Source organism: Streptomyces sp. NPDC001843, from assembly GCF_042891955.1.
Taxonomy (GTDB): Bacteria; Actinomycetota; Actinomycetes; order Streptomycetales; family Streptomycetaceae; genus Streptomyces.
Window position 1 is genome coordinate 54,816 of sequence record NZ_JBIATQ010000018.1, and the last position, 55,246, is coordinate 110,061.

Annotated in this window: 55 protein-coding genes (1 of these 55 running past the window's edge); 24 read left to right on the forward strand and 31 right to left on the reverse strand. The window is 70.9% G+C overall.

Features of this window, described 5'->3' with window-relative positions:
* Both ACFYZQ_RS34475 and ACFYZQ_RS34480 read right to left on the reverse strand, forming a co-directional pair.
* A protein-coding gene (locus tag ACFYZQ_RS34475) for an isopenicillin N synthase family dioxygenase (protein WP_389156562.1) crosses the window boundary here: on the reverse strand, positions 1-315 show its start. The gene continues 663 nt to the left of window position 1, outside the view; 315 of the gene's 978 nt are visible here — the first part of the coding sequence; the start codon lies at positions 313-315; the stop codon falls past the left edge of the window.
* Complete coding sequence (locus ACFYZQ_RS34480; RefSeq protein WP_389156564.1) at positions 308-784, reverse strand: nucleoside deaminase; 477 nt, start codon at positions 782-784, stop codon at positions 308-310. The genes ACFYZQ_RS34475 and ACFYZQ_RS34480 overlap by 8 nt, the downstream gene beginning before the upstream one ends.
* A gap of 158 nt (positions 785-942) precedes the next feature.
* Between ACFYZQ_RS34480 and ACFYZQ_RS34485 the strand changes: the two genes are divergently transcribed.
* Together ACFYZQ_RS34485 and ACFYZQ_RS34490 are read left to right on the forward strand one after the other, a co-directional pair.
* Complete coding sequence (locus ACFYZQ_RS34485) at positions 943-3,060, forward strand: hypothetical protein (protein WP_389156566.1); 2,118 nt, start codon at positions 943-945, stop codon at positions 3,058-3,060.
* Positions 3,060-4,610 (forward strand): hypothetical protein, encoded by a 1,551-nt coding sequence (locus ACFYZQ_RS34490; protein ID WP_389156568.1) that lies wholly within the window; start codon positions 3,060-3,062, stop codon positions 4,608-4,610. Before ACFYZQ_RS34485 ends, ACFYZQ_RS34490 begins: the two co-directional genes overlap by 1 nt.
* On the opposite strand, the gene ACFYZQ_RS34495 is transcribed toward ACFYZQ_RS34490, so the two are convergent.
* The 8 genes from ACFYZQ_RS34495 to hemL form a co-directional block, all read right to left on the reverse strand.
* A complete protein-coding gene (locus tag ACFYZQ_RS34495) occupies positions 4,607-4,864 on the reverse strand; it encodes a hypothetical protein (protein ID WP_389156571.1) in 258 nt (85 codons plus the stop codon). The genes ACFYZQ_RS34490 and ACFYZQ_RS34495 overlap by 4 nt on opposite strands.
* Before the next feature lie 127 nt (positions 4,865-4,991).
* On the reverse strand, positions 4,992-6,074 hold the full coding sequence (gene ccsB / locus ACFYZQ_RS34500) for a c-type cytochrome biogenesis protein CcsB (RefSeq protein ID WP_389156574.1): 1,083 nt from the start codon (positions 6,072-6,074) through the stop codon (positions 4,992-4,994).
* 186 nt (positions 6,075-6,260) lie between these two features.
* The gene (locus ACFYZQ_RS34505; protein WP_389156577.1) at positions 6,261-7,985 is read right to left on the reverse strand and encodes a cytochrome c biogenesis protein ResB; all 1,725 of its coding nucleotides are present in this window, start codon (positions 7,983-7,985) and stop codon (positions 6,261-6,263) included.
* A gap of 3 nt (positions 7,986-7,988) precedes the next feature.
* Positions 7,989-8,762 carry a cytochrome c biogenesis CcdA family protein gene (locus ACFYZQ_RS34510; protein WP_389156580.1) on the reverse strand — a complete coding sequence of 258 codons (774 nt, stop codon included), beginning with the start codon at positions 8,760-8,762 and terminating at the stop codon, positions 7,989-7,991.
* Position 8,763: 1 nt separating this feature from the next.
* Positions 8,764-9,354 carry a TlpA family protein disulfide reductase gene (locus tag ACFYZQ_RS34515; RefSeq protein ID WP_389156582.1) on the reverse strand — a complete coding sequence of 197 codons (591 nt, stop codon included), beginning with the start codon at positions 9,352-9,354 and terminating at the stop codon, positions 8,764-8,766.
* 66 nt (positions 9,355-9,420) lie between these two features.
* Positions 9,421-10,716, reverse strand: coding sequence for a hypothetical protein (locus tag ACFYZQ_RS34520; RefSeq protein WP_389156585.1), 1,296 nt, complete (start codon positions 10,714-10,716; stop codon positions 9,421-9,423).
* 155 nt (positions 10,717-10,871) lie between these two features.
* The gene (locus tag ACFYZQ_RS34525; protein WP_389156588.1) at positions 10,872-11,576 is read right to left on the reverse strand and encodes a histidine phosphatase family protein; all 705 of its coding nucleotides are present in this window, start codon (positions 11,574-11,576) and stop codon (positions 10,872-10,874) included.
* Complete coding sequence (gene hemL, locus ACFYZQ_RS34530) at positions 11,573-12,892, reverse strand: glutamate-1-semialdehyde 2,1-aminomutase (protein ID WP_389156757.1); 1,320 nt, start codon at positions 12,890-12,892, stop codon at positions 11,573-11,575. The genes ACFYZQ_RS34525 and hemL overlap by 4 nt, the downstream gene beginning before the upstream one ends.
* A gap of 295 nt (positions 12,893-13,187) precedes the next feature.
* On the opposite strand from hemL, the gene ACFYZQ_RS34535 reads away from it, so the two are divergent.
* Entirely contained in the window at positions 13,188-13,835 is a 648-nt protein-coding gene (locus tag ACFYZQ_RS34535) for a hypothetical protein (RefSeq protein ID WP_389156591.1), read from the forward strand.
* Positions 13,836-13,905: 70 nt separating this feature from the next.
* Here the strand turns inward: ACFYZQ_RS34535 and ACFYZQ_RS34540 are convergent, their stop codons facing one another.
* Positions 13,906-14,316, reverse strand: coding sequence for a GntR family transcriptional regulator (locus ACFYZQ_RS34540; RefSeq protein WP_389156594.1), 411 nt, complete (start codon positions 14,314-14,316; stop codon positions 13,906-13,908).
* Here ACFYZQ_RS34540 and ACFYZQ_RS34545 point away from each other — a divergent pair.
* Entirely contained in the window at positions 14,210-14,563 is a 354-nt protein-coding gene (locus ACFYZQ_RS34545; RefSeq protein ID WP_389156597.1) for a hypothetical protein, read from the forward strand. The genes ACFYZQ_RS34540 and ACFYZQ_RS34545 overlap by 107 nt on opposite strands.
* A 13-nt stretch (positions 14,564-14,576) precedes the next feature.
* Here the strand turns inward: ACFYZQ_RS34545 and ACFYZQ_RS34550 are convergent, their stop codons facing one another.
* A complete protein-coding gene (locus tag ACFYZQ_RS34550; RefSeq protein ID WP_389156600.1) occupies positions 14,577-15,575 on the reverse strand; it encodes a 4,5-dihydroxyphthalate decarboxylase in 999 nt (332 codons plus the stop codon).
* Positions 15,576-15,682: 107 nt separating this feature from the next.
* On the opposite strand from ACFYZQ_RS34550, the gene ACFYZQ_RS34555 reads away from it, so the two are divergent.
* Positions 15,683-16,537, forward strand: a complete 855-nt coding sequence (locus tag ACFYZQ_RS34555) for a LysR family transcriptional regulator (protein ID WP_389156603.1) — start codon at positions 15,683-15,685, stop codon at positions 16,535-16,537.
* A gap of 22 nt (positions 16,538-16,559) precedes the next feature.
* On the opposite strand, the gene ACFYZQ_RS34560 is transcribed toward ACFYZQ_RS34555, so the two are convergent.
* Positions 16,560-17,477: an NADP-dependent oxidoreductase gene (locus ACFYZQ_RS34560; RefSeq protein WP_389156606.1), complete on the reverse strand. Its 918-nt coding sequence runs from the start codon at positions 17,475-17,477 to the stop codon at positions 16,560-16,562.
* Between the two features lie 289 nt (positions 17,478-17,766).
* Between ACFYZQ_RS34560 and ACFYZQ_RS34565 the strand changes: the two genes are divergently transcribed.
* The 3 genes from ACFYZQ_RS34565 to ACFYZQ_RS34575 all read left to right on the forward strand — a co-directional run bounded on the left by ACFYZQ_RS34565 (position 17,767) and on the right by ACFYZQ_RS34575 (position 20,456).
* Complete coding sequence (locus ACFYZQ_RS34565) at positions 17,767-18,567, forward strand: SAM-dependent methyltransferase (protein ID WP_389156609.1); 801 nt, start codon at positions 17,767-17,769, stop codon at positions 18,565-18,567.
* A gap of 93 nt (positions 18,568-18,660) precedes the next feature.
* A complete protein-coding gene (locus ACFYZQ_RS34570) occupies positions 18,661-19,842 on the forward strand; it encodes a hypothetical protein (protein ID WP_389156612.1) in 1,182 nt (393 codons plus the stop codon).
* Between the two features lie 35 nt (positions 19,843-19,877).
* On the forward strand, positions 19,878-20,456 hold the full coding sequence (locus ACFYZQ_RS34575; protein WP_389156615.1) for a 1,4-alpha-glucan branching protein: 579 nt from the start codon (positions 19,878-19,880) through the stop codon (positions 20,454-20,456).
* Between the two features lie 25 nt (positions 20,457-20,481).
* On the opposite strand, the gene ACFYZQ_RS34580 is transcribed toward ACFYZQ_RS34575, so the two are convergent.
* Together ACFYZQ_RS34580 and ACFYZQ_RS34585 are read right to left on the reverse strand one after the other, a co-directional pair.
* On the reverse strand, positions 20,482-20,973 hold the full coding sequence (locus ACFYZQ_RS34580; RefSeq protein ID WP_389156618.1) for a hypothetical protein: 492 nt from the start codon (positions 20,971-20,973) through the stop codon (positions 20,482-20,484).
* 95 nt (positions 20,974-21,068) lie between these two features.
* Complete coding sequence (locus tag ACFYZQ_RS34585; protein WP_389156620.1) at positions 21,069-21,551, reverse strand: molybdopterin-dependent oxidoreductase; 483 nt, start codon at positions 21,549-21,551, stop codon at positions 21,069-21,071.
* Between the two features lie 173 nt (positions 21,552-21,724).
* On the opposite strand from ACFYZQ_RS34585, the gene modA reads away from it, so the two are divergent.
* The 3 genes from modA to ACFYZQ_RS34600 are packed head-to-tail and all read left to right on the forward strand — an operon-like array spanning position 21,725 to position 24,494.
* A complete protein-coding gene (gene modA / locus ACFYZQ_RS34590; protein WP_389156623.1) occupies positions 21,725-22,561 on the forward strand; it encodes a molybdate ABC transporter substrate-binding protein in 837 nt (278 codons plus the stop codon).
* Positions 22,558-23,412 carry a molybdate ABC transporter permease subunit gene (gene modB, locus ACFYZQ_RS34595; RefSeq protein ID WP_389156625.1) on the forward strand — a complete coding sequence of 285 codons (855 nt, stop codon included), beginning with the start codon at positions 22,558-22,560 and terminating at the stop codon, positions 23,410-23,412. The genes modA and modB overlap by 4 nt, the downstream gene beginning before the upstream one ends.
* On the forward strand, positions 23,409-24,494 hold the full coding sequence (locus ACFYZQ_RS34600) for an ABC transporter ATP-binding protein (RefSeq protein WP_389156628.1): 1,086 nt from the start codon (positions 23,409-23,411) through the stop codon (positions 24,492-24,494). The genes modB and ACFYZQ_RS34600 overlap by 4 nt, the downstream gene beginning before the upstream one ends.
* A 105-nt stretch (positions 24,495-24,599) precedes the next feature.
* Here the strand turns inward: ACFYZQ_RS34600 and ACFYZQ_RS34605 are convergent, their stop codons facing one another.
* Complete coding sequence (locus tag ACFYZQ_RS34605) at positions 24,600-26,063, reverse strand: amino acid permease (RefSeq protein WP_389156630.1); 1,464 nt, start codon at positions 26,061-26,063, stop codon at positions 24,600-24,602.
* 153 nt (positions 26,064-26,216) lie between these two features.
* Between ACFYZQ_RS34605 and ACFYZQ_RS34610 the strand changes: the two genes are divergently transcribed.
* Together ACFYZQ_RS34610 and ACFYZQ_RS34615 are read left to right on the forward strand one after the other, a co-directional pair.
* Positions 26,217-26,915, forward strand: coding sequence for a FadR/GntR family transcriptional regulator (locus ACFYZQ_RS34610; protein ID WP_389156633.1), 699 nt, complete (start codon positions 26,217-26,219; stop codon positions 26,913-26,915).
* A gap of 44 nt (positions 26,916-26,959) precedes the next feature.
* A complete protein-coding gene (locus tag ACFYZQ_RS34615; RefSeq protein ID WP_389156636.1) occupies positions 26,960-28,432 on the forward strand; it encodes an APC family permease in 1,473 nt (490 codons plus the stop codon).
* A 23-nt stretch (positions 28,433-28,455) separates the two neighbouring features.
* Here the strand turns inward: ACFYZQ_RS34615 and ACFYZQ_RS34620 are convergent, their stop codons facing one another.
* A complete protein-coding gene (locus tag ACFYZQ_RS34620) occupies positions 28,456-29,283 on the reverse strand; it encodes a M55 family metallopeptidase (RefSeq protein WP_389156639.1) in 828 nt (275 codons plus the stop codon).
* 165 nt (positions 29,284-29,448) lie between these two features.
* On the opposite strand from ACFYZQ_RS34620, the gene ACFYZQ_RS34625 reads away from it, so the two are divergent.
* Both ACFYZQ_RS34625 and ACFYZQ_RS34630 read left to right on the forward strand, forming a co-directional pair.
* On the forward strand, positions 29,449-29,739 hold the full coding sequence (locus ACFYZQ_RS34625) for a hypothetical protein (protein ID WP_389156642.1): 291 nt from the start codon (positions 29,449-29,451) through the stop codon (positions 29,737-29,739).
* A gap of 190 nt (positions 29,740-29,929) precedes the next feature.
* Entirely contained in the window at positions 29,930-31,732 is a 1,803-nt protein-coding gene (locus ACFYZQ_RS34630) for a phosphatidylglycerol lysyltransferase domain-containing protein (protein ID WP_389156645.1), read from the forward strand.
* A gap of 9 nt (positions 31,733-31,741) precedes the next feature.
* On the opposite strand, the gene ACFYZQ_RS34635 is transcribed toward ACFYZQ_RS34630, so the two are convergent.
* The 5 genes from ACFYZQ_RS34635 to ACFYZQ_RS34655 all read right to left on the reverse strand — a co-directional run bounded on the left by ACFYZQ_RS34635 (position 31,742) and on the right by ACFYZQ_RS34655 (position 36,861).
* A complete protein-coding gene (locus ACFYZQ_RS34635) occupies positions 31,742-33,163 on the reverse strand; it encodes an ATP-binding protein (protein ID WP_389156760.1) in 1,422 nt (473 codons plus the stop codon).
* A 21-nt stretch (positions 33,164-33,184) separates the two neighbouring features.
* Positions 33,185-33,922 (reverse strand): response regulator transcription factor, encoded by a 738-nt coding sequence (locus ACFYZQ_RS34640; protein ID WP_389156763.1) that lies wholly within the window; start codon positions 33,920-33,922, stop codon positions 33,185-33,187.
* 191 nt (positions 33,923-34,113) lie between these two features.
* On the reverse strand, positions 34,114-34,704 hold the full coding sequence (locus tag ACFYZQ_RS34645) for an FMN reductase (protein ID WP_389156647.1): 591 nt from the start codon (positions 34,702-34,704) through the stop codon (positions 34,114-34,116).
* Positions 34,701-35,801 (reverse strand): LLM class flavin-dependent oxidoreductase, encoded by a 1,101-nt coding sequence (locus tag ACFYZQ_RS34650; protein WP_389156650.1) that lies wholly within the window; start codon positions 35,799-35,801, stop codon positions 34,701-34,703. Before ACFYZQ_RS34650 ends, ACFYZQ_RS34645 begins: the two co-directional genes overlap by 4 nt.
* 169 nt (positions 35,802-35,970) lie before the next feature.
* Positions 35,971-36,861 (reverse strand): NADP-dependent oxidoreductase, encoded by an 891-nt coding sequence (locus tag ACFYZQ_RS34655; protein ID WP_389156653.1) that lies wholly within the window; start codon positions 36,859-36,861, stop codon positions 35,971-35,973.
* 122 nt (positions 36,862-36,983) lie between these two features.
* Here ACFYZQ_RS34655 and ACFYZQ_RS34660 point away from each other — a divergent pair, with 122 nt between their 5' ends.
* Positions 36,984-37,391, forward strand: coding sequence for a winged helix-turn-helix transcriptional regulator (locus tag ACFYZQ_RS34660; protein ID WP_389156656.1), 408 nt, complete (start codon positions 36,984-36,986; stop codon positions 37,389-37,391).
* Here the strand turns inward: ACFYZQ_RS34660 and ACFYZQ_RS34665 are convergent.
* Positions 37,388-37,894: a MarR family winged helix-turn-helix transcriptional regulator gene (locus tag ACFYZQ_RS34665; RefSeq protein ID WP_389156659.1), complete on the reverse strand. Its 507-nt coding sequence runs from the start codon at positions 37,892-37,894 to the stop codon at positions 37,388-37,390. The genes ACFYZQ_RS34660 and ACFYZQ_RS34665 overlap by 4 nt on opposite strands.
* 72 nt (positions 37,895-37,966) lie before the next feature.
* Positions 37,967-38,449, reverse strand: a complete 483-nt coding sequence (locus ACFYZQ_RS34670) for a hypothetical protein (protein ID WP_389156662.1) — start codon at positions 38,447-38,449, stop codon at positions 37,967-37,969.
* Between the two features lie 99 nt (positions 38,450-38,548).
* On the opposite strand from ACFYZQ_RS34670, the gene ACFYZQ_RS34675 reads away from it, so the two are divergent.
* Genes ACFYZQ_RS34675 through ACFYZQ_RS34690 form a run of 4 tightly spaced genes read left to right on the forward strand, consistent with a single transcriptional unit; the run spans position 38,549 to position 41,155 of the window.
* Positions 38,549-38,887, forward strand: coding sequence for a YnfA family protein (locus ACFYZQ_RS34675; RefSeq protein WP_389156665.1), 339 nt, complete (start codon positions 38,549-38,551; stop codon positions 38,885-38,887).
* A gap of 59 nt (positions 38,888-38,946) precedes the next feature.
* Positions 38,947-39,723, forward strand: a complete 777-nt coding sequence (locus ACFYZQ_RS34680) for an SDR family NAD(P)-dependent oxidoreductase (RefSeq protein ID WP_389156668.1) — start codon at positions 38,947-38,949, stop codon at positions 39,721-39,723.
* Positions 39,693-39,872 carry a hypothetical protein gene (locus ACFYZQ_RS34685; RefSeq protein WP_389156766.1) on the forward strand — a complete coding sequence of 60 codons (180 nt, stop codon included), beginning with the start codon at positions 39,693-39,695 and terminating at the stop codon, positions 39,870-39,872. Before ACFYZQ_RS34680 ends, ACFYZQ_RS34685 begins: the two co-directional genes overlap by 31 nt.
* A gap of 14 nt (positions 39,873-39,886) precedes the next feature.
* A complete protein-coding gene (locus tag ACFYZQ_RS34690) occupies positions 39,887-41,155 on the forward strand; it encodes a GNAT family N-acetyltransferase (protein ID WP_389156671.1) in 1,269 nt (422 codons plus the stop codon).
* A gap of 1 nt (position 41,156) precedes the next feature.
* On the opposite strand, the gene ACFYZQ_RS34695 is transcribed toward ACFYZQ_RS34690, so the two are convergent.
* Positions 41,157-42,350 (reverse strand): RtcB family protein, encoded by a 1,194-nt coding sequence (locus ACFYZQ_RS34695; protein ID WP_389156674.1) that lies wholly within the window; start codon positions 42,348-42,350, stop codon positions 41,157-41,159.
* 205 nt (positions 42,351-42,555) lie between these two features.
* On the opposite strand from ACFYZQ_RS34695, the gene ACFYZQ_RS34700 reads away from it, so the two are divergent.
* From ACFYZQ_RS34700 to ACFYZQ_RS34710, 3 genes are all read left to right on the forward strand, one after another.
* Positions 42,556-43,449: a DUF3558 domain-containing protein gene (locus ACFYZQ_RS34700; RefSeq protein ID WP_389156677.1), complete on the forward strand. Its 894-nt coding sequence runs from the start codon at positions 42,556-42,558 to the stop codon at positions 43,447-43,449.
* Positions 43,450-43,568: 119 nt separating this feature from the next.
* Positions 43,569-44,495, forward strand: a complete 927-nt coding sequence (locus ACFYZQ_RS34705) for a DUF3558 domain-containing protein (RefSeq protein WP_389156680.1) — start codon at positions 43,569-43,571, stop codon at positions 44,493-44,495.
* Between the two features lie 73 nt (positions 44,496-44,568).
* Positions 44,569-45,918 carry a DUF2637 domain-containing protein gene (locus ACFYZQ_RS34710; protein ID WP_389156683.1) on the forward strand — a complete coding sequence of 450 codons (1,350 nt, stop codon included), beginning with the start codon at positions 44,569-44,571 and terminating at the stop codon, positions 45,916-45,918.
* Positions 45,919-45,981: 63 nt separating this feature from the next.
* Here the strand turns inward: ACFYZQ_RS34710 and lysS are convergent, their stop codons facing one another.
* Positions 45,982-47,727: a lysine--tRNA ligase gene (lysS, locus tag ACFYZQ_RS34715; protein ID WP_389156769.1), complete on the reverse strand. Its 1,746-nt coding sequence runs from the start codon at positions 47,725-47,727 to the stop codon at positions 45,982-45,984.
* Between the two features lie 163 nt (positions 47,728-47,890).
* Here lysS and argS point away from each other — a divergent pair, with 163 nt between their 5' ends.
* Positions 47,891-49,660: an arginine--tRNA ligase gene (gene argS, locus ACFYZQ_RS34720; protein WP_389156686.1), complete on the forward strand. Its 1,770-nt coding sequence runs from the start codon at positions 47,891-47,893 to the stop codon at positions 49,658-49,660.
* 63 nt (positions 49,661-49,723) lie between these two features.
* On the opposite strand, the gene ACFYZQ_RS34725 is transcribed toward argS, so the two are convergent.
* The 5 genes from ACFYZQ_RS34725 to ACFYZQ_RS34745 all read right to left on the reverse strand — a co-directional run bounded on the left by ACFYZQ_RS34725 (position 49,724) and on the right by ACFYZQ_RS34745 (position 55,176).
* Entirely contained in the window at positions 49,724-50,932 is a 1,209-nt protein-coding gene (locus tag ACFYZQ_RS34725; RefSeq protein ID WP_389156689.1) for a PLP-dependent aminotransferase family protein, read from the reverse strand.
* A 114-nt stretch (positions 50,933-51,046) separates the two neighbouring features.
* Positions 51,047-51,949: an SAM-dependent methyltransferase gene (locus ACFYZQ_RS34730; protein ID WP_389156692.1), complete on the reverse strand. Its 903-nt coding sequence runs from the start codon at positions 51,947-51,949 to the stop codon at positions 51,047-51,049.
* A gap of 111 nt (positions 51,950-52,060) precedes the next feature.
* Positions 52,061-53,065 (reverse strand): porphobilinogen synthase, encoded by a 1,005-nt coding sequence (hemB, locus tag ACFYZQ_RS34735; RefSeq protein ID WP_389156695.1) that lies wholly within the window; start codon positions 53,063-53,065, stop codon positions 52,061-52,063.
* Between the two features lie 78 nt (positions 53,066-53,143).
* On the reverse strand, positions 53,144-54,343 hold the full coding sequence (locus ACFYZQ_RS34740; RefSeq protein WP_389156698.1) for a hypothetical protein: 1,200 nt from the start codon (positions 54,341-54,343) through the stop codon (positions 53,144-53,146).
* Positions 54,343-55,176, reverse strand: coding sequence for a C39 family peptidase (locus ACFYZQ_RS34745; RefSeq protein ID WP_389156700.1), 834 nt, complete (start codon positions 55,174-55,176; stop codon positions 54,343-54,345). The genes ACFYZQ_RS34740 and ACFYZQ_RS34745 overlap by 1 nt, the downstream gene beginning before the upstream one ends.
* Between the last annotated feature and the right edge of the window lie 70 nt (positions 55,177-55,246).

The window sequence follows — 55,246 nt, forward strand, 5'->3', positions numbered from 1 at the left end:
CAGCGACTCCTTCAGGTCCGGCGGAGTCTCGGTCCCCTCGGCGTACCCGTTGGCCTCCGCGCCCGGCCCCAGCCAGCCGCGCCCGCCGACCCTCGCCTCGTACGCCTGCTTCACCTCGGCGGGCAGCGCGAAGAACGCCCGCGCGGCCGCCCGGATCCGCGAGCGCAGCCCCAGCTCCACTCCGTGCCCGGTGACCAGCAGGAACCCGGCGGTCTGCAGGGCCTCGTCGACGGTGCGGGCGATACGGGCGCGGGTGTCCCGGTCGCCGCCCCGCCACGGCCGCAGGTCGATGGTGGGGATACGGGGCTCAGTCATCCGCGGTGTCCTCTCCGGTGCTCTCGCCGATGTCCTCGTTCCACAGAGCCGGGTTCCGCGCGATGAAGTCGCGCATCAGCGCCGTGCACTCGTGATCGTCGAGGAGGACCACCTCGACGCCGTTCTCCGCGAGCCAGTCGTGTCCGCCGTGGAAGGTGACCGCCTCGCCGACCACCACCCGCGAGATGCCGAACTGCCGGACCAGCCCGCTGCAGTACCAGCACGGGGAGAGGGTGGTCACCATGGTCGTCCCCCGGTACGTCCGCTGCCGTCCCGCCGCCCGGAAGGCCGCCGTCTCCGCGTGCGTCGAGGGGTCGCCGTCCTGGACCCGGCGGTTGTGGCCGCGGCCGAGGAGGGTGCCGTCGGGGCCGTAGAGCGCGGCGCCGATCGGGATACCGCCCTCGGCGAGACCGGCGCGGGCCTCGGCGACGGCGGTGGCGAGCCAGGTGCGTGCCTGTGCCTGATCCATGCCTCCACTCTGGCACTCCGCCCCGACGGTCCGGTGCTGCATGCCGACGATCCGGCGCTCCATGCCGACACTCCGCCCAATTTCGTAACCCAACGGACATCACGCGATCTAGTCGGAAGCAACTACCTCTTCCTACACTTGAGTCAAGGGGGGATGCGGTGCACAGACGTCTGCACGGGCGTGGGGCCCTGTTCGACACGGATCCGGCCGGGCTCGCTCCGCGGCTGGTGGGCTTGCGCCCGTACCAGCATCGCGCGCATCCGGTCGAGCATCCGAAGGAGCTGCCCCTCGTCCTGCTCACGGGGGCCCGAGGGCTGGGCAAGAGCGCGGTGCTCGGCGAATTACGGGAGGCGTACCGGGGACACACACCGGTCGCGTTGATCGACTGCGCCGACGAACAGTTCGCCCGGCCGCCCGCGGACCGGCCCGCCGAGTCCTGGTCGCCGGTGGCGCAGGCACTGCTGGTGATCGCCGAGCAACTCGCCGAGCCGGTGACCGGTGCCGGGCGGATCCAGTTCCCGCGGCTGATGTCGGGCCTGGTCGCGGTGGCCGCGAGCGGCTGGGGCGACGCCGACTCCGAGCGGATCCGGCGGGAGGTCGAACGGATCCTGCTGCTGGGCGAGAGCGGGTCGTGGATCAGTGGCTTCGCCGGGCGATGGGCGGGGAAGGTGGCGGCGAAGGTCGTCGCCGCCGCGACCGGCACCGGGCCGCTGCTGTCGGGAGCCATCGAGGCCACCCTGGAGTCCGTCGCGGAAGGGTTCTCGCACCGGCGCCACCAGAAGGCATCCGTGTGGTACCGCACGTACCCGAACGCCGGAGGACACGCCCAGCGCGGGCTGATGCTGCTCGCGGGGCACTTCCGGGCGGGCGGCACCTCCCGGGAGCACGCCGAGCGGTATCTCGTACGGGCCCTGCTCACCGACCTGACCGAGGCGTACACGGGGATGCTGCCGCGCATGCAGCGCCTGGGCCGGCCGCTGGTGCTGGTCGACAACGCGCAGGTCCCGCCCGGGCCCGGGCTCGTCGACGCCGTGCTGCGGGACCGTGCCGAGGGCATCGCCGACCGGGTGGTGTTCATCGGCGCCCGGCGCGGTGAGGGCCGGGAGGCGCTGCGCAACGCCGCCCGTCACGGCCTGCCCGAGGTGGCCCGGCGCAGCGGCTGGACGCCGGACGCGGTCGTGCCGTCCTCCCGGGCGCTGCTGGTGTCGCTGCCCGCGCTCAGCCCCGACGACACCCTGCACATCGTCGGCGCGGTCTGCGACGAGACTCCCGTGCCTCCCCAACTCCCGCACGCCACGCACCGGCTGACGGGCGGCAACCCGCTGGGCATAGCCCTGCTCGCCGAGTCCGCCGCGCAGCACCTGCCCGGGGCCACGTCCCTCGGTGAGCTGCTCACCGCCGACGTGCGGCTGCACGAGGACCATGACGGCGCGCCCGCCTACCGCGAGCTGCTCGACCGGCTGGTGCCCGCCGACCGGCTGGACGAACTCACCGTGCTGGCCGCCGCCCACGACCACGACTCCGCCTGCGCCCTGGCGACCGCGCTCCTCCCGGACGACTTCGGCCCCTCGGACGTACGGGCCCTGCAGACCCGGCTCGCCGAGGAAGGGCTGCCGGGCGTACCCGGGCACTTCGTCGGCGACCCCTTCGTACGGACCCTGCTGCTGCTCCGGCTGCACCTGCGGGACGCCGACCACAGCGGCTGGCGGGCGGCGCACGAGACGCTGATCGCGCACTACGCGCCGGACGCCGACGAGGAGCCCGGCCGGGCCGGCTACCGGCTGTACCACGAACTCGCCCTGGGCTCCGCGGACTCGGCGGTCGCGCACCTGCGGGACACCTTCCTCACCGCCGACACCCGCACCTGGCTGCGCACCCTCCGCTTCGTCGCCGCCGCGCCGTACTTCCACGCGCACGACGCCGACGGCCGCGACTTCACCGGCCGGGGCGACCGGCGGGCCGCCGTGGCGCTGGGCCGCACGGACGCGGTGCAGGAAGCGCCGCCGGGCGTGGACGCCGTACTGCACCTGCGGGTGCGGCGGTTGCTGCACGCGGTGTGGCAGCTCTCCGACCCGCTGGTGCTGCCGGATCCCAAGGTGTGCGACCGGCTGCGGTTCGAGCTGGAGCAGCTGTCCAACCTGCGGCCCGCGGGCAACGCGCTGCTGTGGCGGGCCTCCCGGGACTGGCCCGCGAGCGCGCTGGCCGGGCGCCCGCTGGACACCTGGGACGACGAGGAAGACGGCGACGGCACGGGCGGACCGGGCGGGGAGGCGTGATGGCGCGCAGGGGCGTGGGCACGTGGGTGCGCGAGGGCGTGTGGGAGATCCCGTTGCGCCGCTATCTGGCGCTGCTGGTCACGGTGGCGCTGCTGGTCGGTCTGGTCTTCGCGGTGCGGACGCTCGCGCACGACGACCGGTCCTGCGCGGCGGGGGTGGTGCGGCCCGAGGGCAGCGACGAGTGCGTGGGCGTGGCGACGGGCGGGTATGACTTCGGGCGGCCGCAGTTCCGGGACGCGGTCCGGGCGATCGAGCGGGAGAACGGGCGGCTGAAGCCCGGCAGGTACGTGACGGTGGCCCTGATGCTGCCGTTCACCTCGACCGCCCCCGCGAACCTGGCCGACATCCAGCACCAGCTCCAGGGCGCCTACCTGGCCCAGTACCAGGCCAACCACCAGTCCAACGGCGAGGCCCCGGCGATCCGGCTGGTGCTCGCCAACCCCGGGGCCACCGGCGACCACTGGCAGCTCACGGTGGACGAGCTGGACGGGATGACGAGGACCGCGGACCGGCTGCGGGCGGTCGCCGGGGTCGGGCAGAGCACGGACAACAACAAGAAGGCGGTGAAGGAGCTGACCCGGCGCGGGATCCCGGTGGTCGGCTCCTCCATCACCGCCGACGACCTGGCCAACGGCCAGGGCGGCAAGGACCCGTTCCCGGGGCTGGCGCGGGTCTCGCCGACCAACACCGACGAGGCCCGTGCGCTGGCCTCCTTCGCGAAGGTGAGCGCGGGCCGGGCACTGCTGGTGTACGACAACCCCGGCGACCCCTACACGCGGACGCTGCAGAGCGCGTTCACGGCGCTGCTGAAGGGGTCGCGGTACGAGCCGCGGCCGTTCTACCCGCCCGCCGACCGCAGCAAGGAGGGCACGACCGCCAACACGTTCTGGGAGATCACGCAGATCCTGTGCTCCACGCCCAAGTCGACGGACACGATCCTCTTCGCGGGCCGGCACACACAGTTGCGGCAGTTCATCAACGCGCTGGGCGGACGCGGCTGCGCGGACCGGAAGTTCACCGTGCTCACCGGTGACGAGGGCTCGTACCTGAGCGGCGACAAGAAGCTGGACCGCGGCGCCCTGGAGCACAACCTCTCGGTGCGCTACACCTCTCTCGCCCACCCGGACGCCTGGAAGGCGGCCCCCGCGTCCGCCACCGGCGGCTCGGCCAAGGACGCGCAGGACCTGCAGCGGCTGGTGGCGGACGGCAGGCGCGGGCCGGTCGGCCCGATCGGCTCGGTGGCCCTGGACGACGGCCAGTTGATCATCGGCTACGACGCCGTACGGCTCGCCGTGCGCGGCATCCGCATGGCCACGCACCGCGGCTCGGCGACCCCGGCGCTGGCCACGGTGGGCCACGAGTGGACCCAGGTGCAGGGTGCGCTACGGCTGGGCGGCGCCGGCGGCTGGATCTGCCTGGACGCGCACGGCAACCCGTACGACAAGGCCGTACCGATCGTGGAGCTCGTCCCCGAGGGCGGCTCCCGCTTCGTGAAGACCGCCTGGCCGGAGGGGAAGCCGCCGGGGAAGGAGTGCCTGCCGCCGTCCTAGGAGAGGTCAGGTTCGAGTTCGAACGTGAAGTAGACGCTCAGGCAGTGGGGCTCGTCCTCGCCGTCGAGGAAGTCCCATGAGACGTCGGCGACTTGAATGTCGTGCTCGCTCACCCACGCTTGTGCCTTTGCGAAGGCATGGGCGGCGTTCGCCCCGAGGAAGAGTTTCCTGGCTATCGGATGCACCCCGGTCTCCGCCTCCGAGTCGTCGAAGTCTTCGGGAACATTCAGGCAGAAGGAGGGGTTCAGCGTCACGGTACCGTCCTCGACTCAGGGGGTGGCCACACGCCCGGGGGAAGTTTCCGGGCGTGTCACCGTGTAGGACGCCGCGTGGCTTGGAAAGAGTTGCTTCAGGCCGGCGACCGGGTCGGCCTCCGGGGGCTCAGACGCCCGCGTAGGAGTGCTTGCCGCTCACGAAGATGTTGACGCCGTAGTAGTTGAACAGCCAGCAGCCGAACGCGATCATCGCCAGGTAGGCGGCCTTGCGGCCCTTCCAGCCGGCCGTGGCGCGGGCGTGCAGGTAGGTGGCGTAGCCGATCCAGGTGATGAAGGACCAGGTCTCCTTGGGGTCCCAGTTCCAGTAGCGGCCCCAGGCGTCGCCCGCCCAGATCGCGCCCGCGATGATCGTGAACGTCCACAGCGGGAAGACGGCCGCGTTGACGCGGTAGGCGAACTTGTCGAGCGAGGAGGAGGCGGGCAGCCGCTCCAGCACCGACGTCGCGAAGCTGCCGGGCTTGCCGCCGGTCTGCAGCTTGTTCTCGTACGAGTCCTTGAAGAGGTACAGGATCGTGGCGACCGCGCCGACGTAGAACACCGCGCCGCAGAAGATCGCGGTGGAGACGTGGATGTACAGCCAGTACGAGTGCAGCGCCGGGACGAGCTGGTCGCTCGCGGTGTAGAGGACGGTGACCGCGAGGCCCAGGTCGAGCAGGACCGTGGTGATCAGGAACAGGCCCATCCAGCGGACGTTCTTCTTCAGGGCCAGCAGCCCGAGGTAGACGGCGACCGCGACCGTGGAGAAGGTGATGTTGAACTCGTACATGTTGCCCCACGGCGCCCGCTCCACGGAGGCCGCGCGGGTGACGACCCCGGCCAGTTCCACGAGGAAGGCGAGCACGGTGAGGGAGACGGCGATCCGCCCGTAGAGGTCGCCCTGCTCGTCACCGCCGTGGGCACCGGGGCCGTCCGGCACGTCCCTGGCCCCGGACGCGGAGCGCACGACGACCTGGGGCCGCTCCAGCACGGCGGTCCCCCCGGCCTGCTTCACCGTGACGGCGGGGCCCCCCTTCGCGGCCTTGGCGTCCGCCGTGAGCGCGGAGGCCGTGCGGGCCACCTTGCTGCGGCTGCCGAAGAGCCATTCGGCGATGTAGGCGAAGAAGGCCAGGGTGTAGACGGCCATCGACGAGTAGATGAGCGTGTTGCTCATGCTCGCGAGGTGTTCGTTGGTGGCGGCGGCGAGAGTCACCTCAGCACTCCTTCGGGTGATATCCCGGCGATTTGCCGTCGGGCGGTGAGGTCTGCGGGGAAGCTTGCGGTCGTGTTACCGGGCTGGTTTCGACCCGGCTGGCGTTGATCGTGGAAGACCTGACGGGCCGCTGGTCCGCCGGGCGGCGTGAGCCAGGAATCTCCCTGGATCCGCGGGGGAGAGGATTCAATGCTGCTCAGCCCCTTCAGTGTCTGCGGCGTCGGAGTCGGACGCGCCGTCCGGCTCCGCCTCCGCGTCGTCGGGTGCCCCCGGCGCCTGGTCGTAGAGGATTCCGGCGAGGTCGCCCAGTTCCTCGGGCACCTTGGCGGACTCGCTGCGGCCGAGGCCGGCCATCTCGACGACCGTGACACCGTCGGCGCCGCGGACGGCCCGGACCCAGACGCGACGGCGCTGGATGAACAGGGACGCGGCGAGGCCGAAGATCGCGGCGAGTGCGCCGCCGAGGGCCCAGCCGCTGCCGGGCTCCTGGACGATCTCGAAGCCCGCCCACTCCTTGACGCCCTTCTCGAAGGTGATCGAGCCGGCGCCGTTCGGCAGCTTCATGGTCTGCCCGGGCCTCAGGTTGCCCCTGAGCTGCTTGCCCTTGGCGTCCTTGTAGTCCTTCATGTGGCTCTTGTCGAGCTGGTACACGCTCTGCGGGATGCCCGCGTCGACACCGAGGTCGCCGTGGTACGGCGTCAGGTTCAGCACCGGGTTGTTGAGCGCCGGGAAGGTCGACAGGACCGAGGAGCCGCCGCCGTAGGTCGGCAGGAAGAAGGCCTGGACGCCGAGCTGCTCACTGACGCCCTGGGCGTTCTTGTAGCCGTCCATGACCTTGATGACACCCTGTGAGGTGATGTTGCCGTCGAGCGGCAGCAGCGGCACGGCGTCCTTGTAGACGACGTTGCCCTTGCCGTCGCGGACGGTGATGACGGGCGCGTAGCCGTGGCTGACGAGGTAGACCTTGGAGTCGTCGATCTTCAGCGGCTCGTTGACCTTGATGGTGGTCGGAGTGGCCTTGCCGTCCGCGCCCTTGCTGTAGTCGATCTTCGCCTGGAAGGTGCGCGCGGTGCCCTTGTTGGGGCCGCTGGTCTCGTAGGTGGCCTTGAAGTCCTCGAGGTCGAAGCTGAAGGGCACCAGGTCGTCGGGGGTGAACATGCTGCCGGACTTGAAGTCGTCGTACATCGGCAGCACGTTGGAGAAGCCGGGGTCCCCCTCCACCATCAGCTTGGTGCCGTCCGACTTGTACAGCTGGCCCGAGGCGAAGGCGATCAGCAGCACGATCAGCGCGATGTGGAAGACCAGGTTGCCCAGCTCGCGGACGTAGCCCTTCTCCGCGGCGACGGCGTCACCGGTGAGATCGGCGCGGAAGCGGCGCTTCTTCAGCAGGGCGAGCGCGGCCTCGCGGACCTGCTCGGGTTCGGCCGTCGTGCGCCAGGTGGTGTAGGCGGGCAGCCGGGTCAGCCGGTTGGGCGCGACCGGCGGACGGCCGCGCAGCTGGCCGACGAACTGCCAGGTGCGCGGGACGATGCAGCCGACGAGGGAGATGAACAGCAGGATGTAGATCGCGGAGAACCACACCGAGCTGTAGACGTGGAAGAGGCCGAGCTTGTCGTAGATCGGCGCGAGCACCGTGTGGGACTTGCGGAATTCGGCGACCTTGGTGGCGTCGACGCCGGTCTGCGGGATCAGCGACCCGGGGATCGCGCCGAGCGAGAGCAGCAGGAGCAGCAGCAGCGCGACCCGCATGGAGGTGAGCTGGCGCCAGAACCAGCGGGCCCAGCCGATGACACCCATGCCGGGCGCACTGGTGAGCTCCTCCCGGGGGGCGGTGGACAGCTGGGAGCCGGCCGCTCCGAGGCCCTGGTCCTCGGCTGCGCCCGTGGAGTTGTCGACAGTGGTCTTGCTCATGGATCAGATCCCCACAGTGAAGCCGTTGGACCAGGTCTGCATCTCCTGCACCAGGCGGTCCCACGCGCCGGTCAGCAGCAGCACACCGGTCAGGATCATCATCGTGCCGCCGATGCGCATCACCCAGACATAGTGGCGCTTGACCCAGCCGAACGCACCGAGGGCCTTGCGGAAGGCGACCGCGGTGAGGACGAAGGGGACGCCGAGGCCGAGGCAGTAGGCGACGGTCAGTATGGCGCCGCGGCCGGCGCTCGCCTGCGTGGACGACAGGGCGACGACGGAGCCGAGGGTGGGGCCGATGCAGGGCGTCCAGCCGATCCCGAACAGGGCACCGAGCAGGGGTGCGCCCGCGAGGCCTGTGGCGGGTCGTTTGTGGAAGCGGAACTCGCGCTGGGTCAGCCAGGGCATCAGCCCCATGAAGAAGACGCCCAGCAGGATCATGAGCACGCCGAGCACCCTGGACAGAACGTCCTTGTGCTCCTGCAGCGTCTGCCCGAAGAAGCCGAACAGTGCCCCGCCGGAGACGAAAACCACCGTGAAGCCGAGTACGAACAGGGACGCGCCCACCACCATCCGGCCCCGCCGGGCTTCACCCAGGTCGACTCCGGTGACTCCCGTCACATAGGACAGGTAGCCGGGGACCAGCGGCAGGACACAGGGAGAGAAGAAGGAGACCAGCCCGGCGAGCACGGCGATGGGCAGGGCGATCAGCAGGGCGCCGTTGAGGACGGTCTGGTTCGGGCCCGTCTCCGCGGCGAGCGTCACAAGCGCGCTCACGTCACTTCTCCGCGAGGACCGGCTTGAGCATCTTCAGCAGGCTCTCCTCGCTGAGCGCCTGCAACGCCCGCGCGGCGATCTTCCCGTCCCGGTCGAGGATCAGGGTGGAGGGGATCAGCTGGGGGTTGAGCGTGCCCTTCTTGAAGCGCAGCATCAGCTTGCCGGTCGGGTCGTACAGGCTGGGGTAGGTGATCCCGTGGCCCTTCTCGAAGGCGACCGCGGGGGTGGTGCTGGAGTCCCGGGTGTTGAGTCCGACGAACTGCACGCCCTTGCCCTGGTACTCCTTGGAGACCTTGGCGAAGTAGTTCGCCTCCGCCCGGCAGGGCGGGCACCAGGAGCCCCAGACGTTGATGACGACGACCTTGCCCTTGTAGTCGGCGACGTCGAGGGTCTTGCCGTCGACCGTCTTGCCGGACAGGTCGGGGGCGGCGACCCGCTTGCCCTGCGGCACCGTGTCGATGCCGTTCTTGCCGGTGACGAAGTTGGTGTTGCCGCCTCCGCCGGACATGCCGCCGTTGCCGCATGCGGACAGGGTCAGGGCCGCCGTGGCGGCCACGGCGCTGAGCAGGATGGCGCGGCTGCGGGTACTCATGTGAAAAGTTTCGCATGCCCGTTCCGGGCGCGTCGGGCACCCCCCTTGCGGGCGGAAAACCGCATTTCAGGCAGCGTTCGAGGCGGCCTTCCCGGTGTCCGACAGGAAGCCCTTCCAGCCTCCTGCGGGCGGCTGCCCGACCTCCAGGGTACGCAGCTTGGCGAGCACCTCGGGCTTCTGCACGTCCATCCAGTCCACGAACTGCCGGAAGGAGACCAGCCGCACATCGGCGCCCTTCTCCTTCTCCCGGGCGATGTGTTTGAAGGCCTCTTCGACGGCGTCCATGTAGATGCCGCCGTTCCAGTGCTCGAAGTGGTTGCCGATGAAGAGCGGCGCCCGGTTCGTCTCGTACGCCCGCTGGAATCCGGATATGTAGGCCTGGGCGGACTGCTTCCGCCAGCGCGGGTAGTTGTAGGCCGGGGCCTTGGTGGAGTTGACGGACTGGTTGGCGAGCATGTTGTAGTCCATCGAGAGGACCTCGAAGGAGTGGCCGGGGAACGGTATCTGCTGCAACGGCAGGTCCCAGATCCCCATGCGCTTGACCGGCCACACCTGGCGCCCGCCGGGCGAGGAGGCGTCGTAGCGCCAGCCGAGCTCGCGGGCGGTGGGCAGCAGGTGGTCCTGGCCGAGCAGACAGGGCGTACGGCCGCCGACGAGCTCCTTGTCGTAGTCGAACGGCAGCGCGGGCAGGTTCTTCCAGCCGGTGTTGGTCCGCCACTCCTTGACGAAGGACTTGGCCTGCTCGATCTCGCTCTTCCACTGCTGCGGCGTCCACCACTTGACCGAGCCGTGCGTCTCGCCGCAGAAGTGCCCGTTGAAGTGGGTGCCGATCTCGTGGCCCTCGAGCCAGGCGCGGCGGACGTTGGTCAGGGTGGCCTTGACGTGGTCGTCGGTGAGGTAGCCGATGTCGGAGGCGCCGCGCGGGTTGTTCGGGGGGTTGTACAGCCGTTTCTTCGACTCGGGCAGCAGGTACAGCCCCGAGAGGAAGAAGGTCATGCTCGCGCCGTGCTCCTTGGCGAGGTCCAGGAAGCGCGGGAAGAGACCGTTGCCGACCTCGCCGGCGCCGTCCCAGGAGAACACGACGAACTGCGGCGGCTCCTGGCCGGGCTGGAGCGGCTCGGGCTTGGCGGGCTGGTGGGGCTGCTTGCCGGTGAAGGACGTGGAGCCGTCGCCGATGGGGCGGGCGGGGTGCGCACCGCTGCCACCGCTGCCTTTGCCGTGGCCCTGGGAGCGCCCCTTGCGGGAACCGGAGTTGTGGCCTCCGTCGTCTGACCCGTCGAGCGTTCCGCAGCCGGCGAGTGAGGCGGCGGCCGCGGTGGCCGCGCCGAGGCCGAGCATTCCCCGGCGGGAGAAGGTGCGCATGAGGACCCCGATTCGTCACGTCCTGCTGGTGGTCACCCACTCAGAGGGCGTGACGAACCGGTAGGTTCCTCGGTTTTTCAGATAATCCGCAACAAATGTAACGGGTATGTCCCGGGTGCCTGTGACGGATCTCTCAGGCTCGCATCAGGCCGCCGTCAGGCCCCGAACGCCTTCCCCTGCTGACCCTTCACCGGCTTGGCACCGGCCAGCAGATGGGCCGGGACGAGATCGCGGGCGGGCTCGGAGTAGCCGACGGAGACGATCCTGTCACCCTGGTATGTGAAAGTCGTCAGGGAGGCGAGCGTGCACTGCCGCTTGCGCGGATCGTGCCACAGCCGCCGCCGCTCGACGTACGACCGCACGATCCAGATCGGCAGCTGGTGGCTGACCAGCACGGCCTCGTGCCCACGCGCCCGGTCCTTGGCCGCGTTCAGCGCGCCCATCATCCGCACGACCTGGTCGACGTACGGCTCCCCCCACGACGGCTTGAACGGGTTGACCAGGTGCTTCCAGTTCTCCGGTCTGCGCAGCGCCCCGTCCCCGACGCCGAAGGTCTTGCCCTGGAAGACGTTCTCGGCCTCGATGAGCCGCTCGTCGGTGCCCAGGTCCAGGCCGTGCGCCTTGGCGATCGGGGTGGCGGTCTCCTGTGCCCGCTCCAGCGGGGAGGCGGCGACGTACGTCACATCACGCGGGGCGAGGTGCTCGGCGACCCGCTCGGCCATCTGCCGGCCCAGCTCGGAGAGGTGGTAGCCGGACAGCCGGCCGTAGAGGACGCCGGTGGGGTTCTCCACCTCGCCGTGCCGCATGAGGTGGACGACGGTGATGTCCTTGCTGTCGTTGCCGTTGCCGTTGCCGCTCATGCCGCCGTGGCCTCCGCCGCCGCTCGGGCCGCCGCCGGAAGGGCGTCGGCGATCTTCTGGACGGCCTGCTCGTCGTGGGCCGTGGAAACGAACCAGGACTCGAAGGACGACGGCGGCAGGTAGACGCCGTTCGCCAGCAACGAGTGGAAGAACGCGGTGAAGCGGAAGGACTCCTGCGCCTTGGCGTCCTCGTAGTTCCGCACGGCGCGGTCCGTGAAGAAGACGGAGAACATGTTGGAGGCGCTCTGCAGCCGGTGCGCCACGCCCTCCTTGGTGAGCGCCTCGGTGACCAGCTGCTGGATCTGCTCCGACACGGCGTTCACCTTGTCGTACGCGGCGTCGTCGAGCAGCCGCAGCTGGGCGAGGCCCGCGGCGGTGGCGACCGGGTTCCCGGAGAGGGTGCCGGCCTGGTAGACGGGCCCGGCGGGCGCGAGGTGCGCCATGACGTCGGCCCGGCCGCCGAACGCCGCGGCCGGGAAGCCGCCGCCCATCACCTTGCCGAAGGTCATCAGGTCCGGCCGGACCCCGTCGACGCCGTACCAGCCGGCCCGGCTGGTACGGAAGCCGGTCATCACCTCGTCGGAGATGTACAGGGCGCCGTTCTGCGCGCAGGCGTCCTTGAGCCCCTGGTTGAAGCCGGGCAGCGGCGGTACCACGCCCATGTTGCCGGGCGAGGCCTCCGTGATCACGCAGGCGATCTCACCGGGGTGGGCCCGGAACGCGGCGTGCACGGCCTCCAGGTCGTTGTACGGCAGCACGATCGTGTCGCCGGCCTGGGCGCCGGTGACGCCCGGGGTGTCGGGCAGCGCGAAGGTGGCGACTCCGGAGCCCGCGGCGGCCAGCAGCGAGTCCACGTGCCCGTGGTAGCAACCGGCGAACTTGATCACCTTGGACCGCCGGGTGAACCCGCGGGCGAGCCGGATCGCCGACATGGTTGCCTCGGTCCCGCTGGACACCAGCCGTACCTGCTCGACGGGCTCGACCCTGGCGACGATCTCCTCCGCGAGGGCGACCTCGCCCTCACCGGGCGTGCCGAAGGACGTACCGCGTGCGACGGCCTCCTGGACGGCGGCGATGACCTCGGGGTGGGAGTGCCCGAGGATCATCGGCCCCCAGGAGCACACCAGGTCCACGTACTCCCGCCCGTCGGCGTCGGTGAGGTACGGGCCGGTGCCGGAGACCATGAAGCGGGGCGTGCCGCCCACGGCGCGGAAGGCGCGCACCGGGGAGTTCACGCCGCCCGGCGTGACGGCGGACGCGCGGTCGAACAGTTCCTGCGAGACGGGCGCTTCGTAGGGGTAGGGCGCTGCCGGCAGCGCTCCCGAGGAGTTGGCTTCACTCATGACCTGCGGCTTCTCCCACCTTCTTCGACAGGGTGACCTCATCAGGGTAGGCCGACGGCGGAGTGACTCCGACAAAGCGGGGGCCGCTGCCACAAACTCGCGGGCGACCCTCCGCCATCTGCGAGACTGGGACATGACCCTGGACCTGATCCTGCGGACTGTTGTTTCCCCGCACGTTTCGGCGGGCGGCCGTGGGGGAGGTCACTGACACGATGATCGGGTTGCGCGGCGGGGGCCGCGCGTCCTAGAAAAGCAGTCGGGTGGAGATATGCATCGCGGTGGCGGACTGGGCGAGGGGACCGATGACCTGGGTCCTCGACGTGCCCGGCGGGGAAGGCACCGACGCGAGGCGGAGGAAGCCGGCGAAGCACATCAGGCACAGGGCGGACCGAATGAGCCGGAACGGCCCGACCGACGTATTGATCGCCGTGATCGTCGAGTGGACCGGCTGGGGGCGGGGAGCAGGAATGGTGGTCGGGTGGGGGTGACGTACAAATACTTCGGCGCGCCCGACGGCGCGACCGCGGCCCGCGTACCGATCTCGATGCGCCCCGAGGAGCTCGGCGGCGACGAGCTCGGCATGAACGGCATGTTCACCAAGATCAAGCCGGAGACGATGGCCGCGATGGTCCTCACCGGCATCGAGGGCGTTCCCCTGCACAAGGTGCCGCCCCTCGAACTGGTCGTGCTGCACCCGGACTACGCGGTCGTGAAACTCCCGATGACCGTCGTCGACCCCCTCCGGGGAATCGGCGAGGAGGCGGTCGGCGCGGCGGCGTTCATCTGGTCCACGGTTCCGGACCGGGGCGGGCCCCGGGACGCGTTCAACGTGTACCAGTTGCTGCACGAGTGGCAGGACTTCAGCCACCGGCTGCATGAGGCGGGGCATCAGCCGTATTGCCTTGTGTGGCCGTGAACCGGGGTCTCGTGGTGTGCGGGCGGGTTCTTCGGACCCGCTCCATGTGAAACCCCCAGGCGTCGGCGTTTCAGCCGGTAGCTGCTTCGGCGAACTGGTTGCTGTCGAAAAGGTCGTTGATGTGTCCGCCGAGTTCGGACCAGTGGCGTCCGGAGAGTTCGGCGGCGGCGCGGGCGTCGCCGCCGGCGCAGACGGCGATGAGCTGGTCGTGGTGTTCGATGGTGTTGCGTCCGCCGAGCAGCGTGGAGAACTTGCGGTAGAGGATGCGGTGGATCTGCGGGTGCAGCTGCTCGATGATCCGGCTGAGCACGGGGTTGTCCGCGGCCGTGATGGGGACGGCGTGGAAGCGGTCGTCGGCGGCGAGGGCGGCTGTGGTGTCGTTGGCGGCGACGGCCTCTTCGAAGTCGCGGAAACTGCTCCGCTCCCTGCCCCATCTGCGCGCCGCCTGCGACACCCTCGCCACGCGCTGTGTCCCCGGCATCACCGCCAACCGCGAACACCTCCACGACAGCGTCCACCGCTCCGTCGGACTGGTCACCGCGCTCGCCCCGCACATCGGTTACGCCGCCGGCACCGCCCTCGCCCGCCAGGCCCTGGCCACCGGCCGCGCCGTCAGGGACCTCGCCGCCGAGGCCGGTCTGCTCACCGCCGACCAACTGGACACGCTCCTGCGGCCCGAGAACCTCACCGGACACTCCGCCCGACCCGCGACGGCAGCCGCCCCGTAAAGGGAGACGGCGGCTACGTGTCGAGCAGTTCCGCGGCGAAGACGTCCTCGATCCTCCACTGCCGGTCGGTCAGGCCCTGCTCGTGGTGATAGCGCAGGCAGGTGTCCAGGGCGGCGCGGTTGGCCGCGATGCCGTAGGGCCACCAGTCCTCGGGGAACTCCTCACCGTTGCGGTCCACCAGGGCGTTCATCCACGGGATCATGGTCTGCACCTGGTAGAGCCTGCGGCTTCGCCGGTAGCGCTCGGCGGCGGCGTCCTTCGCCCGGGAGAAGGCACGGTGGACGGCGTGCGCGAGCCCGGGTCGGTCCCGTAGCAGTTCCCGCCGGACGACGATGGTGTGCATGATCGGGAAGATGCCGGTGCGCCGGTAGTAGTCGCGTTCCAGCGGCTCGAAGTCGGGGAACAGGCGGGTGACGTTCGGGGATCCGTCGAGCACGCACTGCGGGACGTTCGCCGAGAACAGCGCGTCGATCTCACCGGCGTCCAGCATCGCGCTCAGTGTCTTTCCCTCGGGCGCGACGCGCACGTCGACTTCGGCCGGGTGCGGATGGGGGATGAAGTCGAAGGGGGGCGCGGGGTGTTCCAGGCCGCCGATCACCCAACGGCTCTCCTCGGGTTCGAACCCGTACTCGTCCATCAGGATCCCTTTGGCCCACACGCCGGAGTCCTGACCGTAGACGCCGAACTCGCCGATGGTTTTGCCCGCGAGGTCGCTCGGTTCCTGAATCCCGCTGTGGACGTTGACGAAGACGCACGAGTGACGGAACACGCGGTTCGGGAAGATGGGCAACGCCACGAACGGCAGTCCGGTCCTCAGCAACCGCAGGTAGAAGGTGAGACCGAGCTCGGCGACGTCGAACTCGTCCCCGCGGACCAGTCGGTCGAAGAGCTCCGGCAGGGTCGCTGCGGTCTTCATCGTGAAGTCGAGGCCGTCGGTGCTCACCGTCCCGTCGAACAGCGCCCGTGTCGTGTCGTACGGGAAGCAACCGACCGTGAGGGCAGGGGCGGCCATGGATACTCCTTGTCGTCGGCTCTGCTGCTTCCAGCGTTGGCCGCCGTGGTGTCCGCCGTCCAAGACCCGTCAGGAACGTCCGATACCGCACGAGTATCGTGCTCGAGGTGGACCTTCGCTCGCTCCGGTATTTCATCGCCGTCGCCGAGGAGGGCCACGTCGGCCGAGCGGCCAACCGCCTGCACATGACGCAACCGCCGCTGAGCCGCGCGATCCGGAACCTTGAGGACGAACTCGGTGTCCTCCTGTTCGAACGCACCCCCAAAGGCGTCACCCTCACGCCCGCTGGAAAGGTTCTGTACGAAGAGACGGGGCCGTTGTTGGGGCGAGCCGACCGGATCCGTCGGCGGGTGACCGCTGCGGCGGGTACGGCGCCCCTCGCCGTCGGGACCCTGGCGGACGCGGCGCAGCAGGTCGGCGACCGACTTGTCTCCCTCTTCCGGGCCCGCCATCCGCACGTCCACGTCACCCTCCACGAAGCCGACCTCGGCGACCCGACGGCCGGACTCCGCGCCGGTCTGGTCGACGTGGCGATCACCCGAACTCCCTTCGACGACACCGGAATCAGCACCCGCGTCCTGCGCTCGGTACCCGTCGGCGTGGTGATGCGTGCTGACGACCCGTTCGCCGGCCACCCCTCCGTCTCGTCGACCGACCTCGCCGGCCGCCAATGGGTCCGGCTGCCGGACGGCACCGATCCGGCGCGGACGGCGTACTGGACCGGCGGCGGGGACGACGACGCGTCGCCGGTCATGCGAACGATCCAGGAGTGCCTGCAAGCGGTCCTGTGGAACGGCACATCGGCTCTCGCTCCCGTCGATCAGCCGTTGCCCGCGGGCCTGGTCGTCGTACCGCTGAACGACCGCCCGCCCAGCGACCTCGTCGTGGCCTGGCCACGGACCGCACGCAGCCCACTGGTACGCGGCTTCGTCCAGGTCGCGGAGAACTGCCGGCGCACCTGAAATCCAGTGCCGATGGCCCGGTTCAGGGCCGGAGCACGATCTTGCCGTGGGTGTGCTGCTGTTCCAGCTCACGGAAGGCGTCCCGCACCTGTTCCAGCGGGTAGGTGCGGGCGATCGGCACCTCAAGTTGCCCGCGTGCGGCGAGCCGGGCCAGCTCGCCGAGTACGACCGCGCACGCCGCCGCGCCTTCTCCGTGGGTCTGCGCGCCGACCTCGGCCGCGGCCTGCCAGTCGCGGATCGTGTTGATGCGCTCGGGCCGCACGCCCAGCTCCACCGCCAGTGCCACGTATCCGTCGCCGAAGGTGTCGATGAACGCGTCGACCCTGCCGCCGGACGCCTGACGGATCCGCTCGGCCACACCCGCCCCGTACTCGACCGGGAGGACACCGTGCTCCTCAAGCCAGGCGTGGTTCCGCTCGCTCGCCAGCCCGATCACCGTGGCGCCGCGCAGCCGCGCGAGCTGCACGGCAAGCGACCCGACTCCGCCCGCCGCACCGGAGACGACGACCGTGTCGTCCGGGCCGGGGTCCACCGCGAACACGGTGGCGTAGGCCGTGGTGCCGGCCACGTACAGCGCCCCGGCCACCTCCCAGGGCAACCCCGCCGGACGGGAGACCACGTTCACGTCGTCGACCACGACGAACTGCGCATGGCTTGCCCGCCGGTGAGTGAAGCCCAGAACCTCGTCACCCACCGCGAAGCCACGGACGTGCGGGCCGGCTTCCACCACGACGCCGGCAAGATCGCTGCCCTGCCCGGAGGGAAACGTCGCCGGCCAGCGTTCGTGCAGCGCGCCCGTGCGGATGTGCGCCTCGCCGGGCTGGATGCCGGCCGCGCGGACCTCGACCAGCACCTGCCCGGGACCGGGCACCGGCCGCTGCACCTCCTCCACCCGCAGCACATCGATCCCGCCGTACTCGTGGAACCGCACCGCCTGCATCGCGTGATCACCGCACTTTCTCGTCGGGACAAGGCTTGGCCGACCGCGCGGCAGAGGACTGGCGCCGACCGGGCCACCGCCTTCAAAGACCGGGCGCGGATCCGTATTCCCGGCCGCTGATCACCAGGGCCCGAGGAGCGGCCTCCGGCTCTTGGTGAATCTCGGTCGAAAACGTGACCGACTTCGATCAGTCCTGTGCTAGAACCGGCGCAGTGTGCGTGATGCACCTGAGCACCGACACGCGCGCAAAAGCCCCCTGTCCACCTGCGACGACTTCAGGACGCCTGTCATGCGAGAAGAGCGCTTAGCCAGCTTCGCCCCCACCACGGCCCACCCCGCCCGCACCTGGAACTACTGGCTCGGCGGCAAGGACAACTACGAGGCCGACCGGGAGGCCGGGGACGCCATCCTCAGCATCTATCCCGAGATCGCGGACATGGCCCGCCTGCAGCGGGCCTTCCTCCGGCGGGTCATCAGCCACTTCACCGTCGACCGCGGCATCCGACAGTTCCTCGACATCGGCACCGGCCTGCCCACCGCCGACAACACCCACGAGGTGGCCCAGCGCCTCGCGCCCGAGGCACGCGTCGTCTACGTCGACAACGACCCCATCGTCCTGCGCCACGCCGAAGCACTGCTCCGCAGCACCCCCGAGGGCAAGACCGACTACATCGAGGCCGACCTGCGCGACCCCGGCCGGATCCTCGAGGAGGCCGCGCGCACGCTCGACTTCACCCAACCGGTCGCCATCACCCTGCTCGGCGTCCTCCTGTTCATCACGGACGACGACGAGGCAGCCGGCATCATGCGCCACCTGCGCGACGCCGTGGCCCCCGGAAGCTGCCTCGCGCTCACGCACACCACCACCGCGGTGGGCGGCGGCCGTACCGACGACGCCGCCAAGGAGTGGAACGACAACAGCCCCAACCCCATGGTCATGCGCACGCCCGAGCACATCCGCGGCTACGTGCAGGGCCTGGAACTGCTCGAACCCGGCATCGTCCCGCTGACGCGCTGGCGCCCCGACCCCGAGGACACCGGCAGCCCCCGGGACATCGACGAGTTCTGCGCGGTCGCCCGAAAGCCCTGACCCGAGCCCGGACCCGACGTCCCGCCCGAGCCCTGCTGCACCGAACGGCCTGTTCGGGATGCGTCCGTCTTCCCGGTCGGTCACGGTCGGAGGGTGAGCACTTCCCCGGCGCTGCGGCGATCCAGCAGTCCCCACGTGGCCCGGCGGCGTCGATGGCAGGGGCCGCCGGGGCTTCTTCCCGCCCTGGCCCTTGCGTCGGCCCTCCGCCTCGCCGGTGTCGCCGCGGTGGCCGTGATCGACCATGCTCTCGGCCGGAGTACGACGACCAGCCTGGCGCATTCGTGGGACTCGGTCTGGTACCTGCACATCGCGGAGCACGGTTACGGGACCCGGTTCCGCGTCGTCGGGGGCGCGGTCCAGACGGACTGGGCGTTCTTCCCTCTGTATCCGGAGCTCATCCGGGCGCTGCGGGACGTCGTGCCGGTGTCCCCGGGGCAGGCCGGGCTGCTGATCGCCTGGGGTGCGGCCGCGCTCGCCGCGTGCGGGGTGTACGTGGTCGGCCACCATCTCCACGGGCGGGCGGTCGCCACCGCTCTGGTCCTGCTGTGGGCGTCCCTGCCGCACTCGGTCGTTCTCGGCCTGGCCTACACCGAGCCGCTGTTCACCGCGTGCGCCGCGTGGTCGCTGTACGCCGTGCTCAAGGGCCGCTGGCTGACGGCGGGCGCTCTCGCGGCGCTGGCGGGGCTGACCCGGCCGAGCGGCATCGCCGTGGCCGTGGCCGTGGTCGTCGCGGCCGCGTGCGAGGTCGTGCGGCGGCGCGGGCGGGTTCCCGGCCGGCTCTGGATCGGCGCCGGTGTCGCCCCGCTGGGCTGGGTGGGCTATGTGCTGTGGGTGGGAAGGCGGACCGGTGACCTGTTCCACGGCTACTTCCGGGTGCAGAGCGCCTGGAACTCCCGCCTCGATTTCGGTGCGGGTTCCCTGCGGTTCGTCAAGGCACTGCTCCTGCACGGCGGCAGAGTCGCCTTCCCGGTCGCCGTGCTCGTCGTCGCGGTGAGCGTCCTGTTGTTCTGCCTGCTGTGCCTGGAGCGTCCCCCGCCGGCGTTGGTGGTCTTCGCCGGCGTGCTGCTTCTGCTGGTGCTCGCGGTGTCCGGCCCCTTCTCGTCCAAACCCCGCTTCCTCGTGCCGGCCTTCCCCCTGCTCATCCCGCCGGCGCGGGCGATCGTACGGGCCTGGTGCTCGAGCCCGGCCCGGGCCGTGCTGGTGGGCGGCACCCTTGCCGCCATGTCCCTGGCCTACGGCGCGTATCTGGCCGTCCTCGGCCACGAGCCCCTTTGACCATGAAGCGCGCGGGTTCCTATAGGTTCGAACGCATGGCCACTATCCACCGCACCACCATGACACCCACCAAGCTGGAGCTGCTCACCGGATGGCTGCCGAAGCAGAGCTGGTACGTGGGCGACGCGTCGACGCCGGAACTGGTCAAGGCCGGGGGTTTCCGTCTCGACGACCCGGAGGGCGAGGTCGGGATCGAGTTCATGGTCGTGGTGGACGCCGCCGCGCGGGAGCCGGTGGCGTATCTGGTGCCGATGGGTTACCGCGCTGCGGCGCTGCCGGACGTCCCGGGCGAGGCGTTGATCGGCACTTCCGAGCACGGGGTGCTCGGCACCCGGTGGATCTACGACGGGGTCCACGACCCGGTGGTGACGGCGCAGTTGCGCGCCCTGCTGCGCGGTGAGGCGGTACCGCAGCAGCAGAGCGAGAGCGACACCCCCGACCCGACGGTCACCGTGCACGGAGCCGGCCCCGGCGACGGGCTCGATGTACGGGTCAACCGCGTCCTGCGGCCGGCGGAGGCCGCGCAGGGTTCGACCGGGCGCCTCGTCGCCGGGTGGACGTGGCCGGACGGATCGGCTGCGCGGGGGGTGTTCGCGGCCGTCGTGCCGCGGTAAGGCCGTGTGTCGACGTGGCGGGTGGTCACCGGCCCGCGGTGGTACGGCCTGACGGCCGCTCAGCGGGTTCCGGCACCGGCAGCCGACGGCCGTGACGCGTCATCACCAGCTGCTGGACGCCCAGCGTGACACCGAGGCCGAGCCACAGGGCGTCGCCGTTGAACGGCTCGCCGAACGCCGCTTCCGCGACCGCGCCGAGCCCCAGTTTGACGACGACCGTGGCGAGCCAGAGAAGCAGGGTCGTGCGACCGCCCTTGCGGTGGAGCCGACCGTCCGCGTCCCGCCACATCGGCATGGTGCGACCGCGCAGGACCCCGGCGACCGCCGACACGACCAGCCCGGCGACCAGGAACGCGACGCCGGCCGCGGTCGTGCGGCTCGGACCCGGTGGCACACAGCCGCGCGCGATCAGGAGGGCGACCCACAGATACGTCAGCGGTCTCACCGGTCGTGCGGAGAACTGGCTCACCACGATCACGGCGGTGATGCCGACGATCAATAAGAGATCAGGCGTCATTGTGCGGTGCGGGTCCTCTCAGGCAGGTGGCGGGCGCGGCAGACCGGCGCTCGGCGCGGCGTCCAGGATCTCGTACTTCGCCACCCGTCGGGCCGTCAGGTCCACGCGGAGTATCCGCCGTCCACCCGTATCGTCTCGATACCGCTGATGTAGCGGGCGCCGCAGCGGTCCCGGGGCAGTACCAGCTGGGCGCCGGCCCGGTCGAGCGGGGTGTCGTCGAGGGTGGCCGCGAGCAGGACGGGGGCACGGCCGAAGTCGGGGTCGATCTCCGCCCAGGACAGCAGGGCGTGATGGCCGTCGGCGCCGCGTACGGCGATCAGGAAGCGCAGGCGGTCCTTGCGGCGGGCCGGGTCGAAGGCGGGGCCGGCGGCCATGAGGACGTCGTGGAGGAGCGGCCCGGTGAAGCGGTGGTGCTGAACGCCGCTGGTGGAGCACTCGAAGGCGACCCGGGCGCGGTGCTGGGGCCAGGCGAGCAGGTCGGGGACCGTCAGCCGGGCCGGGCGGTCCAGATCGCCGGTGAGGGCGAGTGCCGACAGCCGGTCGGCGGCGGCACCGGTGGCTGCGAGGGACTGGCTCACGGGCTCCCCGATGACCGTACCCGGACGTGACCGTCGCCGAAACGCAAATACCAGCATGCGGAGCTGCTGGCCCCGCTGATGCCACGATGCAGGGCTCTTTTGCGCCGCACTTGCGGGACTATGATCAGGACAGTGGCTGAGTCCGTTCAGGACCTCGAGGGAGTGGACCCGTGATGACCCGTTCCGCGCGCCGGACCCGCCGGATGCTCCAGGTGACCGGCGCAGGCGTCGCTGCCCTGCTGGCTTTGGGCGCCTGCTCGTCGTCCGACTCGGACTCGTCCACGAAGTCGGACTCCTCCGCGTCGGACAAGTCGGCGTCCTCGTCGGGCAAGCTGTCCGGCACGGTGACCGTCTTCGCCGCGGCCTCGCTGAAGGAGAGCTTCACGACGCTGGGCAAGGAGTTCGAGAAGGCCCACCCGGGCACGAAGGTGACGTTCAGCTTCAGCGGCAGTGACACCCTCGCCGCCCAGATCACCGGTGGCGCCCCGGCCGATGTGTTCGCCGCGGCCAGCCCGAAGACGATGAAGATCGTCACGGACAAGGGCGACGCGGCCGGCACGCCCGTCACCTTCGTGCGCAACCAGCTGGAGATCGCCACCCTGCCGGGCAACCCCGACAAGGTCTCCTCCCTGAAGGACCTCACCAAGTCCGGGCTGAAGGTCGTACTGTGCGACAAGACGGTGCCGTGCGGTGCGGCAGCCCAGAAGGCCCTGGACGCGAGCAAGTTGAAGCTCACGCCCGTCTCCTACGAGCAGGACGTCAAGGCCGCCCTGAACAAGGTGGTGCTGAAGGAGGCCGACGCCGCGGTCGTCTACAAGACCGATGTGAAGGCCGCGGGTGACAAGGTGGAGGGCGTGGAGTTCCCCGAGTCGGCGAAGGCCGTCAACGACTACCCGATCACGCCCCTCAAGGGTTCGAAGCACGCCGCCACCGCCGAGGCGTTCATCGCGTTCGTGCGGTCCGCCGAGGGCCAGAAGGTCCTGTCCGAAGCGGGGTTCCTCAAGCCGTGACCTCCTCTCCCCCGGACGACGCCGGCCCCGCGGACACCATCACCGGTGGCCTGCGGCAGCACCGTCGCGTCCGCGGGGGCGCACCGCTGCCGCTCCTCCTGCCCTCGCTGATCGGCCTGGGCTTCCTGGTCCTGCCGCTCGTCGCCCTGCTGGTGCGGGCGCCCTGGCGGAGCATGCCCGACCTGCTGACCAGCGCCGAGGTGTGGCAGGCGCTGCGGCTGTCCCTGGTGTGCGCGTCGGCGGCGACCGCGGTCAGCCTGGTGCTCGGGGTGCCGCTGGCCTGGCTGCTGGCGCGGGTCGAGTTCCCCGGGCGCGGGCTCGTCCGGGCGCTGGTCACCCTGCCGCTGGTGCTGCCGCCGGTGGTCGGCGGTGTGGCCCTGCTGATGGCGCTGGGCCGCAACGGGGTCGTCGGGAAGTGGCTGGACTCCTGGTTCGGGATCACGCTGCCGTTCACCACCGCCGGGGTCGTGGTCGCCGAGGCGTTCGTGGCGATGCCGTTCCTCGTCATCAGTGTGGAGGGCACGCTGCGGGCGGCCGACCCGCGCTACGAGGAGGCGGCCACCACGCTGGGCGCCTCCCGTTTCACCGCGTTCCGCCGGGTCACCCTGCCGCTGATCGCCCCCGGCGTCGCGGCCGGCGCCGTACTGGCGTGGGCCCGCGCGCTCGGCGAGTTCGGCGCGACGATCACCTTCGCCGGGAACTTCCCGGGCCGCACCCAGACCATGCCGCTGGCCGTCTACCTCGCCCTGCAGAACGACCCGGAGACGGCGATCGCCCTCAGCCTGGTCCTGCTGGCCGTGTCCGTCGCGGTGCTGGCCGGGCTGCGGGACCGCTGGATGACCACCTCATGACCGGCACCGAGAAGGCCATCATCGGCGCTCCTGCCACGACCGGCGAAGGGCTCGACGCCCGGCTGGTGGTCCAGCGCGGCTCCTTCCGCCTCGACGTGACGCTGACCGCGGCGCCGGGCGACGTCGTCGCGCTCCTCGGCCCCAACGGCGCGGGCAAGACGACCGCGCTGCGCGCCCTCGCCGGTCTCGTCCCGCTCACCGGCGGCCATCTGCGTCTGGACGGCGCGGAACTGGACCGTACGCGCCCCGAGTCCCGCCCGGTCGGCGTCGTCTTCCAGGACTACCTGCTCTTCCCCCATCTGTCCGCCCTGGACAACGTGGCCTTCGGGCCGCGCTGCCACGGCGCCGGGAAGGCGGAGGCCCGCGCCCAGGCCGCCGAGTGGCTGGAGCGCATGGGCCTCGCCGAACACGCCTCTGCCAAACCGCGCCGCCTCTCCGGCGGCCAGGCCCAGCGGGTCGCCCTCGCCCGCGCCCTGGCCACCCGTCCGCGCCTGCTGCTCCTGGACGAGCCGCTCGCCGCGCTCGACGCCCGCACCCGCCTCGACGTCCGCGCCCGGCTCCGCCACCACCTCGCGGAGTTCGAGGCGGTCGCCGTCCTGGTCACGCACGACCCGCTGGACGCCATGGTCCTCGCCGACCACCTCGTCGTCGTCGAGGACGGCCGCGTCGTGCAGGAGGGCACCCCGTCCGACATCGCCCGCCGTCCGCGTACCGACTACATCGCCCACCTGGTCGGCCTCAACCTGTACCGGGGCGAGGCCGAGGGGCACACGGTCCGTGTCGACGGCGGCGCCGGGATCACGACGGCGGAGGACCTCACCGGCCCGGTCTTCGTCGCCTTCCCGCCCACCGCGGTCACCGTCCACCGCGACCGCCCCACCGGCTCCAGCGCGCGCAACCTGTGGCGCTGCGAGGTCACCGGCCTGGAGACCCACGGCGACCAGATCCGCGCCGCGCTGACCGGCGAACTGCCCGTGGTGGCCGACCTGACCACGGTCGCCGCCGCCGAACTCGGCCTTCGCCCCGGAGCCACGGTCTGGGCGACGGTGAAGGCGACCCAGACGCACGCGTACCCGGCCTGAGGGGACGGGGAGCAGGGAGCAGCGGCCCGGGAGAGCCGTGGTCGTCCGCACCTGCGGCCCGTCCCTCGGAGCGGTGAAGGACGGGCCGGGGACAGGCGCTCGTGCCTACGACGAGGTGACCGCGGCGCGTGCCCGGCCCAGCCGTTCGCGGACCAGTGCGACGGCGACCACGCCCACGGCCACCAGCGTGGACAGGACCACCTGGTCGCGGCCGCCGCCGTCGGCCGTGTCGGTCAGCATGTAGCCGAGGACGAAGACGATCAGGGCGATGGTGGCCCAGGTCAGGTAGGGGTAGAGCCACATCTTCACGATCAGCTTCTCCGGTGCCTCCCGCTGGATGATCTTGCGCATGCGCAGCTGGGAGAAGCAGATGACCAGCCAGACGAAGAGGGCGATCGCGCCGGAGGAGTTGAGCAGGAACTGGAAGACGGTGTCCGGCCACAGGTAGTTGAAGGCGACCGCGACGAAGCCGAAGACCACCGAGGCCAGGATGGCGGTACGGGGGACACCGCGGCCCGTGGTGCGACCGAAGGAGGCGGGGGCGTCATTGCGCCCGCCGAGGGAGAACGCCATGCGGGAGGCGGTGTACAGGCCCGAGTTGAGGCAGGACAGCACGGAGGTCAGCACGATGGCGTTCATGATCTCGCCTGCGTGCGGTATGCCGATGGAGCTGAGGGCGGCGACGTACGAGCCGTCCTTGAGGATCGCCGGGTCGTCCCAGCGCAGCAGCGACACGACGATGAGGATCGAGCCGAGGTAGAACACGGCGATCCGCCAGATCACGCTGTTGGTGGCCTTGGTGACCGCACCGCGCGGGTCCTCGGACTCGCCGGCGGCCAGTGTGACGATCTCGCTGCCCATGAAGGAGAAGACCACCATCAGGACGCCGGTGAGGATGGCCCCCGGCCCGTGCGGCAGGAAGCCGCCGTGTGCGGTCAGGTTGGAGAAGCCGGACGCCGGGTGGTCCGAGCCGGGCAGCAGGCCGAAGATCGCGAGGGCGCCGAGCACGATGAACGCGGCGATGGCGACGACCTTGATGCCGGCGAACCAGAACTCGAACTCGCCGTAGGAGCTGACCGAGGCCAGGTTGCTGGCGGTGAGGACGAGCATGACGATCAGTGCCCAGCCCCACTGCGGGACCGCCGGTACCCAGCCGGCGAGGATCTTCGCCCCGGCGGTGGCCTCGACCGCGAGCACCACGACCCAGAAGAACCAGTACAGCCAGCCGATGGTGAATCCGGCCCAGCGGCCGAGCGCGCGGTCGGCGTAGGCGGAGAACGAGCCGGAGGTCGGGTTGGCCGCCGCCATCTCGCCGAGCATCCGCATGACGAGGACGACGAGGGCGCCGACGAGGGCGTAGGAGATGAGGATGCCGGGGCCGGCGGCGGCGATGCCGGAGCCGGAGCCGACGAACAGGCCGGCGCCGATGACGCCACCGATCGCGATCATCGACAGGTGGCGGTTCTTCAGTCCGGCCTGCAGGCCGGAGCCCGTGCCGGTGCTGTCGGCGGTGGTGCTTTCGCCGGGGGTGAGCGGGTCGGTGTCGGGGAGCGGGGGACGCGTGGTCATCTCGGCATCCAGGGGAGGAGTGGGGACGAGGACATGCGTCCGGAAATTAGTTCAGCACGATCTAAAAAAACAAGAGCTGTTCACCTTGTTTAAGTGTTCAGGGTGCTCTATTTTTCACGCATCCCCGCTCAGCAGGACGGTTAGGGTGACGCCGTGGTGAATGCAGCGGGCAAGTTCGGACCCTACGGCGGCGCGGACACCCGACTCCTGCCCGGCAGGGGACCCACGGGATCGGAACTCGTCCGGTCCCGGATCGCCCTGCGGGTGCGCCTGAAGGCCGTCTCGCCCGGAGACCGGCTGCCGGACGTCGGCGTCCTCGCCGAGGAACTGGGGATCAGTGAGATCACCGTGCGCCGCGCGCTGGAGGGAATGTGCCAGGACGGCCTGCTCGACCGGCGGCGCGGCCGCGCGGGCGGCACCTTCGTCGCACCGGACTGGGACGCCGTCGTCGCCCTGATGCACGACGCCGACGAGGCGGCCGCGCTGGACGGCTTCCACCTGCTGCTCGAGTGCGGTCTGGTGGCCCACGGGGCCGGCGAGGTCCCGGACGGTCACCTCGACGGGCTGCGGTCGCTGGTCGACGCGATGGACACGGTGACCGACCCGGCACGCCTGGTCGAACTGGAGACCCGCTTCCACCTCGACCTCGCGGAAGCGCTCGGCGGCGCCGGGATCCGCGAGTTCGCCGCCGACCTGCTCGGCCGGCAGTGCCTGCTGGGGCCCGCCCCGGCACCCGACGTGGTACGGGAGCGCAACCGCTGCCACGCCGACCTGCTCACCGAACTCGGCCGCGGCGCCCTCGGCCCGGCCGTGCGCGCCGTCAAGGCCCACCGCCACGCCCACCCGGACTGACGCCGCAGTGACCGCACCGCCCCACCGCAGAAGGAGCCCTCGCCATGCCTGACCTCGGAGCCGTCGGCCCGTCGTCGACATCGGGCCCCGCCGGCGGCACGCCCCAGCGGCTGCGCGGCGGCGTTCTCGGCATGGCGGACATCGCCGCCGCCACGATGGCCAACGTCGGCCCCGCCATGAGCTTCTACTTCGGTTTCGCCTTCCTCGCCACCACCGCGGGCATCGCGTCGCCGCTGACCATCGTCACCGCGGGGCTGGCGGTCGCGCTGCTGGGCAACACGCTCGCCGAGTTCTCCCGGGCGCACCCCTCCGCGGGCAGCTTCACCACGTTCGTCGGCAGGACGTTCGGGCCGGTCAGCGCGGTGACCACGGCCCTGCTGGCCGGGCTCGGCTACATCATCGCGATGGCCTCCGTCATCGCGATCTCCGGCGGGTTCGTACAGATCACCCTGCACCACTACACCGGCGTCGACCTGCCGTGGATCATCTGGACACTGCTGCTGACCGCGCTGTCCGTGGGGCTGATGCTGCGCGGCGTGGTGGTGTCCACCAAGTGGGCCGGCTACTTCTTCGGCGTGGAGATGCTGGTGCTGGTCGTGGTCTCGGTCGCCGCGATCGTCGAGCACCGCGGCCACCTCTCCGCCGCCCCGTTCCTGCCCGGGCACATCAGCCACGGCCTGAACGGGCTGGCGGCGGGCTTCCCGCTGGCGGTGTACCTGTTCATCGGCTGGGAGAACTCGGCGGCGCTGGCCGAGGAGACGGAGAACCCGCGGCGCAACGTCGGCCGGGCCGTGTTCCTCTCCGTCGCGATCATGACGGTGAGCTACGTCCTGTTCTCCTACGCCACGGTGACCGGCTTCGACTACGACGTCGCCCGGCTCGGCGCCGCCCGCATCCCCTTCGTCGACGTCGCCCAGGACACCCTCGGCGGGCTGGCGTTCGTCGCCTACCTGGGCGGTCTGACCTCGACCCTCGGCGTGCTGATCGCCGGCATCAACTCCCAGGCGCGGCTGGTGTTCAACGCCGGCCGCGAGGGGCTGCTGCCGTCCTTCTTCGGTTACGTGCACCCCAAGCGCCGTACGCCGAACAACGCGATCGTCACCTTCACCGCCATCTCGCTGCTGATCATCGGCGGCTGGGGGCTCGCCCATCTGCTCGGGGCCGACGGCGGGCCGATGAACCCCGTCACCTTCTTCGCCGAGTCCTCCAGCCTGGGCGCCATCCTGATCCTGCTCGTCTACCTCGCGTCCAACATCGCCCTGCCGCTGTACTACCGCAGGTACCGCCCGCAGGAGTTCCGGACGGTCCGGCACCTGGTGCTGCCCGCGATCGGCACCCTGGCCATCCTGATCCCGCTCTACTACCTCGCCAAACCCGGCCAGCCCGCGCCCTACAGCTGGTTCCCCCTCACGGCCCTCGCCACCCTGCTGGGCGCCGTCGGCTACGCGGCCCTCCTGGTCCGGCGCGACCCGGGCCTGGCCGAGCGGGTCGGGTCCGTCGTCGCCGACGCGGAGTGAGCAGGCGGGGGCCTTTCGGAAGGTCAGCAGTACGGCGGCTGGTTGGTCAGCGAGGCGGCGACGCGCATCCACACGCCGAACTGGCGGTAGAGGGCGGGCAGGTCGCCGCTCGCCCGCACGGTCCGGCTGTCGGTGGCGGTCACCCCGGGGATGCCCAGCAGGGTTTCGGCGACCGAGGAGGACTGCCAGCGGACGGCGAGGGTGGCCTCCCGGGGGGCGGTCCGGGGCTCGGGGACGGCGGCGAGGGCCCGGGTGACCGCTTCCTCGATCTCCTTGTGCGCCTCGGCGGTGGGACGCAGTTCGGCGGCGAAGCGGTCGCGGGCGTACTTCACGGGGACCGTGACGATGCCGCCGTCCCAGTCCGCCGCCTCCTTGCAGGCCGTGTCGTCGCCGGTGAGAGCGACCACGGGGACGCCGAGCGCCGCCGCGGTGGCCTGGGCCAGGCCGATCTCGCCGACCGGGCGGCCGTCCAGCCACATGTCCTCGATCTCGTGCCCCATGAAGCTGTGGCTCAGTACGCCGTGGACACCGGCCCGGGAGTGGTAGCCGACGCAGACGACGGCGTCGTACTCACCGGTGAGCCCCTCCAGCATCAGCATCTGCTTGGGCTTGCCGCGGACCAGGCGGGCGGCCGGGTGCAGGGCCTCGGGGAGGAGGTTGCGCATGGGGCCGTGGGCGTCGTTGACGAGTACGGCGCTCGCGCCGGCGGCCACGGCACCACGGACGGCGGCGTTCACGTCCGCGGCCATCATGGCCCGGCCGCGCTCGTAGTCCCGCCCGCCGGGCTGCACGTCGTCGGCGTCGACGAGCCCGCTGACGCCCTCCATGTCGGCAGTGATGTATATCCGCACGGTCGCCAGCCTAGGGTGAACCGGACCCTACGTACTGTAGGTTTCGAGGCGCCTTCGGGCAGACGTATCAGCAGAGACGGTCCGCAGGGACGATCCGCGGGCATTGATCAGCAGGCAGCGGTCACACGTATCCAGTGACCAGGCAACTGTTCGACGGGGGAGATCATGCAGGACACACGGGAAGCGTACCCACCGCAGCCGGGCGTGCCGCCGGCCGTGCGGGCGCTGGCGCCGACGGTCGCCGTGCTGGTTACGAGCCTGACGATCGCCGCCGCCGGGGTGTACGAGCTGTGCGGGTTCGGCCTGCACAGCCTGGACCGGCGGCCGCACCTGTTCAGCGACGGGCTGACGACGGCCGGGGTGATCGTCGCCGTGGTGGCGGCCGGTGCGGCGGTGGGCAACCTGGCATGGATGCTGACGGCGGACCGGCGCCGCACGGAGGACCAGACCGGCTGAACACCGGCGCGCTCCTCGCCGTACGCGCCCCCACGCACTCCCACTCCCGTGGGACCATGCCGTACGGCCACCCCCTGCCTGCATTACCCTACAAACTGTAGGGTCTTAGGTTGGCGGCGACGCGTGACGACCGCGCGGCCGACCGCCCACCCGTCCCCGTCCCCACCCCTCCCCAAGGTGACCGGTCACCATGCCCCCACTGCCCGCACAGCAGTCGACCACGCACCCCCCACGCACCGCCGAGGACACCCCACGCCGCTTCCCCGTCCGGCCCGGCCCGCGGCTGCGGGCACGCGCGGCCTCCGCCACCGTCTGGTACCTGCGGCTGCTCGCCGCGCTGAACATCGCCGCGGTCGTCTCCCTCCCCTTCCGCCAGGAGGTCCACGAACACAACGCCGGCGAGTACTTCACGCCGTACCTGGCCACCGCAGGCCTGGTCTCCGCCGCCCTCGCCCTCTTCCTCGCCGTGGTCATGCGGCGCCGCAAGCGGGCCGCCTGGCTGTTCAACCTGCTGTGCGCCGGCGCCCTCCTCGGCCTGTACGTCATCGCCCTCACCCGCGACGCCTACCGCGAGCACCTCTTCAACTGGCTCTCCGCCCTGCTCACCGCCCTGTTCGTGGCCGCGCTGCTGATCGGCCGCCGGGAGTTCGACGCCATCGGCGACCGCTCCAACCCCCGGCTCGCCCTGGCCGTCGGCGCCGGCGGCACGCTGGTCAGCGCCACCCTCGGCACCCTCCTCGTGGACGCGACCAACAAGGTGCCCGGCGCCACGCTCCAGGACAAGATCGCCTACACCCTGCTGCGCGGCATCAGCGTCGGCCCGCTCGCCGACCGCTTCGACGCCGTGCACGCACCCCGCTGGGTCGACGTGATCATCAACATCCTGGTCGCCGCGACCTTCCTGCTCGTCCTGTACGCCTGCTTCCGCGCCCCGCGCGGCCAGGCCCTGCTCGGCGAGGACGACGAGCGGCGCCTGCGCGACCTCCTCGACCGGCACGGCGAGCGCGACTCCCTCGGCTACTTCGCCCTGCGCCGCGACAAGGCCGTCATCTTCTCCCCCAGCGGCAAGGCCGCCATCGCCTACCGCGTCGTCGGCGGCGTCAGCCTCGCCTCCGGCGACCCCATCGGCGACCCCGAGGCCTGGCCCGGCGCCATCGACGCCTGGCTCGCCGAAGCCCGCCGGCACGCCTGGACGCCCGCGGTGATGGGCGCGAGCGAGGAGGCCGGCACGATCTACGCCCGGCACGGCCTGGACGCCCTCGAACTGGGCGACGAAGCCATCGTGGACCTGGCCGACTTCACCCTCGAGGGCCGCGCCATGCGCGTGGTCCGCCAGGCCCACAACCGCGTCCGCCGCGCCGGCTACACGGTCCGCGTCCGCCGCCACGAGGACATCCCCGAGGACGAGATGGCCCTGCTCGTCGACCGCGCCGACCACTGGCGCGACGGCGCCACCGAACGCGGCTTCTCCATGGCGCTCGGCCGCCTCGGCGACCCCGCCGACGGCCGCTGCGTGATGCTCGAATGCCGGGACGCCGAGGGCGAACCGCGCGCCCTGCTGAGCTTCGTGCCGTGGGGCGCGCACGGCCTCTCCCTGGACCTGATGCGCCGCGACCGGGACTGCGAGAACGGCCTGATGGAGTACATGGTCGTCGAGCTCCTGACGCGCGCGGAGGAACTGGGCGTACGCCGGGTGTCGCTGAACTTCGCCATGTTCCGGTCGGTGTTCGAACGCGGCTCCCGGCTGGGCGCCGGCCCGGTCCTGCGGCTGTGGCGCTCCGTCCTCGCGTTCTTCTCCCGCTGGTGGCAGATCGAGTCCCTGTACCGGGCCAACGCCAAGTACCGGCCCGTCTGGGAGCCCCGCTTCCTGCTGTTCGCCAAGAGCAGCGACATCCCCCGTATCGGCTTGGCGAGCGCACGGGCCGAGGGCTTCCTCACCGCCCCCGCCCTGCCGGGCCTGCCGGGACGCCGCAAGTCCCCCTGCCGCCCCTGACCGGGGCGCTCAGCCGCCCCCGCGCACACCGCTCGGCGGCCCGCCCCCGCCCACGGTGAACCCGATCGCCGCGCCGCCGCCCTCCCGCCGGAAGGCGAACGGCGCTCCCCCGTGCGCCGTGGCCACCTCGCGCACGATGGACAGCCCGAGGCCGGAGCCGGGCAGGGAACGGGCGTCGGCGGCACGGTAGAAACGGTCGAAGATCCGGATGAGGTCGCCGTCGGCGATACCGGGTCCGCGGTCGAGGACCTCGACCCGGACCACACCCGGCCGGGCCGGGCCGGTGACGTTGACCTCGATGGGCGCCTTCCCGTCACGGTCGAACTTGGCCGCGTTCTCGACCAGGTTCGAGACGGCGCGCTGCAGCATGCCGGACCGGCCGTCCGTCGTCGTGTCCCCGCTCACCCTGAGGACGATGTCACGGCCGGTGCGGCGCCGGGCCAGACCCACCACGTCCTCCGCGATGTCCGCGAGGTCCACGGCCTGCGGGGGCTCGGTGTCCGACTGCCCGGCGGCGAGGTCGACGAGCTCGTTGACCAGGTCGGTCAGCTCGCGGGCCTCCTGGCCGAGGTCCGCGACCAGTTCCTCACGGGTGGCGGGCGGCAGCTCGTCGATACGGCGCAGCAGCGAGATGTTCGTACGCAGCGAGGTCAGCGGCGTACGCAGTTCGTGGCCGGCGTCCTGGACCAGCCGGCGCTGGTCCTCCTCCGACTGGGCGAGCCGGCCCAGCATGCGGTCGAAGGCCCGGCCCAGCCGGCCCACCTCGTCGTACCCGGCGACGGGCACCTGGATGCCGAGCTGCCGGGTACGGGCGACGTCCTCGGCGGCCGAGGTGAGGCTCACCAGCCGGCGGGTGATACGGCGGGCCAGCCACCAGCCGAACAGCCCGGCGGCGACCACCACCGCCGACATCAGGGCCAGCGTCCGCTGCTGCAGCGCCCGCAGCAGATCCTCGGTGTCGCTGAACTCCTGCGCCACCTGCACCGCGCCCCGCCCGTCGCCGAGCGAGACGGTCGCGATACGGAAGAGGTCCTCGCCGACCCGGACGTCCTTGTGCTCGGCCAGCCTCCCGGCCGCCCTCGCACCGGCGACGACCCGGTCCCGGGCGGTGACCGGCAGCACGGGGCTGCCGTGGTCGACGATCCCGCCCTCGGCGCCGAGCACCTGCACGTCGGTACGGGCGGGCCGTACGACGTCGTGGCCCGGGCGGGAGGAGGAGAAGTCGTCCGGTTTCATGTCGTGCTGCCGGACCTCGTCCCGTACGTCCTGCACCACCTCGGTGAACACCGACTGCTGGTCGACCCGGACCAGACGGGCGGCCGCACCGTAGGACAGGATGCCGACGAGGATCGTGACGGCGGCGGTGACGGCCGCGAAGGACACGGCGAAGGTGGTCCGCAGCGACACCAGTTTCGGCCGACGCCTGGCCATCAGCCGCCCGAGGCGGCCCACTCAGTCCTCCCGCAGCACGTAACCCACGCCACGGACGGTGTGGATCAGCTGCGGCGCACCCGGCTCGTCCAGCTTGCGGCGCAGGTAGCCGACGTAGACGGCGAGGTTCTTCGAGCCGGGGCCGAAGTCGTAGCCCCAGATGCGGTCGTAGATGGTGGAGTGGTCGAGCACGATGCCCGCGTTGCGCACGAGCAGCTCCAGCAGTTCGAACTCGGTGCGGGTCAGCTCCAGCTCACGCCTGCCGCGCCAGGCCCGGCGGGCCTGGAGGTCCATGCGCAGCCCCGCGGCCTCCACCTGGCGGTCGGAGACCTGGACGTCCCCCCGGCTCACCTCGCTCACCTCGGGGCCGCCGCTGCCGCCGCTGCCACCGACCGGGGCGACCGGGCTGGTGCGGCGGAGCAGGGCGCGCAGCCGGGCGAAGACCTCCTCGACGTCGAACGGCTTCACCACGTAGTCGTCCGCGCCGGCGTCCAGGCCCGCGATGCGGTCGGCGGTCTCCACCAGGGCGGTGAGCATCAGGATCGGGGTGCGGTCGCCCTCGGCGCGCAGCACCCGGCAGACCTGCAGACCGTCGATGCCCGGCATCATGACGTCCAGCACGAGGACGTCCGGCGGGGTCCGATGGGCCTGCGCCAGCGCCTCGACGCCGTCGGCGACCGCCGTGACCTCGTAGCCCTCCAGGCTCAGGGCACGCTCGAGGGCATGACGGATGGCGCGGTCGTCTTCGGCGAGAAGCACAGTCTGGGGCACGTCCCCAGTCTGCCAAGGCCTCCGGCGGTTCGGCCGGGACGAGTGGGCCTACGATCACCCTTTTTACCTGGCTCATACCGTGGAGGAGGCAACCCCGGCCCTGCTGGGGGCTGCACGAGTGGGGGAGGCACCTCGCAGCGCCGGGCTGCGCAGCGCCCCGCCCCAGCACGAGCCCCGGGTCAGCTCCTCAGCGCCGCCAACTGCTCCTCGAACGGCACGACCTCAAGGTCACGGTCGGCCTTGGCCGGAGCCGCCCCCGCCGGCCCCGTCATCAGCGCGGCCAGCTCCCCCGCCGCCCGCTCGATCCGCTCCGCGAGCCCCTGCGCCCCCCAGTCCTCCGAGGCCGCGTACACAGCCGTCGGCACGACCACCGCACGCAGGTAGGCGAACAGCGGCCGCATCGCGTGCTCCAGCACGAGCGAGTGCCGCGCCGTCCCGCCCGTCGCCGCGATCAGCACCGGCTTGCCCACCAGCGCCTCCTTGTCGAGGACGTCGAAGAAGGACTTGAGCAGCCCGCTGTAGGAGGCGGTGAAGACGGGGCTGACGACGATCAGGCCGTCGGCCGCCGCCACCGCGTCGAGCGCGTCCGCGAGGGCCCGCCCGGGGAACCCGTTGGTGAGGTTGTGCGCGATCTCCACCGCGAGGTCCCGCAGCTCGATCACCCGCACCTCGGCCGAGGTCCGCCCGGCGGTCGCGTTCGCCAGCCGGTCGGCGAGCAGCCGGGTGGAGGACGGGACGCTCAGTCCCGCCGAGACGACGACGAGCTTCATACGACGGTCACCTCTTCCGGGTTCTTCGACGCGGCGGCGAGCCGCGACTGGTGGGTCGGCGCGTCCGGCACGTCCGCCGGACGGCCCTTGGCGAACTCCTCGCGCAGCACCGGCACGACCTCCTCGCCCAGCATGTCGAGCTGCTCCAGCACGGTCTTCAGGGGCAACCCGGCGTGGTCCATGAGGAACAGCTGACGCTGGTAGTCACCGGCGTACTCGCGGAAGGAGAGGGTCTTCTCGATCACCTGCTGCGGGGAGCCGACGGTCAGCGGGGTCTGGTCCGTGAAGTCCTCCAGGGACGGGCCGTGGCCGTAGACCGGGGCGTTGTCGAAGTAGGGGCGGAACTCGTTCACCGCGTCCTGCGAGTTCTTCCGCATGAACACCTGCCCGCCGAGCCCGACGATCGCCTGCTCGGGCGTGCCGTGGCCGTAGTGGGCGTACCGGGTGCGGTACAGCTCGACCATCCGCTTGGTGTGGTCGGCCGGCCAGAAGATGTTGTTGTGGAAGAAGCCGTCGCCGTAGTACGCGGCCTGCTCGGCGATCTCCGGGGACCGGATGGAGCCGTGCCAGACGAAGGGCGGGACCCCGTCCAGCGGGCGCGGGGTGGAGGTGAAGCCCTGCAGCGGGCTGCGGAACTTGCCCTCCCAGTCGACGACGTCCTCGCGCCACAGGCGGTGCACCAGGGCGTAGTTCTCGATGGCGAGGTTGATGCCCTGGCGGATGTCCTGGCCGAACCAGGGGTAGACCGGCCCGGTGTTGCCGCGGCCCATCATCAGGTCCACCCGGCCGTCGGCCAGGTGCTGGAGCATCGCGAAGTCCTCGGCGATCTTCACCGGGTCGTTGGTGGTGATCAGGGTGGTGGAGGTGGAGAGGACCAGCTTCTCGGTCCGCGCGGCTATGTAGCCGAGCATCGTGGTCGGGGACGAGGGCACGAACGGCGGGTTGTGGTGCTCGCCGGTCGCGAAGACGTCCAGGCCGACCTCCTCCGCCTTCAGCGCGATGGCGACCATGGCCTTGATGCGCTCGCGCTCGGTCGGCGTACGGCCTGTGGTGGGGTCCGGGGTGACGTCGCCGACGCTGAAGATCCCGAACTGCATGGTCGCTCAACCTCCAAGTTGTTGACCGTTCAACTATAGCTCTGCAACAGACCCCAGTGTCCGCCTATTCCGCCAGGCCTCCCTGATCCACGAGTGCACACTTCTCATCTCTGACGCACCTACCTCTGCCGCACCCACCCCTGACGCAGTGGACGGCCCTCCCACGTCGTCACGGAACGATCACCAGCCGCCCCCGCACACCGCCCTCCGCCTGCCGGACGTGCGCCTTCACCGCGTCCTCCAGGGAGTACGTCTCGGCCACCCGCAGCGTCAGCACGCCCTCGTCCGCCAACCGCACCAGCTCGGCCAGCCGGGCCCCGTCGGCGGCCACCTCGACGGCCGACGTCCGCACTCCGCGCACCGGCGCGGGCTGGGCCTGCGGGATCACACCGACGTACCCGCCCCCGTCCCGCACCCACTCCAGGGCCGGCTCCCCCAGCACCGCCGCGTCGAACACCGCGTCGTAACCCGCCGGCGCGATGTCACCGGAGGTGGCGTGTGCGGCACCCAGGGAACGCACGAGCTCCTCGTCGCCCTCCCTGGCCAGCGCGGTCACCGAGACGCCCTGGTGGACGGCGAGCTGCACGGCGTACCCGCCGACCGCGCCCGCCGCGCCCGTCACCAGCAGCGACTGGCCGGGGGCCAACTCCAGCAGGTCGAGCCCCTGGGCGGCGGTCAGGGCGTTCAGCGGCAGGGTGGCCGCGTGCGCCGCGTCCGCCGTCGCGGGCGCCAGCGCCACCGCGTCCGTGGGCACGACGACGTACTCGGCGTGCGCGCCCACCGGCTTCGTCATGCCGTAGTCGAGCGCCACCACCTCGTCGCCGACGTTCCACGCGGTCGCCACCCCCACGGCGTCCACCGTCCCGGCGACGTCCCAGCCCAGCCCGACCTGCTTGCCCGCCCCACCGAAGGCCCCGGACCGCGCGCCCGCGTCCACGGGATTCAGCGCACTCGCCGCGACCTTGATCCGCACCTCCCGCGCCCTCGGCTCCGGCACCTCCGCCTCCACGACCTCCACGGCCTCGGGCCCGCCGAACGTCCTCACCACAGCAGCACGCATGTCAACTCTCCCTGATCAATTGCCTGTTTGGGTCTCCCAACCCGTTGCGACAACCCTAGGAAGAGTTACTATCCATTGGTAAGTAGTTACCTGAAGGTGCGTAGGCGACGCGGAGGAGAGCCATGGCGACCATGACGGCGGCACAGCGACGCGAACAGGCCCGCGCGGAGTACGACGCCTTCATCCGCGACTGCCCCACCAACCACCTCCTGGGCCGACTCAGCGACAAGTGGGTCAGCCTGGTCGTCGCCGCCCTGTCGACCGGCCCCATGCGCTACAGCGACCTCGGCCGCAAGATCGCCGGCGTCAGCCCCAAGATGCTCACCCAGACCCTGCGCACCCTGGAACGCGACGGCATCCTCTCCCGCACCGTCACCCCGGCCGTCCCGGTCCGCGTCGACTACGAACTCACCCCGCTGGGCCGCAGCCTCGCCCTGCTGCTGACCGCGGTGAAGGACTGGGCGGAGACCCACTTCGACGAGGTACGAGCCGCACGGGAGCGCTACGACACGGAGACCCCCGCGGGCTAGTCGGGCCGGACCCGCCCCTCCCGCAACCGGGCGATCTGCTCGCCGCTCAGCTCCACCGTCCGCCTCATGTGCCGGACGATCACCCCGAGTTCGGCGTCGTCCAGATCGTCGAAGAGCGCCTCCCAGGTGCCGCCGAGGCTGTCCCACATACGGCCGAACTCCGCCACCTTCTCCGGCACGGTCGCCACCAGCACCCGCCGCCGGTCCACCGCGTCCCGCCGCCGGACGACGTATCCCGCCTTCTCCAGCCGGTCCACCAGCCGTGTCGCCGACCCGGTCGTCAGGCCCGTCAGCTCCGCGATGCGGCCGGTGGTGACCGGCGCCTCCTCCAGCGTGAGCAGGTTCAGGCACTGCAGATCGGTGGGGTGCAGACCGAAGTGGTCGGCGACGGCCTGGTTGAACAGGGCGTACGACGCCATGTACCGCCGGGAGACGGCCGCCAGCTCCGTCAGCAGCCGCGACCGGCCGCTCCCCGCACCGCTTCCCGTCCCGCTCCCGGACATGCCCGGCCACCTTTCGCCTGCGCCGCGCAGGGATCGTACGGCGCAAGGCCGGGCCGACCCCGCCACCGCGGCTCAGAACGCGTACGTGTCCCCCGTGGCCAGCACCAGCACCCGCTGCCGGTCGTGCGCCTTCCCGGTATCCCCGGCGCCGCCGCCCCACGCCGTCTCGAACTCCAGCGTCAGCTCCGGCGGCCGCTCCTTCAGCCGCACCGAGAGCACGATCCGCTCCCCCACCCCGTCCACGGCCAGCGAACCCGTACGGCACACCACCGCCCGCTCCTCCTCGCGCACACACCCCGCCGGAAGGCGCTGCTCCTCCGCGAGCGGCACCGACCAGCGCAGCCGCACACTCGCGTCCACGACGGCGGACGGACCGTTGTTGCGCGGGGTCAGCCGCACCTCGACCTGATCGCCGGTCATCACCGCGGAACCGTGATAGACCACGTCGGCCCCGGCATCACCCGCCCAGGCGGCCCCGCCACCCATGACCACCGCCAGCCCGGCGACCCCGCCCACGGCAAGCCCTCGTACTACACCTCGCGTACCTCGCACCATGGCTCACTCCTCATATATACGTACGTATGGGATGTATGCCACGAGGAGTGCCCGACAGGCGCCGTCCATCAGGTGACACGGCCGTGCGAAGCTGCCCCCATGCTCGTCCTCCGCTCAGCCGCACTGTTCGTCGTCGCCGCCCTCTTCGAGATCGGCGGCGCCTGGCTCGTCTGGCAGGGCGTACGCGAGCACCGCGGCTGGCTCTGGGCGGCCGGCGGCGTGCTCGCCCTCGGCGCCTACGGATTCGTCGCCACCTTCCAGCCCGACGCCCACTTCGGCCGCATCCTCGCCGCGTACGGCGGGATCTTCGTCGCCGGTTCACTGCTGTGGGGCGTGGTCGCCGACGGCTACCGCCCCGACCGCTGGGACATCGTCGGGGCGCTGATCTGCCTGGCCGGTATGGCCGTGATCATGTGGGTGCCGAGGGACGGCCGCTGACGCTCGCCTACGCTGGCCGCAGACGCCCGGAACCCAGCCCCGCCCCCGAGGAGCAGCCCATGGCCCCCGCCGCCCCGTCCGCCGCCTCCCGCATCGCCGTCGTCACCGGTGCGAGCAGCGGAATCGGCGCCGCCACGGCCCGAAAGCTCGCCGCCGCCGGATACCGCGTCGTCCTCACCGCCCGCCGCAAGGACCGCATCGAGGCGCTCGCGGAGGAACTCACGGCAGCCGGCCACTCGGCCGTGGCGTACCAGCTCGACGTGACGGACCGCGCGGCGGTCGACGAGTTCGCCACCGCCTTCCAGACCATCGGCGTCCTCGTCAACAACGCCGGCGGCGCACTCGGCGCCGACCCCGTCGCCACCGGCGACCCGGCGGACTGGCGCACCATGTACGAGACGAACGTCATCGGCACGCTCAACCTCACCCAGGCCCTCCTCCCGAAGCTCGTCGCCAGCGGCGACGGCACGGTCGTGGTCGTCTCCTCCACCGCCGGCCACGGCACCTACGAGGGCGGCGCGGGCTACGTCGCCGCCAAACACGGCGCCCACGTCCTCGCAGAGACCCTCCGCCTGGAGATCGTCGGCCAGCCCGTCCGCGTCATCGAGATCGCCCCCGGCATGGTCCGCACCGACGAGTTCGCCCTCACCCGCTTCGGCGGCGACCAGGAAAAGGCGGCCAAGGTCTACGAGGGCGTGGCCGAACCCCTCACCGCCGAGGACGTCGCCGACACCATCGCCTGGACGGTGACCCGCCCCAGCCACGTCAACGTCGACCTCCTGGTACTCCGTCCCCGCGCCCAGGCATCCAACACGAAGGTGCACCGGGAGCTGTGACCGACGACCAGGACAAGGCGCTGGAAAGACGCCGACTGGAACAGGAAACCAAGGACGAGCGCAAGGTCTGGTACTTCCTCGCCTACTTCCTCTTCGGCATCCACTTCGTGGCGTTCGTGATGATCTACGCGGTACGGCACGCGCACTGAGTCCACACTGAGGTGTGGACAGACATATACCGTTCGACCGCCTGCACAACTTCCGTGACCTGGGCGGCTATCCGACCCCGGACGGCCGCCACCGCATCCGCCCCGGCCGCCTCTACCGCGCCGACTCCTTGGGCAAGCTGACCGAGGACACCTCCGACTGGGACCGCTTCCTCTCCCTGGGCATCGGCACGGTGATCGACCTGCGCCACGACTGGGAGGTGGAGAGGCGGGGCCGTATCCCGGCGCACCCCTCCTTCAGCTACCACAACCTCAGCATCGAGCACCGCCCCTACGACCAAGCGGCCCTCACCCCCGACATCGACCCCGGCCCCTACCTCGCCGAGCGCTACATGGAGGTCGCGGAGGACGGCACCAAGGAAATCCGCGCGGCACTGGAGTTGATCGCGGAGGCGGCCGAGTCCGGCACCGCCCTCGCCTTCCACTGCGCCTCCGGCAAGGACCGCACGGGCCAGCTCGCCGCCCTGGTTCTCTCCCTCCTCGGCATCCCCGAGCCGACGATCGTCGAGGACTTCAGCCTCACGGAACTGGCCACACCGGCCCTCCTGGCCGCCTGGCGCACGCGAAACGGGGGCCGCACCCCCACCTGGCCCGCCTGGGGCCACGCTCCCGCCTCCGTCATGCGCCTGTTCCTGGCGGCCCTCAACGCGCGATACGGCTCGGTCGACGGATATGTGACGGACGCGCTGGGCATGGACGCCGCGCACCTCTCGAAGACCTTGCGCGCCCACCTGCTCGAACCGGTCCCCAAGAGCTGGCCCGCACTGACGTACCGCAAGGCGATCCCCGCCGAGGCCTCCGTCCTGGTGCGCCTGCGCGACGCGGCGGCCCTGTGGCAACTGGCCCGCGGGATCGACCAGTGGAAGCCGGGAGAGAAGGACGAGGCCCACTTCCGCGCCCGTATGACGGACGGCGAGGTGTGGCTGGCGCACAGCGGCGACCATCTGGCGGGCGCCTGGGAACTCTGGTGGGACGACCCGGCGGCCTGGGGCCCCCGCCCCCCGGACGCCGGCTACGTCCACCGCCTGATGACGACCCCGCACACAGCTCCCCCGGGCGCGGGCCGCCGAATGTTGGCGCAGGCGGAATCCCGCATCGCCGCCGAGGGCCGCCCGTACGCCCGCCTGGACTGCCTCGCCTCCAACCCCCGCCTGCGCGCCTACTACGAGGCGGCGGGCTACACTGTGGTCGGCGAACAGCCCACGAAGAACGGCGGATCGGGCAGCCCGTACGCGGTGACACTGCTGGAGAAGCGGCTGAGGTGACTCAGCCCTTCACACACACGACCTGCTTCAGCTTCGCCACGACCTCGACCAGGTCCCGCTGCTGGTCGATGACCTGGTCGATCGACTTGTAGGCGCCCGGGATCTCGTCGACGACGCCGGAGTCCTTGCGGCACTCCACGCCCCGCGTCTGCTCCTCGAGGTCCTTGGTCGAGAAGCGGCGCTTGGCCGCGTTGCGGCTCATGCGCCGACCCGCGCCGTGCGAGGCGGAGTTGAAGGACTTCTCGTTGCCGAGGCCCTTCACGATGTACGAACCCGTACCCATGGAGCCGGGGATGATCCCGTACTCGCCCGAGCCCGCGCGGATCGCGCCCTTGCGGGTGACGAGCAGGTCCATGCCTTCATAACGCTCCTCGCTCACGTAGTTGTGATGGCAGGAGATCTCCGGCTCGAAGGTGGGCTTCGCCTTCTTGAACTCCTTGCGGATCACGTCCTTCAGGAGCGCCATCATGAGCGTGCGGTTGTACTTGGCGTACTCCTGCGCCCAGAACAGGTCGTTACGGTAGGCCGCCATCTGCGGGGTGTCCGAGACGAAGACCGCGAGGTCGCGGTCGACCAGCCCCTGGTTGTGCGGGAGCTTCTGGGCCACGCCGATGTGGTGCTCAGCGAGTTCCTTGCCGATGTTGCGGGAGCCGGAGTGGAGCATCAGCCAGACAGAATCGGTCGAATCCGTGCACACTTCGACAAAATGATTGCCACTTCCGAGCGTCCCCATCTGCTTTCCCGCCCGCTCATGACGGAATTTGACCGATTCGGCAATCCCATCGAACCGCCCCCAGAAGTCCTCCCACCCGGAAGTGGCCAGCCCATGGAACCGCCCCGGGTCCACGGGATCGTCATGCATCCCCCGCCCCACCGGAATCGCCTGCTCGATCTTCGACCGCAACCGCGAGAGATCCCCCGGCAGATCGTTCGCCGTCAGTGACGTCCTCACCGCCGACATGCCGCAGCCGATGTCCACCCCGACCGCCGCCGGGCACACGGCGCCCTGCATGGCGATGACGGAGCCGACCGTCGCGCCCTTGCCGTAGTGGACGTCCGGCATGACCGCCAGGCCCTTGATCCACGGCAGGGTCGCGACGTTGCGGAGCTGCTGCAGTGCCACGTCCTCGACGGTCGCGGGGTCGGTCCACATACGGATCGGGACCTTCGCGCCGGGCATCTCCACGTACGACATGTCTTCCTCATTCCCCCGAAGGTGCAGCAAAAGTATTGAAATGCTCAGAACGCAAAAGCGGCGCCAAGGTCGACGAAAAGGGACAACGGACCGGCGTCCACAGCAGTGCGTGCGATACACATTGTCTGCAGTGGGCGCCCCGCCGCGGCAAGCGAATTACCAGCGGGGACACTGGAGCACCCGGACCGTCGAGAGGAGCCTGACCGTGCAGCGGAAGGCGTATGTAACCGGCACCGCCGCCCTCCTCGCGGCCCTGCTGGTCGGCTGCACGAGCGGGTCGGACGACAAGGGCTCGACGGACGACGCGAACCCCGGTGACGCCGGCACGGCGACGGCGGTGGCGCAGCCCGGTAAGTACCGCACCCTTCCGGAGCCCTGCGGGGCGGTCAGCCACGGCACGCTCGACTCGCTTCTGCCGGGCATCAAGCAGATGACCGACGAGGACCAGCGGGACAAGGCCTATCAGGGCGAGGCGACGCTCACGTACGACACGGACCGTAAGGTCGGCTGCCGTTGGAAGGCCGATTCCACGGATGCGACCGATCATCTCCTGGTCGATTTCGAGCGGGTGGTGTCGTACGACAACGCCGTCAGTGACGACAGCCAGGCGGAGAAGCTCTTCGCGGGCATGCAGACCGCGGCCGACCTTCCGGCGCCCGAGGTCTCCGCGCCCGAGGCTTCCGCGTCGGAGTCCTCGGCGGGGTCGGCTTCCGGGTCTCCTTCGGTGTCGTCGTCCGCCTCGGCCGCCGGCGGGGAGTCGGCGGCCACGGTGGCGCCCTCCGCCACGGCTTCCTCCACCGCACCGCCGTCCGGTTCCCCTTCCGGTTCCTCCGGTTCCTCGGGTGCCGCCGCGGCCGATCTGCAGCCCCGCACTCTCGACGACCTCGGTGACGAGGCGTATCTCGACGACGAGACGACGAGCTCGGGTTCGACGGCGGAGCAGCGGACGGTGACTGTGGTGTTTCGCACGTCCAATGTGATCGTGACCATCGAGTACACGGAGCAGCCGACGATGATCGGTGCCGTGCCGGACAGCAAGGAAATGCAGGACAGGGCCCGTAATCTGGCGGATCGGCTGGATGACGCGCTGGGTGGTTAGGGGTGCCGCGGGGGTCGTCGGGGGGCGTGTGCAAAGCCCGCGAACGGAGGCCGCACAGCTCGCTCACCGCGTACCGTGGCCCATCGGACCCCGATCCGACCGCAGGAACCACGAGCGTCATGAGTGAAGGAACCATGCAGCGAGCAGCCCAGCGAGACGACCAGCGTGCCCAGCGAGTCCAGCTTCTTCCCCGCCTCCTTGTCTGCGCGGCGGCGGTCCCCGTGATGCTGGTGGCCGCCGGCTGCTCCGGCTCGGACTCCGACTCCGCGGGTGCCGCGCAGGGTTCGCAGCAGACGGCCGCGGCCGGTGCGGACGCGGGCAGTGCCTCCCCGAGTGCCTCTCCGACGGTGGAGGCGGCCGCGTACGCGAAGCTGCCGGAGCCGTGCAAGGTGCTGTCGAAGAAGACTCTGGGCGAACTCGTCCCGAAGGGGTCGAAGTCGGGCAAGGAGGGCACTTCGAGTGACACTTCGGCCCGGTCGAGCTGCTCCTGGAGCAGCCTCGCCAACAACGGGGTGAAGGGGTCGCAGTTCCGCTGGCTGAACGTCTCGATGCTCCGCTTCGCTTCGGACGCCAACCGGGGTTCGGGCGACAAGCAGGCGCAGGCGTACTACGCGGACCAGGTCAAGGCGGCACAGACGGCGCCGGGTGCGAAGAACGGCAAGACGGAGCCGGTCGCCGGGACGGGCGACGAGGCGACGGTGGTGCGCTACGACCTGAAGAAGAAGGAAGGCAGCTTCAAGCAGCAGACGGTGGTCGCGCGCGTGGAGAACGTCGTCGTCACCCTGGACTACAACGGTGCGGGGCTGGCCGGCGAGAAGTCTCCGAGCGCGGACGACCTGGTGAAGTCGGCGGAGAAGGCGACCAAGGAGGCGGTGGCCGCGGTGTCGGCGGCCAACGGGCAGGGTGCGGGCGGCAGTTCGGACGCGGGTTCGGGTGGGGCGAGCTCCGCGCCGTCGAAGTCGGCGTCCGGGTCGGCGTCTCCCTCCGCTTCCGAGAAGGCGTCCCCGAGCGCTTCTCCGTCGAAGTCGGCAGCCAAGAAGGACTGACCGGCACCACGTTCGCCGTACAGGTGTGCCACCCTGTTGCGCGCAAGAACACGCAATGGGAGGGGAGTAGCGCGTGGCAGCGCCACTGCAGCTGACTCGGATGCACCGCGTTCTCATCGGCGTGGTCGTGACCGGCGCCGTGATCATCGCCGGCATCGGCTTCGCCGGTTCGTACGCGGCCGTCCGTGAGCTGGCCATCAAGAAGGGCTTCGGGAACTTCTCCTATGTGTTCCCGATCGGCATCGACGCGGGTATCTGTGTCCTGCTGGCCCTGGACCTGCTGCTGACCTGGATCCGTATCCCCTTCCCGTTGCTGCGTCAGACGGCGTGGCTGCTGACGGCGGCGACGATCGCCTTCAACGGTGCCGCGGCCTGGCCGGATCCGCTGGGCGTGGGCATGCACGCGGTGATCCCGGTGCTGTTCGTGGTGGCGGTCGAGGCGGCCCGGCACGCGGTCGGCCGGATCGCCGACATCACGGCCGACAAGCACATGGAGGGCGTCCGCATCACGCGCTGGCTGCTCTCGCCGGTGCCGACGTTCCTGCTGTGGCGTCGTATGAAGCTGTGGGAGCTGCGTTCCTACGACCAGGTGATCAAGCTGGAGCAGGAACGTCTCGTCTACCGGGCGCGGCTGCACTCCCGCTTCGGCCGGGCGTGGCGGCGGAAGGCTCCGGTGGAGTCGTTGATGCCGCTGCGTCTGGCGCGGTACGGGGTGCCGCTGGCGGAGACGGCTCCGGCGGGGCTGGCGGCGGCGGGCATCGAGCCGGTGCTGCTGCCTCCGGCGCCGCAGCCGACCGCGGCCGTGACCGCGGCACCTGTGGCGCCCGCCGCCGGACAGCGCCCCGAGCTGACCCGGCAGAGCGCCGCTCAGCCGGAGAACGCGGCTCAGCCAGGGGGCGCCGCTCAGCCGGAGACCGCCGCTCAGCCGGAGGGCACCGCTCAGCCGGACGGCGCGCAGGGGCCCGAGCAGAGCCCGTGGTTCCAGGCTCCGAAGGAGGTCGACTACCAGGGTGGTTACGACCCCGCCTACGAGCCCGTCCCCGACCCCTCCTTCGGCCCTCCCTACGACCTCCAGTACGCGCCGGAGGAGCAGTACGAGGAGTGGTACGAGGAGCAGGGGCCGGAGCAGTTCCAGCAGCAGCCCGGCCCGGAGGAGACCGGCAGCTTCCCCATTCCGTCCGGTCCGGGCCGTACCCGCCAGCTCGGTGAGGGTGGCGGTACTCCGCCAGTGGAGCCGGACGAGGAGGCGTACTACCAGGTGTTCCGCCAGTCGATAAACGGCAGCCTGCCCACGCCGCGCCAGTTCCAGGACGGGGTCGAGGCGACGTACGGGATCACGTTGCCGGACCAGGACGCCAAGCGCATGGTGAATCGCTTCTCCAACCGCTTCAACGCGGAACTGGAAGAGGACCACATCGCGTAGGGCCTGGCATGGCATGCGAAGGCGCCCGGTGCTGGAGAGCACCGGGCGCCTTTCTGCTTCGGCCTACTCCCCGAGCAGGGCCCGCACCCGCTCCTGTCCCACCGCGAGCAGCAGCGTGGGCAGACGCGGGCCGGTGTCGCGGCCGACGAGCAGGTGGTAGAGCAGGGCGAAGAAGGACCGCTGGGCGGTCTTGATCTCCGGCGGCAGCTCCTTGGGCGTGGCGTCGGCGGGGAACCCGGCCTGGACCTTGGGCACGCCGTAGACGAGGTGGGTCAGTCCGTCGAGCGACCAGTTGTCGGCGAGTCCGTCGAGCAGCAGGCGGATCGACTGCTGGGAGGGCTCGTCGAGGGACTTCAGCAGTTCGGCGTCGGCTTCGTCGCGGACGATGGTGCGCTGGTCGGCCGGGACGTGGGTGTTGATCCAGGCCTCGGCCTTGTCGTACCGGGGCCGTGCCTCGTCCAGCGAGCCCAGCGGGTTGGCCGGGTCGAGCTCGGACAGGATGCGCAGGGCCTGGTCCTGGTGGCCGGCGGTGATGTCGGCGACGGAGGCGAGGGTGCGGTAGGGCAGCGGACGGGGCGTCTTCGGCAGTTCACCGGCGGCGGTGCCCACGGCCCGGGTGTACGCGGCGACGTCCGCCGGGAGGGCGGAGCCGTCGGTGACCTTGCCGGCGAGCTTGTCCCACTCGTCGTAGAGCCGCTGGATCTCCTGGTCGAAGGCGATCTTGAAGGACTGGTTGGGCCTGCGCCGGGCGTACAGCCAGCGCAGCAGCTGCGGCTCCATGATCTGCAGCGCGTCGGCCGGGGTGGGCACGCCGCCGCGCGACGACGACATCTTCGCCATGCCGCTGATGCCGACGAAGGCGTACATCGGCCCGATCGGCTGCTTGCCGCCGAAGATCCCGACGATCTGCCCGCCGACCTGGAAGGAGGAGCCCGGGGAGGAGTGGTCGACCCCGGACGGCTCGAACACGACGCCCTCGTACGCCCACCGCATCGGCCAGTCGACCTTCCAGACCAGCTTGCCGCGGTTGAACTCGCTCAGCCGGACGGTCTCGGAGAAGCCGCAGGCGGTGCAGGTGTAGGCGAGCTCGGTGGTGTCGTCGTCGTAGGAGGTGACCGTCGTGAGGTCCTTCTCGCAGTTGCCGCAGTACGGCTTGTACGGGAAGTACCCGGCGGTGGAGCTGCCGTCGTCCTCGGCGGCCGCGCCGGAGCCCTCGGCGGCCTCCAGCTCGGCCTCGTCGACGGGCTTCTGCTGCTGCTTCTTGGCGGCGGCCTTGGGCTTGGTGCGGTACTGGGCGAGGATCGCGTCGATGTCACCGCGGTGCTTCATGGCGTGCAGGACCTGGTCGCGGTACACGCCCGAGGTGTACTGCGCGGTCTGGCTGATCCCGTCGAACTCGACGCCCAGCTCGGCCAGCGACTCGATCATGGCGGCCTTGAAGTGCTCGGCCCAGTTCGGGTACGCGGAGCCCTCGGGGGCGGGCACGGAGGTCAGCGGCTTGCCGATGTGCTCCTGCCACGCCTCCTCGTCGACCCCGGCGATGCCCTTGGGGACCTTCCGGTAGCGGTCGTAGTCGTCCCAGGAGATCAGGTGCCGGACCTGGTACCCGCGCCGCCGGATCTCGTCGGCGACGAGGTGGGGCGTCATGACCTCGCGGAGGTTGCCCAGGTGGATCGGGCCGGAGGGCGAGAGCCCGGATGCGACGACGACCGGTTTGCCCGGGGCCCGACGCTCCGACTCCTCGATGACGTCATCCGCGAAACGGGAGACCCAGTCGGTGGTCTCGGTGCTCTGAGCCACGATCGGCACGTCCTCTTTGTCCTGGGAGTTCTGCTCCATGGGCAGCCGGTACGGTCGCACGGCTGACCGCACCATTCTCCCAGACCGACTCACGCCCAGGAAAACCGCTTTACCCACCATGGGATACTGGCCGGGTATATCCATCCCCACGAGGAGAACGGCACCCATTCCTATGGCCTCGGTCACGTCCCTCAGCGACTCCGTCCAGCAGCACCTCGCGTCCGCCCTCTCGGCCACCCTGCCGGAGGCCGCCGGCGCGGACCCGCTGCTGCGACGAAGCGACCGGGCCGACTTCCAGGTCAACGGGATCCTGGCGCTCGCCAAGAAGGCGAAGGCGAACCCGCGGGAGCTGGCGACGCAGGTCGTCTCCCGCATCGCCACCGGTGACGTGATCAAGGAGGTCGAGGTCTCCGGCCCCGGCTTCCTGAACATCGCCATCGCCGACAAGGCGATCACGGAGAACCTGGCCGCGCGCTACGCCGACGACACGGGCCGCCTCGGCGTGCCGTACGCCGAGCACCCGGGCACGACGGTCATCGACTACGCCCAGCCGAACGTGGCGAAGGAGATGCACGTCGGCCATCTGCGGTCCGCCGTCATCGGCGACGCGGTGGTCCAGCTCCTGGAGTTCACCGGCGAGAACGTGGTCCGCCGCCACCACATCGGCGACTGGGGCACCCAGTTCGGCATGCTCATCCAGTACCTGGACGAGCACCCGCACGAGCTGGACCACAAGCAGGCCCAGGTCACCGGTGACGAGGCGATGTCGAACCTCGACCGCCTCTACAAGGCGGCGCGCAAGCTGTTCGACTCCGACGAGGAGTTCAAGACCCGTGCCCGGCGCCGGGTGGTGGACCTCCAGGCCGGCGAGCCGCACACCCTCGCCATGTGGCAGAAGTTCGTGGACGAGTCGAAGATCTACTTCTTCTCCGTCTTCGAGAAGCTGGACATGGAGATCCGGGACCCGGACATCGTCGGCGAGTCGGGTTACAACGACATGCTGGCGGAGACCTGCCGCCTCCTGGAGGAGTCGGGGGTGGCGGTCCGCTCGGAGGGCGCCCTGTGCGTGTTCTTCGAGGACGTCAAGGGCCCGGACGGCAACCCGGTGCCGCTGATCGTGCAGAAGTCCGACGGCGGGTACGGCTACGCGGCCACCGACCTCTCCGCGATCCGCGACCGCGTCTTCGGCCTGAAGGCGAACACGCTCCTGTACGTGGTGGACGCCCGGCAGTCCCTGCACTTCCGGATGGTCTTCGAGACCGCCCGCCGGGCGGGCTGGCTGGGCGAGGACGTCAAGGCGCACCAGCTGGCCTTCGGCACGGTCCTCGGCAAGGACGGCAAGCCGTTCAAGACGCGTGAGGGCGAGACGGTCAAGCTGCAGGACCTCCTCGACGAGGCCGTCGACCGGGCCACGGCGGTCGTCCGGGAGAAGGCCGAGAAGGTGGGCCTGGCGGAGGACGAGATCACCGAGAACGGCCGGTACGTCGGCATCGGCGCGGTGAAGTACGCGGACCTGTCCACCTCCGCGGTCCGGGACTACAAGTTCGACCTGGACCAGATGGTCTCGCTGAACGGCGACACGTCCGTCTACCTCCAGTACGCCTACGCCCGCATCCAGTCCATCCTCCGCAAGGCGGGCGAGGCGAGCCCGGCGGCCCACCCGGAGCTCGAACTGGCCCCCGCGGAGCGGGCCCTCGGCCTGCACCTGGACCAGTTCGCGGAGACGGTGCTGGAGGTGGCGGCGACGTACGAGCCGCACAAGCTGGCGGCGTACCTGTACCAGCTGGCGTCGCTGCTCACGACCTTCTACGACCAGTGCCCGGTCCTGAAGGCGGACACGCCCGAGCAGGTCGAGAACCGCCTCTTCCTGGTCGACCTGACGGCCCGCACCCTGCACCAGGGCATGGCCCTGCTGGGGATCAGGACGCCCGAGCGCCTCTGAGGCGTGGGGCCCGGGAAAAGACAGGGCGTTGGCGGCCCCACGGGCCGCCACCCAACCCCGGCCTCAGATGCCCAGCCCCTCCGCCAGCCTCCCCAGCCCCTCCGTGATCTCGTCCGGGGTCGGGGTCACGAAGCACAGGCGGAGGGTCGAGCGGTCGGGGTCGCCGGCGTAGAAGGGGGCGCCGGGGACGTAGGCCACGTTGTGCTCGACCACGCGTGGGAGCAGGGCCGTGGTGTCGTACGCGTCCGGGAGCCTGGCCCAGAGGAACATGCCTCCCTCGGGGTGGTTCCACGTCGAGCCCTGCGGCAGGGTTGCCGGCAGGGCCGCGAGCATGGCGTCGCGGCGGTCGCGGTACGCGGCGGCGACCCGGGCGATGTGGGCGTCCAGGTCGTTGTCGGCCAGGTAGCGGGCGGCGGCGAGCTGATTGACCGTCGGGGTGTGCAGGTCGGCCGCCTGCTTGGCGATCACGCAGGCCCGGCGCAGCTCGGCGGGCGCGCGCAGCCATCCGAGGCGCATGCCGGGTGCCATGACCTTGGAGAAGCTGCCGAGCAGGACGGCACGGTCCTCGGCGCCGGGGTACGAGGCGATCCACGGCAGGCGTTCGCCCTCGAAGCGGAGTTCCCCGTACGGGTCGTCCTCGATGATCCACAGGCCGTGCCGGGCGGCGACGGCCGCGACCGCCGCTCTGCGTGCGGCCGGCATGGTGCGGCCGGTGGGGTTCTGGAAGGTGGGGACGGTGTAGAGCAGCTTGGGGTGTTCGCGCGCCACCAGTTCCTCCAGTGCCTCGGGATCGACACCGTCGGCGTCCGACGGCACGGGCAGGATCCTCGCGCCCGCGAAGCCGAAGGCTTGGAGTGCCGCCAGGTAGCAGGGGTTTTCGACAAGGACGGTGTCGCCGGGTTCGAGGAGGGCGGTGGCGAGCAGGGAGAGGGCCTGCTGCGAGCCGGTGGTGACGAGGATGTCGTCGGGGTCCGTGGTCAGGCCGCGCGCGGTCGTGCGGGCGGCGAGCGCGGTCCGCAGCGCGGGCTCGCCTTCCGTCGTGGAGTACTGGAGGGCCTGTGCGGGCGCCTCGGCGAGCACCGCGCGGTACGCGTGAGCGATCCCGTCCGTGTCGAACAGCTCGGGTGCCGGCAGCCCGCCCGCGAAGTTGACGACCTCGGGGCGGGCGGTGACGGCGAGGATGTCCCGTACGGGGGAGCCGCCGATCGAGCGGGTCCGCGCCGCGAGCGGCGGCACGGGGGCGGGGTTGGGCGCGGGCTCGGTGACCGTCATGGCACGGCTCCTTCGGCTGCTGCGGCGACGTCTCGTACCCGCAGCCTAGGGATGTACGTGCTGTCTACAGGCAGGTTTCCGTGATGCGGACGCGACAGCACGCTGCGGCCCGGTTCAGGGCTTGTTGCCGACGGCCGCGTACACGTTGATGTCGGCGTCCGTGACGTCGTTGATGTCGGCGTACCGGACCTTGTCGATGGCGTCGAGGGTTGCCAGGTGGCCCGGCTCCGGCTGCTCGGGGACGGGGGCGGCGTTGTCGGGGCGCCAGTGGTGGGCCGGGACGACACCCGGGTCGGCGAGCTCCAGGCCGGTGTCCGTGAAGAACCGCTCGACCTCGGCCTTGGAACGCAGCACGAAGGTGAAGCCGCGTTCGGTGTACGTCCGCTGCACCGCGCGGATGTTCTCGGGGTTGAGGTCCTCGGTGAGGTGGCTGAGGACCAGCCGGCTGCCGGCGGGCAGCGCCTCGACGAGCCCGCGCACGATGGGCCGGGCCTCCTCGTCCTCGACGAAGTGCAGGACGGCCACGAGGCACAGTGCGATCGGCTGGTCGAAGTCGAGCGTCTTCGCGGCCTGTTCGAGTATGTGCGCGGGGTCCTTGAGGTCGGCGTCGATGTAGTCCGTTCGTCCCTCGGGTCCGCTGGTGAGCAGGGCTCGTGCGTGCGTGAGGACGACGGGGTCGTTGTCGACGTAGACGACCCGTGCGTCGGGGTGGGTCCGCTGGGCGATCTGGTGGACGTTCTCCGCGGTGGGCAGGCCGGTGCCGATGTCGAGGAACTGGCGGATGCCGTCCAGCTCGGTCAGCGTGGTGACGGCGCGGCGCATGAAGTCGCGGTTGTGCCGTACGTCGAGGTAGCCGCGGGGGTTGGCGGCGAGCGCGGCGGCGGCCGCGTCACGGTCGACGGGGTAGTTGTCCTTGCCGCCGAGGAAGACGTCGTAGACCCGGGCCGGATGGGCCTTGGTGGTGTCCATCCTCCTTCTCAGCTCGGCGGGGTCGTGGCTGAGGGCATCGCCGGACATAGGGGCATCTCCCTGGCAGTCGGTCGGTCGTTCAGCGGACAACCACTGAGTAACCTGCCAACTACCGGGGAGACTTGATGGTTCCCGCGGCTCCCCCGGCGGCCGAGTCGCCTACCAGTCGCCCCGCCCCAGCTTCTGCGCGGCCTCGGTAGCCCAGTAGGTGAGGATGTTCCGCGCGCCGGCCCGCTTGATGCCGGTCAGTGTCTCCAGGATCGCCCGGTCCCGGTCGACCCAGCCCTTCTCGGCGGCGGCCTCGATCATCGAGTACTCGCCGGAGATCTGGTAGGCGGCGACGGGCACGTCCACGGCGTCCGCGACGCGGGCGAGGATGTCGAGGTAGGGGCCGGCGGGCTTGACCATCACCATGTCGGCGCCCTCCTCCAGGTCCAGCTCCAGTTCCCGCAGGGACTCACGCCAGTTCGCGGGGTCCTGCTGGTAGGTCTTGCGGTCGCCCTTGAGGGAGGAGGCGACGGCCTCGCGGAAGGGGCCGTAGAAGGCGGAGGAGTACTTGGCGGTGTAGGCGAGGATCGCGACGTCCTCGCGGCCGATCTGGTCGAGCGCGTCGCGGACGACGCCGATCTGACCGTCCATCATGCCGCTGGGGCCGACCACGTGGGCGCCGGCGTCGGCCTGGACCTGGGCCATCTCGGCGTACCGCTCCAGGGTGGCGTCGTTGTCGACCCGCCCCTGCTCGTCGAGCACCCCGCAGTGGCCGTGGTCGATGGTCTCGTCGAGACACAGGTCGGACATGACGAGCAGCTCGTCCCCGACCTCGGCCCGCACATCACGGATCGCGACCTGGAGAATCCCGTCCGGATCGGTCCCCGGCGTCCCGAGAGCGTCCTTCTTGCTCTCCTCGGGCACGCCGAACAGCATGATCCCCGAGATCCCGGCCGCCACGGCCTCCGCCGCCGCCTTCTTCAGACTGTCCCGGGTGTGCTGTACGACACCGGGCATGGCGGCGATCGGCACGGGCTCGCTCACGTCCTCCCGGACGAACGCCGGGAGGATGAAGTCGGCGGGGTGCAGCCGCGTCTCGGCGACCATCCGCCGCATGACGGGCGAGGTCCGCAGCCGCCGGGGACGCGTACCGGGAAAGGATCCGTACTTCGTCATGCCCTCTACGCTACGCCCGCCGACCCCGTGCCTTTGCCGACGCCCAGTCGGCCCGGGGACGGCTCCCCGGGCCGGGGGTCACGAGGAGGAGTGCCGCCAGGCCAGGACCGTCGGCTTGGTCCCCCGGGACTGCGCGAACTGGTACGGGTCGTAGACGACGTAGAGCGTGTTGTCGTAGCCCCTCGGAACGCCGAGCCCGACCGCGTCGGCCGCGAAGACGGTCGCCTTGGTGGGCCGGCGCACGTCGTTCAGGGCATAGCCGCTGATCGACCAGGTCACCAGGCGGTCCTTGGTGATCCAGTCGACCGTGTAGAAGCCGTTGAGCGTCTTGCCGACCTCGATCGGGGCGGTCCTGGCGCCGATCGTGAGCACCTTGATCCTGGCGTTCCGGTCGCCGGCACGCGGGTAGTAGGCGATGTGCCCTCCCCGGATGGCGAAGCCGCCACTGCCGGTGAACGCAGCCACCTTGTCGGCCACCGCCGACTGCTGCCTGAAGCGCAGACGGTAGGTGGTACGGGTGCTCGTCCCGCCGTCCTGCGAGGCCTTGCCCTCGGTGAGGTAGAGCGTGGTGCCGTCCACATCCAGCTGGCCGAGGCTGTTCCGGGTCAGGAGGCGTACGGCCTTGCCCTTGCCCGGGGTCCAGCGGAAGACGCCCGTCCTGCCCGCGGTCAGGGCCTGCTCCCACACGAAGGAGCCGTTGTCGGCCAGCGGGTGCGGCACCAGGCTCTGGGAGCCGGCGTGCGCCGACTGGGCGAGCAGCACGGGCTTGCGGGACGTGAGGGGCTGGCCGTAAAGCCGCCAGCTGTAGCAGTCCGAGACCTCTGACTTGGCTTCCCCGCAAGCCGTGCCGTCAAGTTGGCGGCTCTGCACGCGGAGCAACCAGCCCGACCCCAAGGTGACCGTGGCCGCCGCCCAGCCGGACGGTGGCTGCTGGTAACGCCGCACCTTGCCGGTGCCGGAGTCCACCACCCAGGTCTGCGAGGCCTGCCCGTCGGAGTCCTGCTCGCTGGGCGGGATGGCCAGGAAGGCCAGCTCCTTTCCGGACCTGACCACGCCGGTGCCTCCGATGTTCCAGCCTCTGGGCATGCCGAAGGTGCCGTCGGGCGCGAGGTCGGCCAAGACGTTCGGCACCGGGGAGACCGGCTTCAGCCGCAGGGAACTCAGCGCGGTCGTCGAGTCCGAACTCCGTTCGACAGCGGCGGAGTTGCCATCGCATCCGGAGACCAGCAGTGCCGCCGCGCACAGCAGCGGCACCACCAGCCGAGAGCGTCGGAGCATTACCACACCAGCTCATTGTCGGCCTTGCCGTCGTTGTCGTACCTGGCGTTCATCGCGGCGTACACGTACTTGCGGTTGACCACGTGACGACCGTACAGGGCGGTGGCGTCGATCGGGTCGAAGTACTTGATGGAGACGCCGTCACTGCCGTAGCCGTAGAGGCTGATGAAGTGCAGCCCGTGGTAGCCGACGTTGTTCCACATCGGCAGGGAGTGTCCCTGCACCAGCGGGATCAGCGGGGCCTTGAAGGCGCTGCCGACATCGACCTTTGTGCGGGCGAAGAGGTCTTTCGCGCTCTTCGTGGTCTTGTCGTCGTAGTAGTGGTTGCGACTCTCGTAGGTGTTCAGGGCCGGGTAGATCTTCGAGGCGTACGTGCCGGCGACGGTCGTGTGCATGGAAGCGGCCATCGCGCCCTGGTCCTTGGTGACACCGAAGGCGGTGAGCGTGGCGCGTCCGGCGGCCGGACCGCACCAGTACGAGCGCTTCTGCATCTGCGTGGTGATGGTGAGCGTCTTGTACGTGACGGCGGCGGTCGCACCGCTCGCATCCGTCGCGGTGGCGTCGTCGTCCGGCAGCCCGACCGTCTCGGCCGCCACCCGCCAGGCCTTGGCGCTCACGGCGTCCTTGCCCTCGGTGTCCGACGCGGCGTCGTCAGCGGCGTCCGTGATCGCCCCGGAGATGGCGTTCGACGTGGCCATCTCCGTCGACGAGGCGTCGGTGTCGTCGGGCCCCTCGGAGTCGTCGGCGGCGAAGGCGGGGCCTGTCGCGAGGCCGGTGGTGAGCAGACCGGCGGTCAGCGCGCCCACCAGGGCCAGTCGGCGACGTCCAGGCATGGTTTCTCCCCCTTGAGAAAGCGCTGTCAAGAGCGCCGTTGATCAAGTCGTCGCGACAGTCAAACGGGCG

Bases quoted from the DNA above. Each gene is read 5' to 3' on its own strand.
- ACFYZQ_RS34740 (WP_389156698.1), bottom strand. From the start codon at position 54,343: ATGCTCCGACGCTCTCGGCTGGTGGTGCCGCTGCTGTGCGCGGCGGCA.
- ACFYZQ_RS34705 (WP_389156680.1), top strand. From the start codon at position 43,569: ATGAGTGAAGGAACCATGCAGCGAGCAGCCCAGCGAGACGACCAGCGT.
- ACFYZQ_RS34600 (WP_389156628.1), top strand. From the start codon at position 23,409: ATGACCGGCACCGAGAAGGCCATCATCGGCGCTCCTGCCACGACCGGC.
- ACFYZQ_RS34490 (WP_389156568.1), top strand. From the start codon at position 3,060: ATGGCGCGCAGGGGCGTGGGCACGTGGGTGCGCGAGGGCGTGTGGGAG.
- ACFYZQ_RS34745 (WP_389156700.1), bottom strand. From the start codon at position 55,176: ATGCCTGGACGTCGCCGACTGGCCCTGGTGGGCGCGCTGACCGCCGGT.
- ACFYZQ_RS34505 (WP_389156577.1), bottom strand. From the start codon at position 7,985: ATGAGCAAGACCACTGTCGACAACTCCACGGGCGCAGCCGAGGACCAG.
- modA (WP_389156623.1), top strand. From the start codon at position 21,725: ATGACCCGTTCCGCGCGCCGGACCCGCCGGATGCTCCAGGTGACCGGC.
- ACFYZQ_RS34625 (WP_389156642.1), top strand. From the start codon at position 29,449: ATGCAGGACACACGGGAAGCGTACCCACCGCAGCCGGGCGTGCCGCCG.
- ACFYZQ_RS34645 (WP_389156647.1), bottom strand. From the start codon at position 34,704: ATGAAGCTCGTCGTCGTCTCGGCGGGACTGAGCGTCCCGTCCTCCACC.
- ACFYZQ_RS34605 (WP_389156630.1), bottom strand. From the start codon at position 26,063: ATGACCACGCGTCCCCCGCTCCCCGACACCGACCCGCTCACCCCCGGC.
- ACFYZQ_RS34565 (WP_389156609.1), top strand. From the start codon at position 17,767: ATGCGAGAAGAGCGCTTAGCCAGCTTCGCCCCCACCACGGCCCACCCC.
- ACFYZQ_RS34655 (WP_389156653.1), bottom strand. From the start codon at position 36,861: ATGCGTGCTGCTGTGGTGAGGACGTTCGGCGGGCCCGAGGCCGTGGAG.
- ACFYZQ_RS34515 (WP_389156582.1), bottom strand. From the start codon at position 9,354: ATGAGTACCCGCAGCCGCGCCATCCTGCTCAGCGCCGTGGCCGCCACG.
- ACFYZQ_RS34550 (WP_389156600.1), bottom strand. From the start codon at position 15,575: ATGGCCGCCCCTGCCCTCACGGTCGGTTGCTTCCCGTACGACACGACA.
- ACFYZQ_RS34525 (WP_389156588.1), bottom strand. From the start codon at position 11,576: ATGAGCGGCAACGGCAACGGCAACGACAGCAAGGACATCACCGTCGTC.
- ACFYZQ_RS34560 (WP_389156606.1), bottom strand. From the start codon at position 17,477: ATGCAGGCGGTGCGGTTCCACGAGTACGGCGGGATCGATGTGCTGCGG.
- argS (WP_389156686.1), top strand. From the start codon at position 47,891: ATGGCCTCGGTCACGTCCCTCAGCGACTCCGTCCAGCAGCACCTCGCG.
- ACFYZQ_RS34480 (WP_389156564.1), bottom strand. From the start codon at position 784: ATGGATCAGGCACAGGCACGCACCTGGCTCGCCACCGCCGTCGCCGAG.
- hemB (WP_389156695.1), bottom strand. From the start codon at position 53,065: ATGACGAAGTACGGATCCTTTCCCGGTACGCGTCCCCGGCGGCTGCGG.
- ACFYZQ_RS34520 (WP_389156585.1), bottom strand. From the start codon at position 10,716: ATGCGCACCTTCTCCCGCCGGGGAATGCTCGGCCTCGGCGCGGCCACC.
- ACFYZQ_RS34635 (WP_389156760.1), bottom strand. From the start codon at position 33,163: ATGGCCAGGCGTCGGCCGAAACTGGTGTCGCTGCGGACCACCTTCGCC.
- ACFYZQ_RS34675 (WP_389156665.1), top strand. From the start codon at position 38,549: ATGCTCGTCCTCCGCTCAGCCGCACTGTTCGTCGTCGCCGCCCTCTTC.
- ACFYZQ_RS34725 (WP_389156689.1), bottom strand. From the start codon at position 50,932: ATGACGGTCACCGAGCCCGCGCCCAACCCCGCCCCCGTGCCGCCGCTC.
- ACFYZQ_RS34535 (WP_389156591.1), top strand. From the start codon at position 13,188: ATGCATCGCGGTGGCGGACTGGGCGAGGGGACCGATGACCTGGGTCCT.
- ACFYZQ_RS34665 (WP_389156659.1), bottom strand. From the start codon at position 37,894: ATGTCCGGGAGCGGGACGGGAAGCGGTGCGGGGAGCGGCCGGTCGCGG.
- ACFYZQ_RS34650 (WP_389156650.1), bottom strand. From the start codon at position 35,801: ATGCAGTTCGGGATCTTCAGCGTCGGCGACGTCACCCCGGACCCCACC.
- ACFYZQ_RS34580 (WP_389156618.1), bottom strand. From the start codon at position 20,973: ATGACGCCTGATCTCTTATTGATCGTCGGCATCACCGCCGTGATCGTG.
- ACFYZQ_RS34695 (WP_389156674.1), bottom strand. From the start codon at position 42,350: ATGTCGTACGTGGAGATGCCCGGCGCGAAGGTCCCGATCCGTATGTGG.
- ACFYZQ_RS34540 (WP_389156594.1), bottom strand. From the start codon at position 14,316: ATGCCGGGGACACAGCGCGTGGCGAGGGTGTCGCAGGCGGCGCGCAGA.
- ACFYZQ_RS34660 (WP_389156656.1), top strand. From the start codon at position 36,984: ATGGCGACCATGACGGCGGCACAGCGACGCGAACAGGCCCGCGCGGAG.
- ACFYZQ_RS34670 (WP_389156662.1), bottom strand. From the start codon at position 38,449: ATGGTGCGAGGTACGCGAGGTGTAGTACGAGGGCTTGCCGTGGGCGGG.
- ACFYZQ_RS34630 (WP_389156645.1), top strand. From the start codon at position 29,930: ATGCCCCCACTGCCCGCACAGCAGTCGACCACGCACCCCCCACGCACC.
- ACFYZQ_RS34615 (WP_389156636.1), top strand. From the start codon at position 26,960: ATGCCTGACCTCGGAGCCGTCGGCCCGTCGTCGACATCGGGCCCCGCC.
- ACFYZQ_RS34680 (WP_389156668.1), top strand. From the start codon at position 38,947: ATGGCCCCCGCCGCCCCGTCCGCCGCCTCCCGCATCGCCGTCGTCACC.
- ACFYZQ_RS34575 (WP_389156615.1), top strand. From the start codon at position 19,878: ATGGCCACTATCCACCGCACCACCATGACACCCACCAAGCTGGAGCTG.
- ACFYZQ_RS34730 (WP_389156692.1), bottom strand. From the start codon at position 51,949: ATGTCCGGCGATGCCCTCAGCCACGACCCCGCCGAGCTGAGAAGGAGG.